General features: G+C 40.6%; 51 protein-coding genes and 1 pseudogene (2 of these 52 cut by a window edge). 27 read left to right on the forward strand and 25 right to left on the reverse strand.

What is annotated here, in order from left to right:
- The 3 genes in view from rpsD to rplQ are tightly spaced (at most 22 nt apart) and all read left to right on the forward strand, a layout consistent with a single transcriptional unit that may run on beyond the window.
- A protein-coding gene (gene rpsD / locus CH352_RS04055) for a 30S ribosomal protein S4 (protein WP_008595182.1) crosses the window boundary here: on the forward strand, positions 1–13 show its 3' end. Its footprint begins 611 nt before the window's first position; 13 of the gene's 624 nt are visible here — the last part of the coding sequence; its start codon lies beyond the left edge, outside the window; the stop codon is at positions 11–13.
- Positions 14–35: 22 nt separating this feature from the next.
- Positions 36–1,013 (forward strand): DNA-directed RNA polymerase subunit alpha, encoded by a 978-nt coding sequence (locus CH352_RS04060; protein ID WP_008593478.1) that lies wholly within the window; start codon positions 36–38, stop codon positions 1,011–1,013.
- Between the two features lies 1 nt (position 1,014).
- Positions 1,015–1,599 carry a 50S ribosomal protein L17 gene (rplQ, locus tag CH352_RS04065; RefSeq protein WP_100705548.1) on the forward strand — a complete coding sequence of 195 codons (585 nt, stop codon included), beginning with the start codon at positions 1,015–1,017 and terminating at the stop codon, positions 1,597–1,599.
- Between the two features lie 152 nt (positions 1,600–1,751).
- Here rplQ and CH352_RS04070 read toward each other — a convergent pair whose 3' ends face one another.
- Positions 1,752–3,737 (reverse strand): PP2C family protein-serine/threonine phosphatase, encoded by a 1,986-nt coding sequence (locus CH352_RS04070; protein ID WP_100705547.1) that lies wholly within the window; start codon positions 3,735–3,737, stop codon positions 1,752–1,754.
- A 369-nt stretch (positions 3,738–4,106) separates the two neighbouring features.
- Here CH352_RS04070 and CH352_RS04075 point away from each other — a divergent pair, with 369 nt between their 5' ends.
- Entirely contained in the window at positions 4,107–4,598 is a 492-nt protein-coding gene (locus CH352_RS04075) for an LIC10604 family protein (protein ID WP_100705546.1), read from the forward strand.
- A 236-nt stretch (positions 4,599–4,834) separates the two neighbouring features.
- On the opposite strand, the gene CH352_RS04080 is transcribed toward CH352_RS04075, so the two are convergent.
- The 3 genes from CH352_RS04080 to CH352_RS04090 are packed head-to-tail and all read right to left on the reverse strand — an operon-like array spanning position 4,835 to position 7,640.
- Positions 4,835–5,491: a class II aldolase/adducin family protein gene (locus CH352_RS04080; protein ID WP_100705545.1), complete on the reverse strand. Its 657-nt coding sequence runs from the start codon at positions 5,489–5,491 to the stop codon at positions 4,835–4,837.
- Complete coding sequence (locus CH352_RS04085; RefSeq protein ID WP_100705544.1) at positions 5,488–6,144, reverse strand: class II aldolase/adducin family protein; 657 nt, start codon at positions 6,142–6,144, stop codon at positions 5,488–5,490. Before CH352_RS04085 ends, CH352_RS04080 begins: the two co-directional genes overlap by 4 nt.
- Positions 6,145–6,173: 29 nt before the next feature.
- On the reverse strand, positions 6,174–7,640 hold the full coding sequence (locus tag CH352_RS04090) for an aspartate aminotransferase family protein (protein ID WP_100705543.1): 1,467 nt from the start codon (positions 7,638–7,640) through the stop codon (positions 6,174–6,176).
- A 148-nt stretch (positions 7,641–7,788) separates the two neighbouring features.
- On the opposite strand from CH352_RS04090, the gene CH352_RS04095 reads away from it, so the two are divergent.
- The gene (locus CH352_RS04095) at positions 7,789–8,451 is read left to right on the forward strand and encodes a TetR/AcrR family transcriptional regulator (protein ID WP_100705542.1); all 663 of its coding nucleotides are present in this window, start codon (positions 7,789–7,791) and stop codon (positions 8,449–8,451) included.
- 12 nt (positions 8,452–8,463) lie between these two features.
- Here the strand turns inward: CH352_RS04095 and CH352_RS04100 are convergent, their stop codons facing one another.
- The 3 genes from CH352_RS04100 to CH352_RS04110 form a co-directional block, all read right to left on the reverse strand.
- The gene (locus CH352_RS04100; RefSeq protein ID WP_243396229.1) at positions 8,464–9,723 is read right to left on the reverse strand and encodes an OprO/OprP family phosphate-selective porin; all 1,260 of its coding nucleotides are present in this window, start codon (positions 9,721–9,723) and stop codon (positions 8,464–8,466) included.
- Positions 9,724–9,867: 144 nt separating this feature from the next.
- The gene (locus tag CH352_RS04105; protein ID WP_100705540.1) at positions 9,868–11,136 is read right to left on the reverse strand and encodes an LA_0442/LA_0875 N-terminal domain-containing protein; all 1,269 of its coding nucleotides are present in this window, start codon (positions 11,134–11,136) and stop codon (positions 9,868–9,870) included.
- A 78-nt stretch (positions 11,137–11,214) separates the two neighbouring features.
- Positions 11,215–12,486, reverse strand: coding sequence for an LA_0442/LA_0875 N-terminal domain-containing protein (locus CH352_RS04110; protein WP_243396228.1), 1,272 nt, complete (start codon positions 12,484–12,486; stop codon positions 11,215–11,217).
- Between the two features lie 486 nt (positions 12,487–12,972).
- On the opposite strand from CH352_RS04110, the gene CH352_RS19115 reads away from it, so the two are divergent.
- Positions 12,973–13,431: a ComF family protein gene (locus tag CH352_RS19115; protein WP_243396227.1), complete on the forward strand. Its 459-nt coding sequence runs from the start codon at positions 12,973–12,975 to the stop codon at positions 13,429–13,431.
- Between the two features lie 42 nt (positions 13,432–13,473).
- Positions 13,474–14,577 (forward strand): DNA polymerase IV, encoded by a 1,104-nt coding sequence (gene dinB / locus CH352_RS04120; protein ID WP_100705539.1) that lies wholly within the window; start codon positions 13,474–13,476, stop codon positions 14,575–14,577.
- Between the two features lies 1 nt (position 14,578).
- On the opposite strand, the gene CH352_RS04125 is transcribed toward dinB, so the two are convergent.
- From CH352_RS04125 to CH352_RS04140, 4 genes are all read right to left on the reverse strand, one after another.
- Positions 14,579–15,328: a hypothetical protein gene (locus CH352_RS04125; RefSeq protein ID WP_100705538.1), complete on the reverse strand. Its 750-nt coding sequence runs from the start codon at positions 15,326–15,328 to the stop codon at positions 14,579–14,581.
- A gap of 104 nt (positions 15,329–15,432) precedes the next feature.
- A complete protein-coding gene (locus CH352_RS04130) occupies positions 15,433–17,298 on the reverse strand; it encodes a RecQ family ATP-dependent DNA helicase (RefSeq protein ID WP_100705537.1) in 1,866 nt (621 codons plus the stop codon).
- 15 nt (positions 17,299–17,313) lie between these two features.
- A complete protein-coding gene (gene mnmC1 / locus CH352_RS04135; protein ID WP_100705536.1) occupies positions 17,314–19,251 on the reverse strand; it encodes an FAD-dependent 5-carboxymethylaminomethyl-2-thiouridine(34) oxidoreductase MnmC1 in 1,938 nt (645 codons plus the stop codon).
- Positions 19,248–20,153, reverse strand: coding sequence for an LIC10647 family lipoprotein (locus CH352_RS04140; protein WP_243396226.1), 906 nt, complete (start codon positions 20,151–20,153; stop codon positions 19,248–19,250). The genes mnmC1 and CH352_RS04140 overlap by 4 nt, the downstream gene beginning before the upstream one ends.
- Before the next feature lie 184 nt (positions 20,154–20,337).
- On the opposite strand from CH352_RS04140, the gene dusA reads away from it, so the two are divergent.
- The 4 genes from dusA to CH352_RS04165 all read left to right on the forward strand — a co-directional run bounded on the left by dusA (position 20,338) and on the right by CH352_RS04165 (position 25,341).
- Complete coding sequence (gene dusA / locus CH352_RS04150) at positions 20,338–21,342, forward strand: tRNA dihydrouridine(20/20a) synthase DusA (RefSeq protein WP_100705534.1); 1,005 nt, start codon at positions 20,338–20,340, stop codon at positions 21,340–21,342.
- A complete protein-coding gene (locus CH352_RS04155) occupies positions 21,339–22,280 on the forward strand; it encodes an MBL fold metallo-hydrolase (protein WP_100705533.1) in 942 nt (313 codons plus the stop codon). Before dusA ends, CH352_RS04155 begins: the two co-directional genes overlap by 4 nt.
- A gap of 259 nt (positions 22,281–22,539) precedes the next feature.
- Positions 22,540–24,249 (forward strand): 7TM-DISM domain-containing protein, encoded by a 1,710-nt coding sequence (locus CH352_RS04160; protein WP_100705768.1) that lies wholly within the window; start codon positions 22,540–22,542, stop codon positions 24,247–24,249.
- 102 nt (positions 24,250–24,351) lie between these two features.
- On the forward strand, positions 24,352–25,341 hold the full coding sequence (locus CH352_RS04165; protein WP_165780149.1) for a cytochrome-c peroxidase: 990 nt from the start codon (positions 24,352–24,354) through the stop codon (positions 25,339–25,341).
- A gap of 92 nt (positions 25,342–25,433) precedes the next feature.
- On the opposite strand, the gene CH352_RS04170 is transcribed toward CH352_RS04165, so the two are convergent.
- Positions 25,434–26,717 carry a citrate/2-methylcitrate synthase gene (locus CH352_RS04170; RefSeq protein ID WP_100705532.1) on the reverse strand — a complete coding sequence of 428 codons (1,284 nt, stop codon included), beginning with the start codon at positions 26,715–26,717 and terminating at the stop codon, positions 25,434–25,436.
- 128 nt (positions 26,718–26,845) lie between these two features.
- Here CH352_RS04170 and CH352_RS04175 point away from each other — a divergent pair, with 128 nt between their 5' ends.
- From CH352_RS04175 to CH352_RS04210, 8 genes are all read left to right on the forward strand, one after another.
- Positions 26,846–27,940 carry an AraC family transcriptional regulator gene (locus CH352_RS04175; RefSeq protein ID WP_100705531.1) on the forward strand — a complete coding sequence of 365 codons (1,095 nt, stop codon included), beginning with the start codon at positions 26,846–26,848 and terminating at the stop codon, positions 27,938–27,940.
- Between the two features lie 77 nt (positions 27,941–28,017).
- Positions 28,018–28,980, forward strand: a complete 963-nt coding sequence (locus CH352_RS04180; protein ID WP_100705530.1) for a M24 family metallopeptidase — start codon at positions 28,018–28,020, stop codon at positions 28,978–28,980.
- A gap of 46 nt (positions 28,981–29,026) precedes the next feature.
- Entirely contained in the window at positions 29,027–29,905 is an 879-nt protein-coding gene (locus CH352_RS04185) for a metal-dependent hydrolase (RefSeq protein WP_100705529.1), read from the forward strand.
- Between the two features lie 47 nt (positions 29,906–29,952).
- Positions 29,953–30,753 (forward strand): SDR family NAD(P)-dependent oxidoreductase, encoded by an 801-nt coding sequence (locus CH352_RS04190; protein WP_100705528.1) that lies wholly within the window; start codon positions 29,953–29,955, stop codon positions 30,751–30,753.
- Between the two features lie 19 nt (positions 30,754–30,772).
- A complete protein-coding gene (locus CH352_RS04195) occupies positions 30,773–31,717 on the forward strand; it encodes an alpha/beta fold hydrolase (RefSeq protein ID WP_100705527.1) in 945 nt (314 codons plus the stop codon).
- A 73-nt stretch (positions 31,718–31,790) separates the two neighbouring features.
- Entirely contained in the window at positions 31,791–32,345 is a 555-nt protein-coding gene (locus tag CH352_RS04200) for a C40 family peptidase (protein ID WP_100705526.1), read from the forward strand.
- 116 nt (positions 32,346–32,461) lie between these two features.
- Positions 32,462–33,121 carry a M15 family metallopeptidase gene (locus tag CH352_RS04205; protein WP_100705525.1) on the forward strand — a complete coding sequence of 220 codons (660 nt, stop codon included), beginning with the start codon at positions 32,462–32,464 and terminating at the stop codon, positions 33,119–33,121.
- Positions 33,118–34,068 (forward strand): class I SAM-dependent methyltransferase, encoded by a 951-nt coding sequence (locus CH352_RS04210; protein WP_100705524.1) that lies wholly within the window; start codon positions 33,118–33,120, stop codon positions 34,066–34,068. Before CH352_RS04205 ends, CH352_RS04210 begins: the two co-directional genes overlap by 4 nt.
- Positions 34,069–34,278: 210 nt before the next feature.
- On the opposite strand, the gene CH352_RS04215 is transcribed toward CH352_RS04210, so the two are convergent.
- From CH352_RS04215 to CH352_RS04225, 3 genes are read right to left on the reverse strand one after another with little or no spacing between them, the layout of a single operon-like run.
- The gene (locus tag CH352_RS04215; RefSeq protein ID WP_100705523.1) at positions 34,279–35,082 is read right to left on the reverse strand and encodes an SDR family oxidoreductase; all 804 of its coding nucleotides are present in this window, start codon (positions 35,080–35,082) and stop codon (positions 34,279–34,281) included.
- Positions 35,083–35,126: 44 nt separating this feature from the next.
- The gene (locus CH352_RS04220) at positions 35,127–35,984 is read right to left on the reverse strand and encodes an LA_0991 family prenyltransferase-like protein (protein ID WP_100705522.1); all 858 of its coding nucleotides are present in this window, start codon (positions 35,982–35,984) and stop codon (positions 35,127–35,129) included.
- 49 nt (positions 35,985–36,033) lie between these two features.
- Positions 36,034–37,053 carry a mechanosensitive ion channel family protein gene (locus tag CH352_RS04225; protein ID WP_100705766.1) on the reverse strand — a complete coding sequence of 340 codons (1,020 nt, stop codon included), beginning with the start codon at positions 37,051–37,053 and terminating at the stop codon, positions 36,034–36,036.
- A gap of 650 nt (positions 37,054–37,703) precedes the next feature.
- Between CH352_RS04225 and CH352_RS04230 the strand changes: the two are divergent.
- From CH352_RS04230 to CH352_RS04245, 4 genes and pseudogenes are all read left to right on the forward strand, one after another.
- Positions 37,704–39,539 (forward strand): annotated as a pseudogene (locus CH352_RS04230) (adenylate/guanylate cyclase domain-containing protein); the annotation flags it as partial.
- A 3-nt stretch (positions 39,540–39,542) separates the two neighbouring features.
- On the forward strand, positions 39,543–41,057 hold the full coding sequence (locus CH352_RS04235; protein ID WP_100705520.1) for a FecR family protein: 1,515 nt from the start codon (positions 39,543–39,545) through the stop codon (positions 41,055–41,057).
- A 9-nt stretch (positions 41,058–41,066) separates the two neighbouring features.
- Complete coding sequence (locus CH352_RS04240) at positions 41,067–41,894, forward strand: hypothetical protein (RefSeq protein ID WP_100705519.1); 828 nt, start codon at positions 41,067–41,069, stop codon at positions 41,892–41,894.
- Positions 41,895–41,897: 3 nt separating this feature from the next.
- Entirely contained in the window at positions 41,898–42,503 is a 606-nt protein-coding gene (locus CH352_RS04245) for a DUF1554 domain-containing protein (RefSeq protein ID WP_100705518.1), read from the forward strand.
- Here CH352_RS04245 and CH352_RS04250 read toward each other — a convergent pair.
- From CH352_RS04250 to CH352_RS04265, 4 genes are all read right to left on the reverse strand, one after another.
- On the reverse strand, positions 42,500–43,174 hold the full coding sequence (locus tag CH352_RS04250; RefSeq protein WP_008594648.1) for a response regulator: 675 nt from the start codon (positions 43,172–43,174) through the stop codon (positions 42,500–42,502). The two genes, CH352_RS04245 and CH352_RS04250, sit on opposite strands and share 4 nt — an antisense overlap.
- Positions 43,171–44,220: a PAS domain-containing sensor histidine kinase gene (locus tag CH352_RS04255; protein ID WP_100705517.1), complete on the reverse strand. Its 1,050-nt coding sequence runs from the start codon at positions 44,218–44,220 to the stop codon at positions 43,171–43,173. The genes CH352_RS04250 and CH352_RS04255 overlap by 4 nt, the downstream gene beginning before the upstream one ends.
- Positions 44,221–44,328: 108 nt before the next feature.
- A complete protein-coding gene (locus CH352_RS04260; RefSeq protein WP_100705516.1) occupies positions 44,329–45,621 on the reverse strand; it encodes an LruC domain-containing protein in 1,293 nt (430 codons plus the stop codon).
- A gap of 146 nt (positions 45,622–45,767) precedes the next feature.
- Complete coding sequence (locus tag CH352_RS04265; RefSeq protein WP_100705515.1) at positions 45,768–47,291, reverse strand: HDOD domain-containing protein; 1,524 nt, start codon at positions 47,289–47,291, stop codon at positions 45,768–45,770.
- A 456-nt stretch (positions 47,292–47,747) separates the two neighbouring features.
- On the opposite strand from CH352_RS04265, the gene CH352_RS04270 reads away from it, so the two are divergent.
- Positions 47,748–49,181, forward strand: a complete 1,434-nt coding sequence (locus CH352_RS04270) for an aldehyde dehydrogenase family protein (protein WP_207766647.1) — start codon at positions 47,748–47,750, stop codon at positions 49,179–49,181.
- A 66-nt stretch (positions 49,182–49,247) separates the two neighbouring features.
- On the opposite strand, the gene CH352_RS04275 is transcribed toward CH352_RS04270, so the two are convergent.
- From CH352_RS04275 to tpx, 5 genes are all read right to left on the reverse strand, one after another.
- Positions 49,248–49,673 carry an acyl-CoA thioesterase gene (locus tag CH352_RS04275; RefSeq protein WP_100705513.1) on the reverse strand — a complete coding sequence of 142 codons (426 nt, stop codon included), beginning with the start codon at positions 49,671–49,673 and terminating at the stop codon, positions 49,248–49,250.
- A gap of 104 nt (positions 49,674–49,777) precedes the next feature.
- A complete protein-coding gene (locus tag CH352_RS04280; RefSeq protein ID WP_243396225.1) occupies positions 49,778–50,197 on the reverse strand; it encodes a DUF3995 domain-containing protein in 420 nt (139 codons plus the stop codon).
- A gap of 69 nt (positions 50,198–50,266) precedes the next feature.
- Positions 50,267–50,983 carry a hypothetical protein gene (locus CH352_RS04285; protein WP_243396224.1) on the reverse strand — a complete coding sequence of 239 codons (717 nt, stop codon included), beginning with the start codon at positions 50,981–50,983 and terminating at the stop codon, positions 50,267–50,269.
- A 94-nt stretch (positions 50,984–51,077) separates the two neighbouring features.
- Positions 51,078–51,734, reverse strand: coding sequence for an SGNH/GDSL hydrolase family protein (locus CH352_RS04290; RefSeq protein WP_100705510.1), 657 nt, complete (start codon positions 51,732–51,734; stop codon positions 51,078–51,080).
- 31 nt (positions 51,735–51,765) lie between these two features.
- Positions 51,766–52,281 (reverse strand): thiol peroxidase, encoded by a 516-nt coding sequence (gene tpx / locus CH352_RS04295; RefSeq protein ID WP_100705509.1) that lies wholly within the window; start codon positions 52,279–52,281, stop codon positions 51,766–51,768.
- Between the two features lie 311 nt (positions 52,282–52,592).
- On the opposite strand from tpx, the gene ilvB reads away from it, so the two are divergent.
- The 3 genes from ilvB to CH352_RS04310 all read left to right on the forward strand — a co-directional run bounded on the left by ilvB (position 52,593) and on the right by CH352_RS04310 (position 56,460).
- The gene (gene ilvB / locus CH352_RS04300; RefSeq protein ID WP_100705508.1) at positions 52,593–54,320 is read left to right on the forward strand and encodes a biosynthetic-type acetolactate synthase large subunit; all 1,728 of its coding nucleotides are present in this window, start codon (positions 52,593–52,595) and stop codon (positions 54,318–54,320) included.
- Between the two features lie 134 nt (positions 54,321–54,454).
- Positions 54,455–55,873: an anthranilate synthase component I family protein gene (locus CH352_RS04305; RefSeq protein WP_100705507.1), complete on the forward strand. Its 1,419-nt coding sequence runs from the start codon at positions 54,455–54,457 to the stop codon at positions 55,871–55,873.
- Positions 55,870–56,460 (forward strand): anthranilate synthase component II, encoded by a 591-nt coding sequence (locus CH352_RS04310; RefSeq protein WP_100705506.1) that lies wholly within the window; start codon positions 55,870–55,872, stop codon positions 56,458–56,460. The genes CH352_RS04305 and CH352_RS04310 overlap by 4 nt, the downstream gene beginning before the upstream one ends.
- Positions 56,461–56,462: 2 nt before the next feature.
- Here CH352_RS04310 and CH352_RS04315 read toward each other — a convergent pair whose 3' ends face one another.
- A protein-coding gene (locus tag CH352_RS04315; RefSeq protein WP_100705765.1) for a hybrid sensor histidine kinase/response regulator crosses the window boundary here: on the reverse strand, positions 56,463–57,671 show its 3' portion. The gene runs 495 nt beyond the window's last position; 1,209 of the gene's 1,704 nt are visible here — the last part of the coding sequence; the start codon falls outside the window, past its right edge; it ends in the stop codon at positions 56,463–56,465.

A 57,671-nucleotide genomic window follows, 5' to 3' on the forward strand; every position in this document is an offset into this window, starting at 1 on the left:
GTACTCCAAGTAATTTTATTGGGAAGGGTTTCCAAGTGTCTCTAAAAAGTTTACTCAAAGGATTTAAACGTCCCAAAAAGATCGAATTTACTACGGAAGCGAATACTCCGAATTACGGAAAATTCGTAGCGGAACCTTTCGAGCGCGGTTTTGCGACCACGATCGGAAACTCTCTTCGTAGAACTCTCATGTCTTCAATCGAAGGTGCGGCTATTTCCGCGCTTCGTATCGAAGGTGTGAACCATGAGTTCTCTTATATCGAAGGAGTCGCTGAAGACGTTACTCGTATCATCCTAAACCTCAAACAAGTTCGTATCAAATACGAGCCTGAGGACAAGGACCAAAGCAAAGTTATCCATTTGGAATTGAAAGGTGCAGGATATTTCAGAGCCGGAGACCTGGCTGTGGATTCTTCCATCGAGATCATGAACCCGGATCTACATATCGCGACTTTAAATGAAGACGCGAACTTAGTGTTGGATCTGGAAATCCAAAGAGGAAGAGGATACGTTCCAGCAGAAGATAAGAAGAAGGATATAGAAGTTCTTGGAACTATCCCAATCGACTCTATCTTCTCTCCGGTTCAAAAAGTAATTTTCGAAATTTCCGAGACCCGTGTGGCTCAGAGATCCGATTACGAAAAATTGACTCTGGAAGTTTGGACAGACGGATCCATTTCTCCTGAGGATGCAGTTGCTCAAGCGGCTAAAATCCTAAAAGAACACCTCACAGTATTCATCAACTTCGAAGAAGAATTAGAGGAAGAAGAAGACGAGTTAGACGAAGCAGACGAGAAGTTGAAAGCTTCCCTTTCCAAACATGTGGAAGAACTCGAACTTTCTGTACGTTCTTTGAACGTTCTTCGTAGTTTGGAAATCGACTTCGTTGGTGACCTCGTTAAGAGATCTGAAGAAGAGATGTCCAAATCTAAACATTATAGCGAGCAAGGTCTCGCGGAACTGAAGTCTAAACTTGCCGGTTTGGGACTTTCGTTCGGAATGAGAGATTTCTAATATGAACAAAAGAAATAAAGTAAAACATCTCAACCGCGAAAAAGGTCACAGAGACGCTCTGATCAATAACATGATCACTAGTCTTTTCAAATACGAGAGAATCGAATCCACTCAAGCAAAACTGAAAGTGGTTCGTTCTCATGCAGAAAAGATCATCACCAGAGCTAAAAGAAACCTTGCGACTGATATCGCTCCTGCGGTTGCACTTCACAATAAACGTGAAGTTTTAAAAAGAGTAAAGGATCGTAATATTGTTACGAAACTTTTCGAAGATATCGCAGTTCGTTACGCAAATACTAACGGCGGATATACTAGAATCTTGAAAATGATCAACAGAGCTTCTGATAATTCTGAAGTAGGAATTTTAGAACTCACTAACAGAAAGGATCGCCCTACACTTATCAAAGAAATCAAAGATAAGAGAGAGGCTATTTCCGACTCTAAAAAAGAAAAAGCGGCGGCTCCTGCTCCGGCTAAAAAGGAAAAAGCTCCTAAAAAAGTAGCTGCTCCTAAAGCTAAACCGGTTAAGAAGACTGCAGCACCAAAAAAAGCGGTTAAGAAAGCCGCTCCTAAGAAGAAAAAATAATATATATAATCCCCGAAGAGATGGGAGATATGTGGACCCCGGTGTTGGAAACGGCATCGGGGTTTTTTCTTTTTTGGGAAGAGGGCGGAATTATACTAAGTATATTTGTGAGAAGCTTTATGACGACCGAGCGTGATAAGTTAAGGCTTTTCTTAGAATCCTTTTGCTTTTAGGAACTCATCTAGTTTGCCTACTAACGCGCTTTCTCCGTCTAACTCTTTTGCTTTTTCCAATACCGATCTTGCGTCTTCGAATTTATTCAAAAGTCTATAGTTATCAGAAAGATTGATCAGATTCGCAAGACGATGAGGTTGGGTTTGCCGGACCTTCTCCGCTGCATCCGCAGCTCGTTGGAATTCCTTCATATGCTTATAACATAAGGATAATAAGAACCATATATTATGGGATTCTTGATCCAAATTCAAATAACGTTCCAGCCATTTGGAGGCTTTTGAGAATTCTTTTTTGTCGTAATAGATCTGTCCGATCAATCTTGCAGATTCTTTAAAACTTGGAGCTAAGTTCCAGGATAATTCTAGAAGCTCGAGAGCTATAGGTACTTCTTTTTTCGCTATATGTTGTTTCGCTTGGTTGTACTTTGCTACTGCATCGTTATACTTAGGATGTTCAGGATCAATTAATTCCTTATAACCGATGCGCATGAGAGAAAGGTCGTCTGCGATCGCTCCTACTCCGTGCAATTTACCTGCGATCGTGTCCAGATCTCCTTTGGAATCTTCTACAATACGAACGAACTGATTCTCGTCCTCGTTCATCTTCCAGTTGATCCCATCAGAACTAATATTGATATCGTCTCTTCCATCCGAGCCTAAGAATAGAACGTCGCCGGGTTGCAGATATGATTCGTGGATCTTAATATTTGCACCAAATGGAGAGCCTAACTTCCATGAAGAAAGTTCCGGAGCTAAGAAAGAAGATCTATCGTCTCTGAACAATACTGGCCAAGGATGCTCCGCGTTCAATATTAGTATCTTCCCGGTTTTATCATGTATAAGCCCGAAGATCGCAGAAGCCATCATGGTTCCATCGAATGTTCTGAAAATTTCGTCCAGCTCTCTATGAGTTTGGAGCATCCAAGCTTCCGGATTTATATCTATAGTCTTTCCGTGACTTGCAGAGCGAGATAGGATATTGTTTACCGCAGTTCCGAGAACGATTGCTCCTCCTGCACCTTGCAGAGATTTTCCCATCGCATCGCCGTTTAAGAAGAAGGTCCATTTCTCCTTTTCAGATCCGAATAGAAGATTGCCGCTGATACAAATATCCCCGCCTAGTTCGGATTCTCTATTCTTAAAGGTGAACTTCTTTTTCTGTTCTATATAGAAGATAGTGCTCACATCTTGGGAAGTATTCCAGTTTGTCATGAGCGGTTTACTTAAAAGAGAAGTAAGATAATAATCTCCGTCTTGTTGCACCTTGAGAGCGTGGATCTCCTCCATTCTTTTGGTGACTTCGATCGTTCTTTCGTCCACTTTCTGCTCTAAAGTGTTAGCGTATTCTTCTTCCACTGCGCCGATCCTACGGAAGATCAAGATTACACTTCTGGTGATATATGACACTACTGCGAGAAATACTAACTTTAAGGATTGTTCCGAAATGGATGCATAACCTGGGGAAATTACTTTCAGTTCATCTTCAGTGAATTCTACTCCCCTAAAGATCGTATTTAGGATCACGAGCCCTTGTCCGACTACGCTGAATATTCCTGAAAGTTTTGCGACTGTGGGAGATAAAAGTAATACTGAATACACGATGAAGATCATATTAATCGCGTATAGAATGATCTGACGAATTACTCCTGAGGCCATATTCCTGTCGGTCCAGGACGCAACGAACATGACTAAGGATAAGATGGTAATGTCGGCAAGTACGCAAACCTTACCGACCATAGAAGGTATCTTGCCGAATTTTTTGTAACAATACTGGTTATAAATGGCATATCCGAGCATAGATCCTATCCCGATCAGATACACGATATTTTGAACCATGGAGCTTTGAGTCCAAGCGGCAGCGAGGGAAATTAAGAATAATACCGCTAAACCGAATCGGATCCGATTGATCGTAATTGGACCGGAGGCTATAATCCTCTCCGTTATGAGTTCCTTTTTTTCTTCCATCCCTAATCGGCCTCTTTTGGAAATCGCCTTGGTATTTGGATTAGTGAATATATTTTAGAACGTATCATCTACAAATTTTTTACAGAATGTAGGATAGTTGTAAAAATATAATCCCGTCCCTAAATACTTAAGACGGAAAAAATAAGAGAAAAGTAAGTGGCTTCCTTAAAAACAATCTCGCAATTTGAAACTTTCTTTTATTGTTCGGCGGATATCACCGTAAGTCATTCCTACGAGTAAAGTAAATCGGACTTTTCTTTTTGCTTAATATCCGCATATTTAAGTCTGCTTGTGGAGTTTGTAATGCTTGGATATCAAACGTAGAACTTGATCCATTCACTAAGAGCACATAATGTAAGGAGAAGATAGATGAAAATTGTTAGGATGATTTTTTTTAGTCTGGCCGGCTTTATAGTCTTACTTGTGCTTTCCGGATATTTACTTCCGAAGGATCATGTTGCAAGTGTGGAGAAAGATTTTTCATCTTCTCCTGAAAGTATTTATAAGATCGTTCGTAATGTTCGTGAGTATAAGGATTGGAGAAGTGGCCTAAAATCAGTGAACGTTGAATCTGATACAATCTGGACGGAGTCCGACTCTCACGGAAATAATATTCGTTTTGGGATCATAGAAGAACGTTCTCCGAATTATTTAAGAACTAAAATATTAAGTGAAGACCTGCCTTTTGGTGGAGGATGGGAATTCGAAATTAGTCAGAATGGTCCAAACACAAAACTGAAAATTACCGAGAAAGGTTTTGTGACGAATCCTCTCTTTAGAGTTCTTTCTAAGTTTGTATTTGGTCATGACGCGACAATGAGAACTTATTTGGAGGATCTCAGTAAGAAATTGGGGTCGTGAGGAAAGTGAGCGAAGAAGGATGTAGCTGGAAGAAGAATCCGAGAGAGTTGTAAATGAGAATTTTGCTCTAACTTGTTGGAATTCCAACAAGTTAGAAGATGGCAAATTTTAGTTGTGAAAAATTAAGTTTTGTGATAGGGGATGAGGAGTGTGAATTTTTTCCACCGCTCCGCTCCGGCCCCCACCCAAAACAGGGCGGGGCCACCTTAACCAAATCCGGATCTACAGTAGAGTCCTTATCCTCGGTTCTTCTCTGCTTGTTTGGAATATTTTCTCTGATACACAAATCGGATTGCTTCTGCTTCTAACCAAGGAACCGGTTTTCCACCGCCTAAGATACGAGATTCTACGAAAGCCTTGCTTGCTTTTTCTAAGACCATGCAAACGGCATGAACATCGTCCAAACTTTTATGAGCGCATAATGCACCTGCGTTCTGAAGATATACAGCGTTCCTTCTTCCTATAGCGGATATGATCTTCTTCAGACCTTTCTCATCGGATGTGTTCGGCACAACTTTTGCGTTAGGTCCTACGATCTGGGCCATATCATCCAAGAAAGGACGGACAGTTTCTCCAGCCATAGAACAGGTCATCACATTCTCCTGCGTGGAATGGAGAATAACGTTAAATTCAGGTCTTGCTAGATAAAGAGAAAGATGTTGTACCGCTTCATCAGGAATATCTTTCGGGAAGATCTGATTTTCTTCCAAAGGAATTTCTAAAAGAGCGGTCTTAGATTTTTTACCGATCGTATTTAGGTCCGCTTTTTTAGGAGTGATCCAAATACTTTTTCCAATTTTGACACTGGCGCATCCGTTCTTAGCTAAAATTCCTTCCTTTACTAATTGAGGAAGAAATTTCTGAAGATCCATCGGGCTATCAGGAGCTTTCATGCTGTTTTTACCAGTCCATAGTTTTTGAGATACCAAGAGCGGATGGAATCCCTGTCTCCTTTCTTGTAACCGGAAACTTTTAAGAATTCTTTCTCAATGAATAATTGGCAGACTCTTTCCAACTCAAGCGCTACTTGAAAAGCATCTTCCATATCCTTTCCAACACAAAGAGTTCCATGGTTTGCCAAAAGGACCGCTTTACTTCCGGACTTATCCAAAGCATGGATTGCCATAGTGATCAGTTTTTTAGTTCCAGGAAGAGAGTAATTAGTGCAAAGAACAGGCCCACCGATGATCTTTTTCATCTGAGGATTTAATACTGGGACATCTTTTCTTGCGGCTGCAACAACTGCTGCTTGTAGCTGGTGAGTATGAATCACTGCACCAATATTTGGACGAAGTTTGTAAGCCGCAGAATGAAGTCCTTTCTCATAGGAAGGTTTGATCTTTCCGATATGAGTAAGATCGTTGATATTTACTTGTACGATCTCTTCCGGAGTTAGATCTTCATAAGTTCTTCCGGTAGGAGTAATCGCAAAATAATTCTCATCGATACGCTGGCTGATATTTCCCCAAGTTCTTGCGATAAGTCCCGACCTAACAAGGCGGATACCGGTATCTCGAACGATTTTTTTGGCCTTATCTATTTCCATGTTCTTCTCCTATTCGGCAAGTGTAGGTGCTATACACCTTCGACTTTTTGGAAAACTCTTTCGAATCTTTTTAATGCATCGTCGATCACTGCATCCGTATCCGCAGCGCTTGTATACAAACGGCTTCCAGCGAGAGTAACGATACCTTCTGCCATGTAAGCTGCTCCCATCTCTTCCATCGCTTTTTTGCGAGTATGAGCTTCTTTGATCGTAGACTTGATCTTCCAGAATTTTTTGACATCGATCTCTAAAAGCATGGTTCCAACTGTTTCTAAATGGCAGATCGATCCTTGGTTGAATGCTACGAAAGGTAGATTATACTTCTTAATTAGTTTTTGTAAACCGGCAGTGATCCTATCTCCTGCTTTTCCTGCTTTTTCGCAGGCCTTTTGTTTTTCGATTTCAAGAAGAGTATAATAACCTGCGGCTGAACTAAGAGGGTTTGCTGCCATGGTTCCACCGATCAGAGCCTTTTTGACACCTGTTTGGAGTCCTGCGGAAAGATACTTCATGTATTCCTTCTTTCCGCCCAATCCACCTGCAGAAGGATAACCACCAGCAACCACTTTCCCGAATACGGTTAGATCAGGAGTAATACCATAATAACCTTGAGCGCCGCTTAGGCCGATACGAAATGCAGTAACAACTTCATCAAAAATTAGTAATGCTCCGTATTTGTCGCAAAGTGCCCTGACTCCTTTATTGAAATCCATATCTATCGGGCGAGTTCCGCTTTCTGGTCCTATCGGTTCCAGGATCACTGCGGCAGTACCGCCTCTCCAACGGTTTCTTTTTAAGGTTCTTTCTAATGCGTTTAGATCATTTGGATAGAATTCTTGAGTATATTTGAAAACATGTTTAGGAATTCCGTGAGACTCAAAATGTCTTGTGCCTGGAAGACGAAGTCCATAAGCAAGTTGGTCACTCCAACCGTGATATGCTCCGCCCATCTTTACGATATTTTTCTTTTTAGTAGCAAGCCTTGCGACGCGGATAGAAGCCATACAAGCTTCTGTTCCGGATCCTAACATACGGAACATTTGCACAGAAGGCATATGTTCTACGATCTTCTCCGCAAGTCGTAACTCATATTCATGGAATAAACCGGTCACAGGTCCTGTAGTTTCCAGAAGTTCTACAACCTTCTTACGAATATTAGAAGGATTACTTCCCAAAACTGTAGGACCTCCAGCTTGCAAAAAGTCTATGTATTTGTTCCCGTCCAGATCGTATAAATGGGCACCGGATGCCTTGGTGAAAACAAGAGGGAAGGGATAATTGAATGCGAGATTATGCTGCACTCCGCCTGGAATATACTCGGAGGCTTCCGCGATCATAGTCTTGGATTTAGAGCATTTCTTCTCAAAATATTCCTGAAGGTATTTCTCCATTTCATTTTTCTTAATGGAGCGAATTGGCTGGCGAATCAGGTCATGAAGTTGTTTATAAACCCCTTTTACGTCTGGGTATTGGGTAATTGCGAAGCCGGTAGACATATCTTTTTCCTTTTTTTACGGAATATAGGTTGACAGTGAGTGAATACTCACTCACTGTCAACTAGAAAATATAGAAAAGAAGCTTCCGGGAAAATTTTCCGTATTCCGGAGGTTAGGAACCGTTCAGGTAGTAAATATAGGAAGTACTGTGGCCGAATTTACCTCATCAAAATACAATAGAGATACTTTTGATAAGATCCCGGAAGAAAAAAGGACCAGGATACTTTCCGTTGCGATCGCAGAATTTGCAAACCGAGGTTTCAATAATGCGAACACTAATATTATCGCGAAGAAGGCCGGCATCAGCGTCGGGTCCTTATACAAATACTTTGATACAAAAGAAGATTTTTTTCTTACCGCCGTCGGTTACGGGATCCATCAGTTAGAAAAGACTTTAGAAGAAGTTCTAAGCGAAGAAAGTGATCTTTTCGGTAAGATAGAAAGAATATTAAGAATTATCCAAAAACATTCGAGAGAGAATAGAGATATCATTCGTTTATACAATGAGATCACTGCGGAAGGAAATTCTGAACTGATCCGAGGACTTTCCTCAGATATGGAAACTGTTTCTGCAAAAGTATATACGTCCTTATTGGCAGAAGCGAAAAAGTCCGGATCTGTAGGCAAAGATGTAGACGAGAAAATTTTTGCTTTCTGTATCGATAATCTTTTTATGATACTCCAATTCTCTTACGCTACAGAGTATTATCGCGAAAGAATGAAGGTCTATTTGGGAAAAGACATTGATAATGATGAGAAGGTCGTAAAAGGGATAATGTCTTTTATTCGCAGGGCGATAGAGAAGAAATGACCCTTCGCCATTTTATTGGCGTAAAAAATCCAATCTATACATTACTCCGAAATCCAAAGAGTTTGATTTGCTGACAGATGTAGCTCCTTTCCCGATTGCGGTCTGAAGTAGATCATTTAATAATGCGTCGCCTGGCGCCCTAGGTGTGGAAGAATCGAAAGCGTATCTGATCTCGTTCGAAGTCTGATCCAAATTGTATTTCCATTCATAAGCCGAGATGCCCGCCCAGAGGGAAAACACCGGCGTAATTCTATACACGAATTTATAGGATAACTGAAATCCTTTCGCGGACCATGCGGATTTTTGTGCAACTTCTCCATAAAAAGCGGAAGAGGAATCGGGAAAGACAGTCGCGTGTATTGTATTATCCTGATTTCCCTTTAGAGATAAGTAATATAGTTCGATCCTATTTTCGATCCTTTCTCCTGTCCTGATCGTAGATTTTAGACCTAAAGAAGGCCCCTTCATTTGTTCGAAGACCTGAAAGAAATAATTTCCATATAAATACAAGCCGGAAGAAGAGTATGCCTTTAAGCTGGTATTGGTATCGTCGGTATTTCCCCAAAATTGAAAATAGCCGACGCTTGGTCTCAGATCAAAACGAGAGTTCGTAAATGCAAGGTAGGATATATCAGCTTTTATTGTGGTTTGTTTTTCTGGAAAAGTTCCGTTAGTTGTATTGAACTCGTTTGCTGAATTAATTGTTAGAGTGTTCAGTGTAGTGTCCGAACGGAAATTACTGCCAGAGAAGGATCCAGAAAGTCTTCGATACGTGTAAGTTAGGCCGTAGTGGTTGGAAAGTCCTGCTTTGTAACTCGGCTTTTCTGTTATGGTCGGATTACTTGCTGTCAGCAGGTTTAGGGTATTTTGCATTCTAAGTAGAAATGTTTCCGAATCAGGTTTGTAATATCCGTATCCTATACCTCCGAAAATTTCTAAGTCGTGTCTTTTGGTTTGATCCAACTGAAAATTCGTTACATTTTTCTTAGGTGGCTCCTGCGGAGACGGTTCCACTATGGGAGGTTGCGGTTCTTGAGTTTTTTGTTTCAACTTGTCTTCGGAATCCTTTAACTCCTTTGTTGTGGGCTCTTTATAGCTTACCCTTTGGATCTCTATTTTATTTAATTGCCTAATTTTGCCGTCTGTAATTTTGATCTGAATGGAAGTCGCAGTCTGATGTATGACCTCTCCTCTTAAGATTTGTCCATTCTTCAAATAGATTGTCTGTTCTTCGCCAAAAACTGCGATTGATGACAGAAGAAAAGATAACAAAATAGTTCGTTTAATAAAAGAAAATCCCATCTACGTTAAATTTCGACAGTTAGAGAGATGTGTGCAATAAATTATTAAAATATTTGGATTAAATCATTCGCGGTTTTTGTCATGATACTAGTCTCGAATTCCGGATCACTATCCCTAATTTAACTCAAACCTCTTCATCATCCCAAATTCCAAAATCGCAGATCTACTTTCCGAATGGATCGTTTTACCTATGGCTTCCATTAACTTTTGTTGAATTAGATATGCACTCGGATTACTTAAATCCACTCCAATCAATCCGTCTTTGGATGAATAAATATATTGGAAATCGGAGTTCAGACTATATTTCCACTCATAAAATTGCAATCCAGCGTAAACCGAAATAGTAGGAGTAATCCTATAAACTAGCCGATAGAGAAGCTGGAAGCCGTTTGCATTCCAAGAGACATTCTGGCCTTGTCTATAAAGTGCTACCTGAGACAGATTCGCTGGTACGAGAAAAGATACAATACTTCCATCTTGGTTTCCAGATAAAGTTAGATTATGATATTCTAATCTATTTTCCCATCTCTCTCCCATTCTGATGGTTGCTTTTAGTCCGACTGTATAACCTTTAAGAGTTTCGTTGAACTTCATTACACCTTGAGAATATAGATATAAACCGCTATCGATATAGTAGGATGTGGATAGATTCGTATCTTGAGATTGTCCCCAGAAGTATTGGTAACCGATTGTGGGCCTTAGATCGAATCTTTCGTTTGTAAATGCGAGAAAGGACAATTCGTTTTTCAAAGAACTTTGTCTTTCCGGAAAACTCCCAGTGCTATGGATCATTCCGCTTGCGTAAGAATGACTATCATAGGTGCTTCTGTTGCCTAAATGCGATCCGGTGATCCCTCCGGACCATCTTCTCCAAGTATAAATTGCTCCATAAGTTTGGGATAATTCAGGAGAATGTGTAGGCTTATCGATTACAGTAGGAAGAGTTCCGGAAGCTAACCCAACTTTGTTTTGGATTTGTACAGGAAGCCCTTGAGTTTCCGGAGAATATCTTCCCGCTCCTAATCCGAAGTAAACCTCTAGATCATTTCGTTTTAGCTGATCTATATGGAAATTTACTGCGGGTTTCGGGACTTCTGCGATTTGAGGAGAAGGAGCTTGTTCTGCCTGGACTGGCTTTTTTTCTTCCTGAGGAAGTTTAGTGGGCTCATTGAAGCTAACTGTATTAATCTCAGATTTGTTTAATTGTAACGTTTTTCCTTCCGTAGTTTTGATCAATATACTGGTTGCAGTCTGCTGTAATATTTCCGCACGAATGACCTGACCATTTTTTAAATAGATGGTTTTCATTTCCGCAAACAAAGAAACCACCGGGATCATCAATGTAGCAAATGGTAGAAGGAACCGAACAAGATACAACTTCATTTGCGACGTATTCTATGTATTAAAAGGTTAAAGGCAATAATTTAATGTTCTTGATCAGGATCCGTAAATAAATTTCAATTACTGAGATAACTCGAATCTTTTCATTACTCCGAATTCTAAGGAGGAAGCTTTGCTTGTAGCAGGCACAGATTTAGCTACGGAATTTAATAGAAAATTTATAACCACTTCTTGGTCGATGGGGCTAGGGTTATTTATATTTCCTAAGCCGCTGAAAGATTGTTCAAATGATTTTACAGAATATTTCCATTCGAATGCTTGGATTCCTACCCAAAAAGAAAGAGTGGTTGTCCATTTATAGAATAGTTTATAAGAAAAATTGAATCCTTTCGCATCCCATTGTATACTTTGCCTCGTTACTCCATAATCGAAAAAATTCGGAGTATTGAACATGGCCGTATCACCGTTGCCATATTGAGCGCCAGAAAGAATTAGATAATGCAATTCTATTCTATGCTCCCATCTTTCCCCTTGTCTAACTGTAGTTTTTAATCCGATAGATGGACCTTTTAACTTTTCCAAAAAGTAATAATTGTTTTTAAAGAAAGAAGTAAGATCATTTCCATTATAGCCGGTCGAAATTGTATTAGTATCCTCTGTCTTCCCCCAAAACTGAGAATAACCAAAGCTAGGTCTTAGATCAATCCTTTGATTACTATAAGCGAGATAGGAAATATCGGCCTTTAATGAACTTTGTTTTTCCGGAAATGTTCCTGCAATCTCTTGCAGGCTTCCATTGTTAGAATATACTTTTAGTCTTGCAGAAGTTTCGCCGCTGAAATTATTTCCGCTTAATCCGAACGCGAATTTTTTCCAATAATAGATAAGCCCTAGACTGTAGGCAAGACTTCGTTTATAACTTGGATCGTCTACGTCGATTGGAAAGCCTGAGAGAGCGCTGAACTTTGCTCCTAATTGATTTGAATAGGATTCCGTAGGAGGGCGATATGTTCCGAGGCCCGCTCCGAAGAATACTTCTATATCTTTTCTTTTAATTTGGTCGATCGCGTATGGACTTGCAGCTTTATCTATTTCAGGTTCCGGCTTTTTAGTCGGTTCGGGAATAGGTGGAGGAGGTTCTTCTGCAACTGCAGTTTGTTGTTTTAATTTTTCTTCCGATTCTTTCTTTTCTTGGACGGTAGGTTCTCTGTAGCTAACTCTCTGTATCTCTTTCTTATTGAGTTGTTTGATCTTTCCATCGTCCATTTTGATTTGCATTGTGGTTGCAGTTTGTTGGATGACCTCCCCACGTAAGATCTGTCCGTTCCTCATATAGATTGTCTGCTGTTCAGCGAACAGTTCGACAATGGGGGAAGATAATAAAAGGATCAATAAGTAGATTCTTACGTTGGAACTTCCCATAACGTGGCTATTAGAACGAATACTTAATCGATCGGCAATAACTTATTAAACGGATCTAAATAAAAGATGTTTCTATTCGACAGTTCTTTGGATAGGAGAAGGTTTGAATGAGTCGGATAGATCTTTAAGGTTAGTCTACTGGAAAAAAATGCGCGCGATAAGGTCCATTTGATAACCGCCTATTTTATGAGATCTATATTCATTCTCCGACTATTGAACTTCTTTCTTCCTTTACTTTGTGGCATTTGCGGGAGAGAAGACTTCTTTTCCTTAAAAACGGGCATTTGCAAAAGATGCGCCTCTGCTGCTCGGACTTCTAAACCATTATACAGATGTAATGTATGCTCTTCTCCCCTAGTTGTACCGCTTGCAGTTTGTGGGTTTTGTGATTCCAGAAATGTATTCTTTACAAAAGTGTTTTGTTTACGGGATAGAAACGACCTTTTAGGAGATTTATTGAACAAGCTGAAATCCAATAACGAATATCCGGTTTCAATTTTTCTTTCACTCGGGATCAGAAGGACTTTGAGAGAATTGCGAACTTTAGGTCTGGACGCGTGTGTCCTTCTTCCTAGTTACTCTAAAAATAAAATTTTCCATCCGGATCTTAGACCATTCTCCCCAAGTAGCAGATTATATGAAGAAACAAAAAGAATATTAAAAATTCCTTTAATAGATCCATTGATAAAGACAAGTCAGGAAAGACAGGCAGGTAAAAGTTTTTCGGAAAGATTTTTTCACGCGTATTCTGCCTGGAAAATAAAACCGAATTGGGAGGACCGTTGTCCTTCTAAGATACTATTATTGGACGACGTTTTTACGACAGGCGCGAGTGTGAATGAAGCGAGTCGGATTTTAAAGAAGAATGGTGCAAAGTCAGTTTACATTCTAACCTATCTTAGAGTCTCAGATTAAACTTGACCAATCTACATATCCGTTTAGTATAGATGAAAGAAGATGGTCCGAAAAATTCTACATGTCGATATGGATGCGTTTTACGCTTCGGTAGAACAAAGGGATAATCCAAGTTATCGGGGCAAGCCTCTCATTGTAGGAGGTCCTCCTGATTCTAGAGGAGTGGTATGCGCTGCAAGTTATGAGGCAAGAAAATTCGGAGTTCGTTCTGCTATGCCCTGTTCTCAGGCGGCAAGGCTTTGTCCTTCCGGGATCTTTGTAACTCCTCGTTTCGAAGCGTATAGAAAAGTATCTTCTAAGATCAGACAGATCTTCTTAGAATACACAGATCTTGTGGAGATGCTTTCCTTGGACGAAGCATTTTTGGATGTAACTCAGAATAAGAAAAATATTCCATATGCAAGTCAGATTGCAAAAGAGATCAGAGAGAGAATTTACGAAGAGACTCAGTTAACCGCGTCCGCAGGAGTTTCTATTAATAAGTTTTTAGCCAAGATTGCAACAGACCAAAACAAACCAAACGGAATGACAATCGTTCGTCCGGAACAAGCCGAAAAATTTATAGAGTCCCTGGATGTTTCCGTATTTCCCGGGATCGGAAAAGTTACATTAAAGAAAATGCATGCACTTGGGATAAAAAAAGGAAAAGACCTAAAAGAAAAAAGCCTGGAGATGTTGGACCAAAACTTCGGCAAATCGGGTCGTTGGTTTTATGCGGTATGCAGAGGTTTGGACGATAGACCGGTAGAACCGTTTAGAGAAAGAAAATCTTTAGGAGCGGAATCTACTTTTGCTAAAGATCTAGAAAATGGCCCTGAGATATTTAGAGAACTTTCGGATATCGCGGAGGAATTGGAGAGAAGATTACTTCAAAAACCTTTCCCCGGAAAAACGATCACTCTTAAAGTAAAATTTTCTGACTTCACCCAAAAAACCAGAAGTATCACCGAAGATTATTCCTATCTGGACAAAAACGAATTGTACCGGATCGGATCCAAACTTTTAGAGGAATTCATATTAGAATCCGGTAAAGCGATATTTCCGATCCGTCTTTTGGGCTTAAGTCTTTCTCATCCGGAAAGCACTTCTAAAAATTCTCAAATCAGAATTGAAGAGCAAGAGGATCTATTTCCTTCTCTATTCTAAACTATTTAGAGGTATCTCCGTCTATCCCGGAAGGAACTAAGTTTGCGATTCCCTGCCGTAGATTTGCCCATTCTTGCCTGCATTTTTTATCAGAATCCTTTTCTTCATTATAGTGAATCATGGATCTCCCCGCTGCAAGTCCGGCTAGTTTAGAATTATCGAATACTTTCCATGCTATACTTAATATAAATAGACCGACGAAAGGAAGTGCTATCTTTAGAATTCCATGGTGTTTAGAATCCATAATGGAACCTAAAAATGTGCAAATGGAACCGATGCTGAACAAATACCAACCTATATAAAAATAATCTTCCGCGATCTCGGAAGCATTATTGATCATATATCTACAAAAAGATCCGTCCATCTCTACCAATTCTTTTTTTCCCGATGGTAGAAGGTTCTCTATAAACGGTTTTTCTAATCTGGATTTTCCCAAGTAAGGTTGGATCTCTAAGAATAGATTAATTCCCATATACAGCATTCCAATAATGAAGATTATGAAAAAAGGTCTGTATAAAAGTTTGGTCCTTTCCGTTGATCTATAAAGTTCTAATTCTGATTCAGGAACTCCCATCTTTTTGGAAATCCTATCTTTGTATTGTTGAAAGGCTAAGTTATCCATGAAAGGAATGTAATCGGTAGCAGGAAGAGAATCCTTTGTTTCTTTACTTTGGAGCCAGAGATTGACTTCGTTTAAGGCTTTAGTTTTAGAAAACTTGAAGTAGGGGAAGATAAGGCGGATCAGAAACATATTATTTTCCTAATGTATAAAATCGTCAGATGGATTGGCTGGTCAGATTAGAAAGTCTTTAGGTTATATGCAAGGCGATTTTTGGGGTGTGGAAGTCGGAAAGGTTAAAACTTCTCTAAAATAGATAAAATTTCTTTCCCGTATTGTCTAACTTTGGCTTCTCCCATACCTTTAATCGCCATAAGGTCTTCCAGGCTTTCCGGTCTTTGAGAGACGATCCTGACAAGTACAGGATTTTGGAGCACCATAAACTTCTTCCATTTATTACGTCTCGCGATCCTGTCTCTGAAGTTTTTGAGTTCGTTCAGAATAAGTTTGTCCCCGCTAAGCGGTATTTTTTTGCGAGGTTTTTCAGTATCATCGAAAGATGTTTTAGGTTTTCCGAATGAAGTCAGATAAATTTTGGGATATTTATCCCCTTTAACGGAAAGCTTCTTTGTCTTCTGCCAATCTTCCAAAAGTTTAAGAATGGATTCTTCGGGAATATGTTTTAAAGAAGAATAATATTCGGACTTATCTAACCTTCTCCGAAGTATATCCTTGGATTTTGCACCTCTCAATGTACCTGCGATGATCTTTTTGCCGAATTTTGCGGGATATTCAGATATCAATCCTTCTACCGATTTGATCTCATCAGGATTGAAAATGTGAGATTCCTTTTCCTTCTTCTTTTCCGCCTTTAATCTTTCTCTCTCAGTATAAGCAAGTCTTGCGGAATGAGAGGATGCCGAGTCTGCACAAGTATCACAAGATCCGCAATTGGAAATTTGTTCTCCGAAATAATCACATAAGATCTTTTGTCTGCAGTCAGAAGAACTTACGTAAGATTTTACATGAGAGAGTAGGGTTTCTCCTCCCTTATAATTTGCTTCCTTTGATAAAAGAAAACTTTGGACGCTTAAGTCGCCGGGTAAGAAGAATAACACACAATCCGAATTTTTACCGTCTCTCCCTGCTCTTCCCGCCTCCTGATAATAACTTTCCAAAGAAGAAGGCACTTGATAGTGGAGAACTAATCGTACATTCGGACTGTCCAATCCCATTCCGAATGCATTTGTGGCAACGAGTATATTCGTTTTTCCGGATGTATATCCTTCTTGCGTTTTTTCTCTGCTGGAATCCGTTCTTCCTGCGTGGTACTTGCCCACTTTATATCCTGATTTGCGGAGAAGTTCGTAAATTTCGTCCACTTTTGCGCGAGTGGAGCAGTATATGATCACCTTGCCTGAAACTGATTTCTGAAAGTTACCTTTTTCTAATATTTCTAAAAGTAGATTTTCCTTTTCTCTTTCCGAGTCAGGGTATACTACGGAGAATTTCAAATTCTCTCTGGCATAGGTGCCTTGCACATGCAAAGGGAGCTTTAATCCCAAACTATCCGAAATATCCTTTTTGACTCTGTCGGTTGCCGTAGCAGTCAGAGCTACCCAAGGAGTCCCTTCTTGTAAATAAGAACGTAACGTATGAAGTTTTCTGTATTCAGGGCGAAAATCGTGCCCCCATTGTGAAACACAATGGGCCTCATCCACAGCCATCAAACTCACTGGAAGTTTTGGAAGTAAATTTAAGAAAGAGCGAGAGACTGCTCGTTCAGGAGAAATATATAATATTCTAATCTTTCCTGTTGCTGCGGAAGATAAAACCCTTACTTGTTCGAGATCGTCCTGAGTAGAATTGCAATAAGCAGCTTGGATCCCTCTTGCTTTTAATCCATCGACTTGGTCTTTCATAAGCGCGATCAATGGAGAGATTACGATCGTAAGAGAACTTGCCTCTGCAAAGGAAGGTAGTTGGTAGATAAGTGATTTTCCGCCGCCGGTAGGAAGAATTGCTAGTACATCCCTTCTTTCCAATAATGCTTGGATTGCTTCCCATTGGCCTTGCCTGAATTGAGAAAATCCGAAATGGGTATGTAGGATCTTTTTCCAATCCTCTATCGAAGACGAGGCTGTTCCAGTGTTTGCAGACAAGTTGAAACTACTTCCTTATTCTTGATTTCGGATCTTGCGGTAAAGAAATCTTGAGGGATGTAGAGAAGAGTACAAGCTATTTTCGATAGATAAAGGTTCGTTTAAAAGAATCTCCGCCAAAATTTCCCCTCCCAATAGGGAAGTTAAAACTCCCCTGGATCCCAAACCGCCGAACACAAACAGGTTTTTTTGCGGTTCTAAAAAAGGGAATTCTTTCTTTCGATTTTTATGTAAACCCATACCGGAGTATATTTTTCGAAAAGGTCCTGGAGAATGGACCGGACCAACGATCGGGAATCGATCCGGTGTTTGGGATCGGATCCCGACGAAGTCGGAGCGAACTTTAATCTGTTTCCAGTTTAAGCCCAGGTATGTCCTTTGAGAATATTCTAAAATTTCTTCCCTATCCTTGGGACTTGCATTCGGGTTTAAATCGAATTCATCAAATGTGGAACCATTTACTCGGATCCCATTTTTAGAAGGAGTGAGATATTTATCTCCGACTCGGATCGGATCTTTTTCTGACTCTATATTCGGATCTTCTAATATTTCTAATTGTCCCCTCACCGATCTAGGTGAGAACGGCGACTCTTTCCATAAACCTTGTAGTAAATTTTCGATCCCGAAAGAATTTGCTAAGATCAAAACTTCCGTTTTATTTAAAATTTCGTTGTTCTCTGAAAATAATGTCCATTCTTCTTTTTCAAATGCGATGGAGCTTGCTTTTCCTTGTTTGAGAAGAATGTTCGGATGATCTAAAAGTTTTTCGACGAGAAGCGGAGTGTCCGTCCAAAATCCGGAAGGATAAAAGATGCCTTTCGCATTATCAGGATAACTTTCTCCGAGTTCCGGTTTTAGTTCTGCCAAATCACTGGATAAGGAATGTGCCTTAATACCTTCTTCTAGTCTTGCCCAGGGAAGATCTTCTCCTGAAAGTTGTAACGTCCCGGAGATTTGGTAAGAATCTTTTGAAAGTAGATCGGAATAACGGCGGATAGAATTTCCGAGACAACGTAAGGTCCATAAACTGGTTGGAGTTCCTACTTTTGTAATATGAGGATGGGAAACCGCCATCGGAACGGAAGATGCGCGTAACGCGTTATGGTCGTCCCAAACCTCTACATGAATTCCTCTCCATGCAAGCGCTCTTGCAATACCTGCGCCCGCGAGTCCTGCTCCCAATACGGATACTTTCTCGGGAACTTTATCGGAGTGTGTTCTTCTTAAGAATGGGATCGGATTTAAGTCCTGTTCAGGCTCGGATTCATAAACTCCGATGAGCATTTCCCTTTTTCTTCCAAAGCCCGGGATTTTGGACAGGGTGAAGCCTGCCTCGCTCAAACGATCTTTGACGGATCTTGCCACAGTGAAAGTGGCAAAGCTTGCGTTCTGATCCGAAAGTCTTTTGAGCTGGAGTGAAATATTTTCTCCCCAGAGTTCCGGATTTTTAGAAGGAGCAAATCCATCTAAAAAGAAAGCGTCGAACTTTCCGGAAACCTCCGGAAGAAGCTGGATTGCATCTCCTATCCATAGATCCAAGATCAAATTTTCTTTTTCGAATAAGAAAGTATTACACCCTGGGACAAGTAGTTTATATTTCTCTAAAAATAATTCTAGTAGTTCGGAAAGTTCAGGAAAAGCGGAAATTGCTTTTCGAATATCATCTCTTTCTAATGGATATTTTTCAAAAGAAGTAAATCGCAGGACGCGAAAGCCTGATTTACTTTTGCAATCTCTCCAGAGCTGCCAGGAGGCGAAAAAATTTAGACCGGTCCCAAATCCTAATTCTAAAATGGAAAATACATGGCGCGCTCCAGAAGAAGATAATCTTTCTTCTAATCTGTTTCCTTTTAAGAAAACATGTTTGGTTTCTTCCAGCCCGTTTTCCGGAGAAAAATAAATATCGTCGAATTCTCTGGAAACTGGCGTGCCGTTTTCTTTCCAATCTATCATCCGGGATTTTCCGAGTTTGATTTGGTATCTTCTTTAGGAGGAAGACCGGCGGATGGTAGGTTCTGTAGAGGCGGGTATGCCGGTCCTTCTTCCTTTTTATGAGGCTCTTTAGAAAGTTGGATCTCTTTTCTGACTCCCATTCTGTAAGTGGTCATGTTCATATAAAGAGAAGGAGCGGGTAATCCGTTTGCAGTCGCAACTTGATTCCTGATATTCAAACCTTTTCCATCTAGATCACCGAAACTTGTGATCTCTAAGAACACATACGCATTATACAGAATTGTATCCGGAAAGTATTGGCCTATATTATATTCGAATAATAAACGAAGTCCCTTCAATTCTTGTAGTTGATTCTTGACGCTGGATATCCTATGTTCTCCTTCTATAATGTCCATTCTATAGACGGCGAGGCCGTATATCGGTCCAACACCGAAGTTCACATTCTTCCCTTCATAATAACCTAAATAAAGCGTGAAATACATCTGATAATCTTCGTAAGTATATTCCATGTTTCTTCCTAATTGAGGAGGAAGAGGAAAAAGTTGATTAGAAACATAGTCGTCAAATGCAAAATAACGTCTTCCGTCATCCGGATAATTGATCAGATTTCCTCTATATGTTCTGGGAGAAGTTAGGTTGAAGGACCAAGCAAGTCCGCTTAAGAAAGAAAAAAATCCTTTGATATCTCTTGTGCCTGGGATCCTGCTTGGAACAGATCCGATAGAGTAGAATGCACGAGTAGTCGTGGAGTCCCTGCTAACCACGCTTGTGTCTGCGTTCGAACCTGGAGCACTGAACTTGCTGACCGGTATACCTTGGACATTGGAAGGATGAGTAAAAAAATCCAACGCAGTATATTCCGCACCCGCATTGATAATGATCGAGTCTAAGATCCCACTCATACTTTTACAAGAGGAGAGAATTAGAAATAGACAGCAGGCTATGACTTTGGGGAAAAAATCCGGATTTAGTCTCTTTGAATCCATCGTTCAGAACCAAATTGGAACAGTCGGAAATCAAACCAAGTCCATTTCATGGCGCTTGACTGCTCACACCGAAAACCGAGGATCGTATTAGTCGAAGTATATGTCTTTCGAAAAAAAACAGCCGATCCAATACCCCGTATCCGTGGCCCCAATGATGGACTGGACGGACAGACATTTTCGTTTTTTCTTAAGACTGATCACTAAACATTCCTTATTCTATACGGAAATGGTGACAACGGGTGCTATACTCAGAGGGGACAAACATAGATTCTTACGTTTCTCTCAGGAAGAATCTCCACTTTCCTTACAGCTAGGCGGGGACAATCCCTCTCGACTTGCAGAATGCGCAAAGATTGGAGAAGAATACGGATACTCGGAGATCAATCTGAATGTGGGCTGCCCGAGCGATAAGGTCCAAGAAGGAAATTTCGGAGCTTGCTTGATGAAGGACCCGAATAAAGTCGCTGATTGTATCTCTGAGATGGATTCTAAAACTTCTATCCCTGTCACAGTGAAATGTCGTATCGGTGTTCGAGGAAAAGAAACATTAGAAGATCTGCATACGTTCGTTAGATCTGTGAGCACGGCAGGTGCAAGACGGATCACAATACATGCAAGAATTGCAATATTAGAAGGCTTAAGTCCGGCTCAGAACAGGACTGTTCCTCCGTTACGTTATGAGGATGTATATTCTATTAAAAAAAGTTTTCCGGATCTGGTGATAGAATTGAATGGAGGAGTTAAGTCCATTTCAGATATACATTCTCACTTGGGCAAAGTGGACGGAGTAATGATCGGAAGAGCAGCTTACGAAAATCCTTTCTTATTCTCAGATGTGGATTCCGAGTTTTTTGGCGCACAACCTTTAAACCTGAGTCGAAGAGAGATCTTCGAGTCCATGCAGGAATATGTTTCTTCTCAAACTGCAGAAGGTGAAAAGCCGAGTCGAATTTTAAGGCACCTACTTGGTGCATTTCATGAGATCAGAGGCGCTCGCTCTTATCGTAGGATCCTTACGGAAAAAATGCATTCTGATCCAGGGCCTAGATTACTTTTAGAAGCATTAGGATCCATCCCTGACGAATATTTGCGGAGAAATTTTTGAACAAAATTCGAACCATAGATTGCGGATACGTAGAAGCAGGGCTTGCCTGCGCCTATCTGATCGTGGACGGGGACAAGGCAGTATTCGTAGAAAATAATACGAATAATGCCGTTCCGCTTCTATTAGAAGCATTGAAGGAAGAAGGGCTTACTCCCGAGTCCGTGGATTATATTATAATCACTCATGTTCACTTGGACCACGCTGGAGGAACAGGCAAACTAATTTCTTTTTGTCCAAATGCGACCGTTCTTGCTCATCCAAAAGCTGCGCCTCATATAATAGATCCAACTCGTCTCATCAAAAGTTCTATCCAGGTATATGGAGAAGAGAACTACTTTAAGTTGTATGGCGAAATTCTTCCTGTTCCGAGTGATCGGGTTCGCATAATGAATGACGGAGAAGAATTAAATTGGCAAAAAAGAACATTCAAATTTCTGCATACAAGAGGACATGCAAACCATCATTTTTGCATTTATGATCCGTTGACGAACGGGATCTTTACGGGAGATACTTTCGGGATCGGTTATACTTTATTTAGAAAAGGAAAAGATTCTCTATTGTTTCCTTCTACTACACCGACCGATTTTGATCCGGAAGAAGCGATACTTTCCGTGGATAAGATACTAGCGACAGGTGCGGACAAGGCTTACCTCACACATTTCGGAGTTTGGGACGATATCCGTTCGGGAGCATCGCAGATGAAAGAAGGCCTTAATGTTATGAAAAACGTTATGATCTCTGCGGAAAAGACAGGATTAGAAGGAGAATCTTTGGTCGCTTTTTGTGAAGGCAGAGTTCGTTCTTATTTGGAAGACCAGATCCATATTCGACATCTTCCTTTCGGAGAAAAAGAGGAAAGATTTATAGGTTTTGATTCACAGATCAACGCGCAAGGGATCGCGTTTAAGATAGAAAGATCTAGAAAGAGTAGGAAATAATTTTCCATCCCTTAAGTGTGTATTTTTAATTCTTCTAAATTATAGAAATGAGAACCCGAAATAGTCTAGTATTACTTAGGCGAAGTTTTTCATTTGATTTCCTAGTTTCGAATCCTTGAATATACATGTGGGCATAACTTCGGATGGATCCAATAAGAAAAGAAACCTAGTATTCCTTCTTTGTGTCTTCTTCCTTTTAATCTCTTGTTCTACAAAATCTTCCGAAAAAGTCCCGCTCCTTTATAAAGGAAGTATAGATATGAGTACGGCCAGTACTTGGGGGGAAATTTATCCTCTAAAAGGAGACTGGGAATTCAGTTGGGGAAATTTATACTCACCTAATACAGGTTATGTGGAAAGTGGACAATACTTCCCGGTTCCAGGGATATGGAGGGATTATTCTCCCGAATTTACCTGGCAAGGACATGGTTCTTATAGATTAAAGATCCATAAAACTCCAGAGCAAAAAAATCTAGCCATCTTTGTACCCAGAATTCCTGGAGTCTATTCAGTATATTTAGGAAAAAGAATGATCTTTGCCAATGGGATCAATGGGACCAGTAGGATCGACACGGAGTTCCTGGCGCATCCGAATGCTCAGATCTATCTATTGGATTCTTTGGATACGGAACTGATCGTGAACGTTTCGAATTATAGAGGAAATTTCCTAAAGGGTGGGATACGTAATCCGTTTCTGATCGGAGATATAGACGCTTTAAAATTTAAAGTGGTCCGCGAAACGATTTGGGAAACACTTTTAGTCGCGATTATTTTTTCAGTAGGTTTGTATCATCTCATCTTCTTTGCATCTTATCGAAAAGATTTAGTGCCATTATTCTTCTCATTATTCTGCTTTTTAGTAGCCTTCTATTCTTTTGTAACTTCCGGTCTTCAGTATATTCTTACACCGGAGCTAACTTTAGATCTTCGGATCAGGATGGAATATTTCTGTGAAGCATGTTTGGTTCCTTCCGTATATATGATCCTAAGGACAATGTATCCGAAACAATTCGGCGCCAAGTGGATGGCGATCTTAATGAGCACTATGTTCATTTTTATCTTCTCCGTTTTCGTATTGGGAGAAGAAGAGCTGATCTATCTGTATTCCTTCTTCATGCATGTTCCTCCATTTTACACCCTATTTCTATTGGCAGCATTAGGATACGCTTGGTGGCAAAAAGAAGACAGGGCAAGGACCGTATTCCTTTCCGGGATGATACTTGCAGTTTCGATGGCAAATGACGTTATCTGGGGATTATACGAGGTTTACTTTCTCATCCCGTATAGTTTTCCGGCAGCGTTAGTCGGGTTTATAGCATTCAATTCTTATATTATATCGTTAAGATTTACTAAAGATCTGGAGAAGGCGGAAACCTTCGCAGAATTACAATCCAAGTATAACGAACAACTTAGATTGAACGCCGAAGAAAAAGCGAAATTCGCAACGTTAGTGGACCAATCTATGGACAAGGGGTTTCATTCTCTCATCGATCAATTGGAATCAAAAGAAAGTTCCGACAAATCGCTTTCTAAACTCAAAAACGAACTTAACCAGACTCTCTCAGGTGTCCGAGATATTTTGGATCTGATGCACCATCAGGGCGGAAAAGAAGAATTGGTAGAAGATGTAATGAGAAAGTTCGTCCTGAAAAATCCGTTATTCGCTCATTCAGAGATCCAAAAGGTTTCTCAATTTTTGAGAATAGATGAATGTCTCCAGGTCCAGAGAATCTTCTCCGATGCGGTAAAAATAGGGGCAAGAAGGTCGGGTGAATCTAAAATTTTCTGGGGAAAAGAAGGAGATTCCATATTACTTAGGATACAGACAACCGGAGTTGTAGAAACCAAAGAAGAGCCTTCTTCTCTAATAGAAGCCGACCTAAAAGTAAGGACTGAAAAGTTAGGCGCGAGATTTTTCCTATTGAGCGAGCCCGGAAAATTCGAATTCGAACTCAGATTGCATTCTTAGGCGAATTTTTCGGAAGAGAAATCGGATTCTTTGGAAAAAGAGTTGTCTCTAATCCTCGTCCGAGGATTCTACACAAGATTAGAATGATTCTAATCTGTGGTGATGAAAATGAAGAATACAAAAATATTTTGCTTGGGCTTAATTTTGGCCCTGGTCTCGGCATGTGGTCCATCCGAGAAAACAAAACAGCTCATGCAAGACGCGAAGACTTCTTTTGGGATCCTTCCGGAAAAAATGCCGGGTTCCGAAAAGGATACTCCTGCTAAGATTGCTTTAGGCGAAAAACTCTATTTCGAAAAACGTCTTTCTATCAACGATTCACAGTCCTGCAGTTCCTGCCACGGAACTTTGGGAAAGACCGCTGGAGTGGACAATCTTCCTACTTCTCCTGGTGCTCTTGGAAAAAATGGAGATCGGAATTCTCCTACATCTCTGAACGCAGGATTCCATTTCGTTCAATTCTGGGACGGAAGAGCGGCTGACCTAAAGGCACAGGCAAAAGGTCCGATCTTAAACCCAGTGGAAATGGCAATGCCTTCTGAAGCTGCAGTGGAGAAGAAACTCTCTGAAATCGCGGAATACGTAGACTTGTTTGCAAAAGCATTCCCGGATCAGGATAAAAAGATTACTTATGACAATTTGGCAGAAGCGATTGCTGCGTTCGAAAGAACCCTGATTACCAGAGACCGTTTTGATGAGTTCCAAGCTGGAAATCATAGAGCTTTAACTTCTGAAGAGCAGAAGGGACTGGAAACTTTCCTAAGTGCAGGATGTATCCAATGCCATAATGGACCTCTTTTAGGCGGAAATAGCTTCCGAAAACTAGGACAGGTACACCCTTACGAAAATACAACCGACGTTGGAAGATCTGCAGTGAGCAAGAACGATGCTGAAAAGTATTTCTTCAAAGTTCCGTCTCTTAGAAATATAGCCTTAACCGCTCCTTATTTCCACGACGGAAAGGTGGCAACCCTACCGGAAGCGGTGAAAAAAATGGCATATTTGCAGCTTGGAAAAGAGCTTTCCTCAGAAGAGGTTGATTCTATAGTATCTTTCCTGAAGGCATTATCGGATAAAAATAGGTCTAATTAATTAGATCTCAGATCAAACGAACTTACAGAATTGAAACCTATTCAGACCGGCTCCGCAAGGAGACGGTTTTTTTTTGCCTTCTAAGTAAAAACTTATCTTTCTAAGATTTGTCTGTACTTTCTGTGAGTCTCGCCTGTGAAGATCTGACGTGGACGAACCTTATGAGATGCGTTCACACCAATTCTCTGTTCTCTCCAGTGAGCCAACCAACCAGGAAGTTTACCGATCGCTTGCATTGCTGTGAAAAGTTCTTTAGGAATTCCTAAACTATGGAATAGGATCGCACTATAGAACTCTAGGTTTGGATACAAATTCTTTTCTAGATAGAATGGATCTTTACTTACATAATCATCTACTTGTAGAGCGATTTCTGCGATTGGATCCAACTTCTTCTGTTTATAAAATTCTAAGAATAGTTTTTGAGCGATGGTAGAACGTTTGCTCTTCACCTTATATGCGTCGTGACCGAAACATGTGGAGTGACGTTGGTAGTCCCCTTTCTTGAGCCTTTCCAGAAATTCCGGAACGGAAAGTTTGGATTTAATAATATCTTCGATCAATTCGACTGCTGCAACCTGTCTTCCGCCTTCTCTGGAGCCCCAAAGTGCGTTGATCGCAGAAGAAACGGATGCGAATATATTTGCCTGAGTGGAACCGATCAGCTGAACAGTAGTGTTCGAAACATTTTGCTCATGATCTGCGTATAAGATCCAAAGTTGGTTTAAGATCCTATCATGCTCCTCGGAAGGTTGGTATTTAACCGACGGAATGGAGAAAAGCATATATAAGAAATTTGTACAATACGGATGGCGATCCAAAGGATAAACGAAAGGCTGTCCTATCATCTTTTTATAAGAAAATGCTGAGATCGTTCTGATCTTTGCTAATAGTCTAGCTGCTTGGTCGATCCCACGATCTAAATATTCTTCGTACTCGTCTTGGTAATAGCTAGATAGGGATGAAACCATTACGGAAAGGACCGCGAGAGGGTGGGCTCTTCCTGGAAATCCGTCAAATAGATTGATCATGTCTTCGTGGATCAAACTATGTTTGGAGAGTTTCATGGAGAATTCTTTCAATTGCTTTTCGGTGGGAAGATCTCCATAAATTAGCAGGTAGCTTGTCTCTACGAAAGTGGAATAATGTACTAATTCTGCGACGTCATAGCCTCTGTATTGCAAATCTCCAGTAAGAGCGTCTCTTCTGGAAATTTTACTCTGGGCATATGCAGTATTAAAAAACCCGGGATCATAAGAAGTTAGCCCCGTCTTAGTATGCAAATCTCTAATATCGATTCCTTTATTCCCGTCAGTTCCTGTGATTACTGGAAGACGGTGGACCTGGTCTCCGAATTTCAACTCTACGAAATCGCTCATACCGATAGGAAACAAGGGAAGGGTAGAAGAGTCAAACCTTCCTTCGGCGCCAGTCGCAATTTTCCCTTTCGGCTGGACAAAACTTCTCCTTCAGATTTACTCTCCCGAAGTTTCGAAGGAATTTTGTTTTGGAGCATCTGCCCGGTTTTTTTCTTCATTTTTGGATCCAATTTGGAACCGCACTTTGCCTTCTTCTCGCGGCGATGGAGCTCGCTAAAAAAAGGGAAAACGCGATGCCCGGTGGGATCTTCTATTTAGCCATCATTCTTGCCTTAGTGGAGAGTCGATTGGGCCTAGGTCTGCTACCATGGGCCGCAGATCATATTTGGTTCTGGCCAGCATTCTTCCCTGCAGTCTGGGCAGTAGGCCCAATGTTACTTTTGGTCTCTAAAAATATGGTCCAATTTGCTTTGGATAGAGAGATCCAGATCGGAAAACATTTTATCCCGGCCATTCTACTTTTTCTAGGGGAATTAATAGCCTATATTATTTTACCTGCAGAAGAGATCAGAGAATATATTCGAAACGCAATGTTTGGTTCCAAGGTGGATATTCTGACCGGGGTCACAATATTCGGTTCCATCCACCAAACTGTTTACTCGATCTTTCTTTGGGTATTATTCAGAAAGGCTTCCAAAGAAACTGAGATCCCACTTTCTTCTTTAGTTTATACAATTCTCTTTGTGGTCTTCACAACCATCCAACTTTGTTGGTTCGGATACTTTTTAAAGAATCAATTTTTATTAGCTGCGGGTTCTAGTTTCCAAACTTTGGGAATCGTTCTTATATTTTTATTCTCTTCCAGGTATCCGAATTTTTTCATTTCTTTGAAGTCGGAGATCCAACAGAAAAGGTATGAAAGAACCCAACTGAATGGATTGGATCTGGACCAACTTCATACTCGTATCAAGGAGTTGGTAGAGGCGGACAAAATCTATAAAGAAGAAAGTCTGAAAATTCAGGACTTCGCAGAAAAACTTTTGGTCTCTCCCCACCAACTTTCCCGCATTCTAAACGAAACCTACGGCAAAAACTTCAATGAATTCCTAAATTCATTTAGGGTAGAAGAGGCCAAAACTTTGTTATTAGAGGATCTGGATCGAACTGTTCTCTCCATCGCGTACGATGTTGGATTTAATACTAAGTCCACATTTAATGCACAGTTTTTGAAAATCACTGGAATGACTCCATTAGAATGGAGAAAAAAGGGTAGCAAACTATAAGTTCGGACGATTGTTTTTCACATATCGGTTAGGATAAAACCTTCCTATCGGATTCCGCAAGGAAGGAGAAGAGACCGATGTCCCGAGAAACATATCCTAAAGAAGAACTAGAATCTTATCGCAAAGTGCAAGCCTTGGCTTACGAAGCGGTGGAATCTGTACGCAAGGAATTATACCCAGGCATCACAGAAAAAGAAGCAGCTCGCAAAATTGACGACTATATCCGAAACGCGGGTGGCACATCCTTCTTCCATTACGGCTTCGCATGGTTTGGCGATAGAACTGCGTTCCGAGGATTCAAACGTCCACTCTCCCTCAATTATTTAAGAAAAGGAGAAGGTCTACTTCCCCATTTCGGCGGAAAATTCCAACCTTCTAACCGCAAATTAGAAGAAGGTATGGCAGTGATCCTAGATGTAGCTCCTACGTTTGCGGGAAGAGCAGCCGATGTGGGTTATGCTTTCTCGTTCGGTAAAAATCCGGAATATGACAAGGCACTCTCAAATTTAGAAGAATACAGAGAGTTAATTTTAAGAAGGGTCTTAGAAGAAAGAACCTTGGCGGAAATCTATTTGGAAGTAGATGCAAGGATCCGTGCTTCCGGATACGTTAACTGTCATTCCGTCTATCCTCAGGGAGTGTTAGGTCATAAAGTGGGAAGACTTCCCGCTTATAATCTTCCAGGTGGACGAGTGAATGGATTTCCATTCCAAACATTCGCCTATTTATTCCCTCAAATGATAAAAGACCTAATCCCAGGAGTCTCAGGACATTCTCCATTATGGGGAGAAGGTTCTAACTTTAGAGCGGAACCGGGACTATGGGCTGTAGAACCTCATATTGGTAAAATATATAGCGGCTCCAAGGAATCACAATCCTTCGGAGTAAAATGGGAAGAGATCTTAGTAGTTACAGACTCTACCGCTTATTGGTTGGATGAGGATCTTCCACATGTACGTCTTTGGAAGGAGAAGAAAAAATCCAAATCTCCCAGGCAGACGGTCAACTCTAAGAAACAAAAAGAAAAAGTCCCTGCTTAAAATACATACATTCAATAATTATAATACTTAATTTAAAAGGCTTATTATGAGTAGTGAAATATTAAAGGATAAGGATTTTTATTTTTATCCCGTCAGAAAACCTAAATTTGAATTTAGCGAGAATGGCACCAGTAAACATTGGATGAACGGTTCTGCTTATAAAACCCATATTCTGAATACGTGGACCTTATTTTTTCCTGACGGAGAAAGATTCTTTATCAGAAGTATCCAAAAATTCCTACCAAGTATCAAGGATCCAAGAGTTCTTCGAAATGCAAAGGCATTCATGGGCCAAGAAGCACAACACGCGGGTGAGCATAAAAAGACCTGGAAAATCCTGGAAGATCAGGGCTTTAAGATCAAGGCTTTCACCGATTTTGTGAATTCATTCTTCGTAAATTTTGTAGAAAGAGTAATGCCAGCTAAGTCTTGTTTGGCGGCGACTGCTGGAGCGGAGCATTATACTTCTCTTGTCGCTACTATCGGCTTGCAAATCAAGGCATTGGACCAAGCGGAATCAGAGATGAAACGACTTTGGGAATGGCATGCAGCAGAGGAGATAGAACACAAGTCTGCAGCTTACGATGTGTTTCTGGATGTCAGCGGAAACTATTTTAGAAGAATGGTCACTTTCCTCGGAGTGACAATCGTATTCTGGGCGGCGACATTTATAGGCGCTGAGATCCTTCTTTGGCAAGAGGGACTTACTTTTAAATGGAAAACCAGAAAAGATGCTTTCCGTTTTATCTTTATAGACGAAAAGGTCTTCTTTCATGCGCTGGGTGCATTCTTCAGATATCTCCGTCCTAATTTTCATCCGGACCAAGAAGATAATCTGGAATTAAGTAAGGCAATCTTCGAATCGCCAGAGCATATTTATAATAGCCTGGACCATTCGGCCCAGGCTATTGAAGCCCGAAACTAAATACTGACCGAAAACAAAGACTTTGAGACGGACTATAAGGAAATTGCATGAGCAGACTAAGCGGGAAAAACATTTTAATCACCGGAGCAAGCGGTGGTTTTGGTAAAGAATTAACCAAACAATTGTTAAAGAAAGGTGCCAATCTAGTGCTTACGGATATGAAAGCACCGGAAACTAAGCTTGAATTCTATTTGGAAAATTCAAAGCCCGTTCCAGGTAAAATACTCGGAAGTTTTGCAGCTGATCTAAGTAGTGAATCAGGTTGCGAAAAGGCTTATAAAGAAGCGATCAAGATTCAACCTAAGATAGATGTCTTAGTCAATAACGCAGGTTTGGCATTTGGTGGAAGACTACTGGATGTTCCGATGGATAAATGGAAATTGATCCTGGATGTAAATTTATACGCTCCTATTTATCTTTCTCGTTTATTCTTACCTGCAATGTTGGAAAGAAAATACGGACAGATCGTAAATCTATCTTCTTGCGCCGGGATCACTGCTCCGGGTGAGTTAGTATATTATTCTGTTTCCAAATTCGGGATCAGAGCCTTGGGCGAAGCGTTAGATTCAGGTTATAGACACCAAGGAATATATACGACTAACGTGTATCCTTTCTTCGCAAATACGAACATACTACATTCTCAACAATTCGGAACGGACAAACCTAAAGTGGTTCCCTCTATGATCGTAGACAGCCCTCAGATGGTGGTTCGAGCCATTGTAAGGGGAATTGAAAAGAGAAAGATGCATGTCTTCCCAGGGTTCACTGCGAAGTTATTGAGATTCTTGACCAGATTATCTCCTGGATTCTTAAGAGGAATGGAAAGACTCGGACAAAAACTTTCTTAAATGAAAAGAGGCGAAAAATATGGCGGCTACCCAATTGGAAAACGGAGTAAAAAAAGAAAGGACTGAGGTTTGGACGGAAACCTTTGTCCATAACGGCGATGTTTCCTTGTATGTGAAATACAATCATACGGCAAAAGAAAGACCGAACAGGCCAACAGTTTTATTCGTTCATGGATATCCTGACGATCATAGAGTTTGGTCCTACCAGATGGAATCTTTAAAAGAGGATTATAATGTAGCCGCGCTAGATCTAAGGGGATCCGGAAAATCCGATAAGCCTAAAAAGCAAAAAGCATATAATGTTCGTAGAATATTCGAAGATCTTGAATCAGTAATCCGATTTATCGGAAATGATAAACCAGTGCATCTTGTTGCTCATGATTGGGGATCTTTGATTAGTTGGGCGTTCGTTGCGGACGAACAGAAATCGATTTGGGCAAAATCTTATACTGCAATGGGAGGACCTCACCCAGTGCTTGGGCGTAGGAACGCTTTTCAAATGGCACTTTCCGGAAATCCGGTCTCTTTGTACAAGGCACTTTCTCAGCTCAAAAGATCTTGGTACATTCTATATTTCCAAATTCCTTTTCTGCCAGAATGGATCTGGAAAACGTTCAGTAAATTTTTCTGGAAGTATACGATGAATACCGGCGGAGTTCCTGAGAATGATACACTTAGGAATAAATCCAAAGAAGAGATTGTTGCGACGACTGTTTCCAATGTGAATTTGTATAGAGAACTGCTTAGAGGGGAGAAGTATCCGGAACCGAAACGTATCAAGGTCCCAGTCCAGGTCCTAATTCCGCTCAAAGATTTTGCGATCAGACCGGAGTTATACAGACTTCACGAGAGGATCTGTGATTCCTATAAAGAATATACGTATGATAGCAATCACTGGATCCAAAGAACTATGCCCGATTTGGTTAGTGAAAAGATCAGAGAGTTTGTTTGGGAGATCGGTTGAAAAAACATAAAATCATAATCGCTTTCAGTTAGAAAAAAAGAAACCAGATCCGTTCCGAAAGGGTCAGATATGCATGATCTCGAATGGAATCCAAAAAATTCTAGTTTTATGGAAAGAGAAAGTTCTCCCAAATTCGGGAGCACTTTCTTTTTTGATCATACCTTTTTTCGCCCTGGTACTTGTAGCAGACCAGGCAAAATCCTTATCCGATAAAGAAGTTCACAAGTATTTTTACGAAACTTGGAAATTAGAGATCAGTTCCAAAGATAATTTGGAATTGTTCAAGGAAACTCAACATTGGATTGGAACTCCTCATAGAGATAATGGCAAAGACGAATCCGGGATAGATTGTTCTAGTCTAGCTGCACGTTTGGTGCAAAAAGCATACTCAAAAACAATTGCGGGTTCTTCCGAAAGTATTTCTAAACAGGTCAAAAAGGTCCCCGAATCCGATCTACAAGAGGGAGATTTAGTGTTTTTTAATATATACGGAGAGAAGATCAGTCATGTAGGTGTTTATCTTAAAGATAGAAAATTTGTACATGCCTCTGTAGTCAAAGGTGTAACAGTAAATTCCTTGGATGAAAATTATTATAAGACAAGATTCGTGTTTGCGGGAAGACTATAGCCCGTTCCAAAATAGAGATTATCGTTAATACCAAGTTGCGGGCTTCAGGAGCGAAGCGACTATAAAGACCTATTCATATTGACAATTTGGTCGCTTGAGTTCGAATCATCTCTTGCATGAGAGTCCGCAGTTTTGGTCTGATCTTAATTCTGCTTATCTTCTTTTATTGCCAAAAATCTCCAGTCCCGAAATTAGAAGAAAGCCCGCCATCTTTAAAGATCGAAAAAGGGTTAGTAAGTATAAAAGATATAGATCCAAGTATAGTGATAGATCTTCGTTATTCTACTCCGGAAAATTTTACAGGCTCCGTTATCTATCCTTTTCAAACCTGTTTGCTTAGAAAAGAAACTGCAGAAAAGTTAAAAGCCGCCAACTCTGAATTTCAGACTTATGGATACAGGATCAAAATTTGGGACGGGTATCGTCCTCCCTACGCACAAAAGATCCTATGGGATAAGGTTCCGAATCCAAGATATGTAGGAAATCCTACAAAAAATGGTTCGGTTCATAATCGAGGAGGGGCAGTGGATCTGACTCTAATTGATTCCAAAGGGAAAGAGCTGGAAATGCCAAGTTCTTACGACGAATTTACATACAAAGCTTCTCCCTTCCGAAAGGACTTAGAGCCGAATGTTTCTAAAAATCTGGGAGTACTCGTTGGAATTCTAACAAAGCATGGGTTCAAACAAATCAGTTCCGAATGGTGGCATTATAATGATGGGGATGCAAAAGTTTATCCCTTAGTAGAGGTGGATCCGAAACTTTGGGAGAAATGAAACATTTAGAAATGTTCTCCAATCGCCTGACTAGAATGTCCAAACATTGGAAAAAATGGGCGAGAAGAAGGGGAATCACTTGTTTTCGGATCTACGACCGAGATATTCCGCAAGTTCCGATCGTTATCGATCTATACGAAAATTATTGCTTGGTCTCCGAATACTTGAATTCTTATCCGATCTCTGAGGAAGAGAGAGAATCAGAAAGAAATACCATTCGTAACTTTATCATCGAAATTCTGCAATTGCCTCCTGAAAATTTATTTTGGAAAACTAGAGAACGTAAAAAGGGAAATCTCCAGTATGAAAAGTTGGATACTCAAGAGAAATCCATCCAAGCGAATGAAGGTGGACTGAAATTTAAGGTAAACTTAAGCGATTATCTAGACACTGGACTTTTTCTAGATCATCGGACCACACGCGATCTTTTTAGAAAAGAAGCCTCGGGCAAGAATGTTCTAAATTTATATTCATATACAGGTGCGTTCTCCGTTTATGCTGCCGACGGAGGAGCTAAAAAAATCACCAGCGTGGATCTTTCCCAAAAATACTTGGACTGGTCTAAGGAAAATTTCGAGCTAAACGGATTTTCTCACGAAGACCACGAATTTATCAGAGAAGATATTACGGAATGGCTGAAGAGGGAAAGGAATAATCCTAAAAGAATACAATACGATCTTATTATTGTCGATCCCCCTACATTTTCTAACAGTAAGAAGATGAAGGATATTTTCGATGTGCAAAGAGATTATTCTTTTTTACTAAATTCGATCTTTAAGGATTTTTCTGCACCAGGCGCGATCCTCTTTTTCTCTACGAATTTTCGAAAGTTCAAGTTGGATACTGATGAGCTTCTTTGGGAAGATATTCAAGATATCACGAAACAAACTCATCCGGAAGATTTTAGGAATGAGAAGATACGATATGTTTGGAAGATGAAGAAGTAAAAGGGAGCGACGGGGCGATAACTACTTTCGCTAAGTCAAACACATTCTTCTCATATCAAAATGTAGGAGCTCCTACAAAATTGCCCCAACTTTATAATTGTCGATTTTACCATTTTATGATATAGGGAAAAGGCTTCTCCCACAAGCCCACCTCCACCACCCGAACCAGGGTGGGGGCGAGCCTTGGCCATTGTAGGAATTCCTACGATCTCAGGTAACTGCAGTTTTAGATAAAAACTTTGCGAAAAACTTAGGGAAATAATGTCTTAGGAATAGACCGAATTTCTCTTTTCCACCTGCGATGATCACTTGTAGATCTTCATTTTCGATCGCATCTAAAATTTTGCGAGCACATTCGTCCGCATCGATTCCGTTCTCGATTACGTTGTCCATTTTCTTTTGAGGAGTTCCATCTCCCTTTAATGCGTTATGCGAAATATTGGTTTTCACGAAACCAGGATATACCAAAGTAACTTTTAGATTTTCTTTTGCATTTTCAGCCCTTAATGCTTCATAAAAACCGGTTAACGCGAATTTGGTGGAAGAATATCCGGTTCTCAATGGAACTCCGATAAGCCCTGCAACACTCGCTATCGTGGAAACCCAACCCTGTTTTCTTTCCCTCATATGAGGAAGCACTGCAAGAGTTAGAGCGATATTACCGAAGTAGTTGACCTTCATCAAAGTTTCATAAGTATCTAGGGAAGTCTCATGAGCTAAAGAGCGTTGGCTTATCCCGCCATTATTTATGAGAACATCTATCTTTCCAAAAGTTTTGATAACTTGAGCGGGAACCTTTCCCAACTTTTTATAATCTTCTAGATCCAAAGGAAGGATCATGCTATTTGAATCTGTTAGTCCATTCTCTTTGCGGACTCTTTTGAGTTCTTTTTCTCGTCTGGAAGAAAGAACTAAAGTTGCACCTCTTCTTGCGGCTTCTTTAACTAAAGATTCACCGATCCCGGAAGAAGCCCCCGTAATCCATACAACTTTGTCTTTGAAAAATTCTCCCATATTTTTATCTCCGATATTAAATTTCTTAGGCGGTCATCTAGGATCTAAAAGGAATTTAAAAACCAAGGGATCAGTCCCAAGATAAAAACTCCTTCTCCGAGGATCCTATACTTTTGAGAATCTTGGAATTTATCCGCGTAACGCAGGATTCCTCCCGGAACGGCACAGATAAGAGCGATCACCAAAGAGGCCGAGACCGAGGTGCCCGGAGCCCATTTCCGTATTCCGCCGGCCAATACTAAGGCAGCCAGAAATCCGAGCAAGGACAATCGTAACACCCATTCCTTTGCAAGTTTGGGAGAAAGAACTCCTAATAGATAAACCTGACCTTCTTTCGCGTCTAACTCCGCTTCCATGAGAGAGTTCATGACCAAATTTAAAACGGTACCTAAAAAGAATAAGAAAAGAAGAATCGGGATTGTCCAAGACCGAAACCCTACAACCAATAAAGGGCCGAACCAAACACCCAATGTGTAGATCAATGCTACCGAAAATTCTTTTCCAAAACGTATCTTACCCCAACGAGCGATCCCTAAATGAAGAACTGCTAACGCAGCTAATAATACGCCGCCAAGTAAAACGATCTCTCTCAATAATAAGAAGGCGAGGACAGCCGATATAATTGCAGCAATTGTGCAGAGTATTGTTAAAATTTTAGAATGATCGTAGTGGAATTTGTGACGTGGGTTGATTGAATTTTCTCCCACCTTCTTTCCATCCAATAAATGATCTAATGTATAGATGACCCAAACGCTTAAGGGGAGAAGGAACCACCATACTGTCTTCATCTTGGCGCCTGTCACTACTGTTGCCAAGGCTCCGGAACCTAAAACTCCTAGGCATACATCTAAGCTTAGGACATGAATATAAAACCAAAGTTTGTTTTCTGAAACGTTTCGCATACGATTTCTATTACGACTGATTTCCGCGAATAGATTAGGTCGTTATGGATTATTTTACCGATTTCGCGGATATGTTATCGATTCCTTCCGATCTAAATTGAGAATGCAAGGATTTTATGAAAACGGATTTAATTTGTCCGGAGTCATCTATTTTTTTTAACGCGAGATGAACCACCAAATCGATATTAGATTGTCCGAAAGAAATATAACGAAATGAAATTTTGGATTCGTTATAAGCGTTTTTTCCATAGATATTAGTTAAGGAAAAATTCGCAGCTTGACTAAGGATGACTTCTAACTTCTCCAAATTTCCTTCTTTAGGAATACTGATCTCAATCTCAGTCCAAAGCCCAGTATTTGTGAGACTATAATTCGTATAAGTAGTCTTGGACATCTTCGCATTCGGGATAATGATCGTACTTCCATTTCTTTTTTTGAGAGAAGTAGTTCTCCAGTTGATATCTTCCACCAAACCTTCTTCTCCGGTTTCCAAAGAAATATAATCTCCTACGGATACTTTTTTACCTAATAAAACTCCAAGTCCCGCGAATAGATTGGAAAGAGTTTCTTGCAAACCTAATGCAAATGCAAGACCTCCTACTCCTAATGCAGTCAAAGCGGGAGTAACTGAGACCCCTAGAGTTTGTAATGCGACCAAACCACCGGTGAGTAAGATCAGGATCCGAACTATATTGTTGAGTATGGATGCGGAAGGAAGAAGTCCTTCTGCCTTTGAAGAATATAAAGTAAAAGCGCCTGAACCAACTCTTGCAAAGGAAAATGTGAATACGATGATCCCGAATACTTTTAGATAGAGAGAGATTTTTTCTTCCGAGGGAGCTTCTAATTTTAAGAACCTAAGAGCGGTATATAACCCAAAAATAAAAAAGGAAAATCTAACTAAGGAGAGCAGTGCTGTGTAAAGAGGATGGTTTGTGTCTAACTGGTCTTTTGTGAGAGTTTTTGCGAGTCTCGGAACTATGAACCCGCCGAAAAGATAACCCAAAAGAATTCCGGAAATAACCGAAATTGCTCCTAGCAACCAATTTGAACCTAAAACCGAGTCCATCCAAATCATTCTCCCAAATTAAGAGGAAGTATTTTCTAGAAAAGAAAAAATGGAAGTGCCGAATTATGTGGCAAACCGAGGGCAAATCTAAAGGGAGATAAAATTGGATTTTGTAATGACAAACTAGAGAGATTTCAGAGACTCCTATCCCCATGCAAGAGGGAGTCGGAAAAAATCAAATTTTAGAAGTTCCTCTGACGGACACTATGTCCGCATACTCTAGACGATTTCCGGAAGAAGGAGGAAATCTTTCCGAATGGATGGATGAGATCCATACTAGAGGTATTCAAGAGGTAGTTTTTTGGGGAACGAAATCGGAAGCAAGCGGTTGGAAAAATAGCCAACTATTCAGGGATCTGGTAAAAAAACTCCAAGAAGATAAGATCCGTCTTTCTACGATGGACGGAGCAAAATTCCGTTCTTCTCCGGACTCTGTGAGAAAATTAGATCGTTTTCTTAGATCTCATTTAGGTTCCGTACTCGTTTGTTATTCCGAAAATGAATCCAATGAATTCGTAAAATTGATGCGGGAGATCCTTTCCGGCAAAAAGGAAGAATCTACCAAAGTATATATACCATATTCTCCTAATATAACTTCTGAAAAATCCAGAAAAGAAAAACAAGAACCTCCTAAAAATCATGGAGAGGATTTTAAAGCTTCCAGGATCACTATTCGAGTCAAACTTCTCGCGATCGTTTCCGCGATTGTTGTGGTGAGTATGGGGCTTGTGATCGGACTTGCCACAAGTCTTTTTAGAAATTATACTGTATCATTGATCCAAGAATATAACTTGAGTTTGGCTAGATTGACCGGATTACAAGTAGGTCTTAGGATTAAAGAACTTTCCACCAAATCATCGGAGTTCGCGGACAAAAGGGATATCCGTCCTTCCAGAGGTTCCGATTCTAGAAAAACCTCTCCGCCTGCGTACATATCGGGATTTTTTTCTAATCATCCTAAAATTCTTGCCTGGGGAAAATACGAACAAGGTGAATCATCACTTGTTTTTAACCCAAGATTTTTGAGAGATCTTAGGAAAGAAGAAGATGAGATCCGCGGTCTATGGGTTTCGATCCCTAAAGAAGAAAAAGAAAAATTTTTCGCCTCCGAATTCGAATCCACTCGATTGGAAAATATAAGTTCAAAGTTCGGATTCCCGACTGTACTTTTTATAGAGAAGGATGTTTCCGGAAAAGGGCATGGCTTCTTCTTAATTTCTCCTCAGGATCTTTGGGAATCTGCCAGGTCTGCTTTACAAACTGAATTATTTGCTATTTGGGTAGTGGATTCCAGAGGAAGGTTGATCGCTCATACGGAAGAATCAGAAACAGTTTCTGCAAAAGATTATTCTAAAAATCCTTTGGTCCAATTTTTATTGCGAAGTCCCGCAGACAACGGATCCCAAACTTCTATTTTTGAAGGAAAAGAAACATTAGGATCTTTTCAACAATTAGAAGACGGCAACCTCGCAGTAGTGTCTTCTATTGAAGCGGATAAAGCATTCGAAGCGGTGTATAAAATCAGAAGACAGAATTTTTATATTCTGATCTCGGTATTGAGCCTTGCATTCTTGGTGGTGTTCCTATTCTCCAGAACTCTGACTGTTCCACTCATCAATCTATTGAGTGCGACAAGACAGATTGAAAGAGGGAATTATAAGGTAGGGATCAAACCGGTCACCAGAGATGAGGTTGGAGTCCTAACAAATTCTTTCCTCAAGATGGCTCATGGCTTAGAAGAAAGAGAGAAGATCAAAGATACTTTCGGAAAATTTGTGAACAAGGAAATCGCAGAACGTGCACTTGCTGGAGACATGCCTTTAGGCGGGGTCACTAAAGATGTTACCGTATTCTTCTCCGATTTAAGAAACTTCACCGGAATGTCCGAAAAATTAAAACCAAGCGAGGTGGTTGATTTCCTAAACGCTTACTTCACTGAGATGGTAGAATGTATCTATCTCACTGAAGGGATCGTGGATAAGTTTATCGGAGATGCGATCATGGCTCACTGGGGCGCTTTATATACGGACGAGAATGATGCAAGAAATGCAATCAACTCCGCACTATTAATGAGAAACGCATTGATGGAATTCAATCGGATCGGAAACGAGATCGGAAGACCTCAAGCAAGATTTGGATGCGGGATCAATACCGGCCCGGTGGTAGTCGGTCAGATCGGTTCCGAAAAAAAACTGGAGTTCACAGTCATCGGGGACGCGGTCAATCTTGCTTCTCGTATTGAATATTTAACAAAAGATTTTGGAACAGACATATTGGTTTCAGAAACATCTTACGAAAAAGTAAAGGATCATTATAAATTCGAAACACTTCCTCCAGTTTGGATCCGAGGAAAAGAAAAGCCTCAACAACTCTATGCGGTATTAGGTTGGTTAGAAGATCCGGATTGTCCTAAAAACCTGCAAGAACTCCGCAGAATTTGCGGAATACCTGAACCTGATTCTCCTTCCAAGGCGGTCGCTGGTTAAGATATGGATTGGAGAATATACAAAAGAGAATGGCAGGTCGGCATGGGCTGCTTCATTGTACTTTTCTTTTCTTTGTACCTTCTGTATTTCGAATCCAAATCAAACGGAGGAGTAGGAAAGGAGATCATGGGAACCGTCTCCTTCAGATATAAAACTGCGCAAAGAAAATTTCCGGACAGAATGTTATGGGAAGATTTGGAACAAGGAATGTCCGTATACGATAGGGATTCCATCCGAACAGATGAGGCGTCGGAAGCGGTAGTATTTTTAAAATCAGGCACTCGGATAGAATTAGATCCTCAGTCAATGGTGGTTCTCCAATTAAAAGAGAATAAAGAAAATCTGGATCTGAGCGAAGGAAATATACTAGTAGAAAGTGGAAAGAAAGTCTTATCCGTAATCGCAGGAACTGTAGGGTTGGAAGCGGAACTAGGTTCCAAATTCCAAGTCACCAAAAATGAGAACGGCACCAGAGTAGATGTAGAAAGAGGACAGGTAGAATGGTCCGAAAATGGAACAGTTAAACAAACATTAGGTGAAAAAGAAAGTTCTCTAAACGGAAATAAACTTAACCAAAATTGGAGTCTTGTGCACCCTGAGGACTCGCATAGATATTTCCCTGCGGAACTAGAACAGACGGTTGAATTCCGTTGGGAAGGTGGAGAAGAAGGTATATTAGAAATTTCTCCTAGACGAGATTTCTCCGTTTATATTTCTAAAAGACCGTCTAAAGAGCCTTATTATAAGCAAAAATTTCCGGAAGGGATCTATTATTGGAGGATCAACTCGAAGGATGGCAAAAAAATATCCGAGGTCCGAAAGTTTAGAGTTCTTCCCAACTTCCCTGTTGAATTACATTATCCTAAAAAAGATCTTTCTCAAGAAGATAGGACCGTTGCCTTTTCTTGGGCGAAACAAAAGATAGCAAGCGGTTACAAATTACAGATCTCTACCGATCCAAATTTTGGAGCCTTGTCTGAGACCCAAGTATTCCGCACAAATTTTTCACTCACATTAGATCCTGGGACGTATTACTGGAGAATACAGTCTTATACGAATCTTCCCGGAACGGAAACGTTTTCGGAAGCACGTAAATTTTCCATTTCTCTTCCAGTGATACAAATTGCGGAAACAAAACAGGAGACTGCTGTAGTCGTTCCCGAAACACAACAAAGTTCGGATCTATCCGTAGATTTCCCGAAAAACGGCACTTTGGTGGACATGACAGGTAAGGAAAGTATCTCTTTCCGTTGGAAATTCTCCGCCAAACAGAAGCAAAGCGAATGGAAATTTCGTCTTTTCTATAAGAGAGGCTCAGGCGACGAGCTAATCTATGAAAAAAAGACAAAAGGTGACAGGTTAGTGTTCAAAGATTTGGAAAAACTGGATGTAGGAACGTTCCGTTGGACCATCGAATCTGATGCGGACCCCAGCCTCAGATCTGAAGCGGATTTTAAAATATTACTTAGGGAAGAATTGGAAGCCCCGGAAACAAAATCCAGTGGCGCTCGCCCTTAAGGAGAAGGCATGTTCTTGTTCCGCGAAAAATCTTTCGCTATAGTATTTCAGTTTATTCTAATATTCTTTTCCATATCCTCGGGAGTTTTTGCGGAGAAAAAGAGCTTCGTATATTATATAGAATGGAAAGAAGTAAAAGGAAGCCGAGGTTACGTGGTAGAAATCCGAAAAACGGAACCTCCTCAAGAATTATTTTTAGAAAAGAAAGTCTCCGAGAACGAGATCGAATTCTCCTTAGAAGCCGGGACTTACGAATATAGGATCGCCGCATTAAATAGATTCGGAAAACCTTCTTCTTATACTCCTTGGACTAATTTTAAGGTGGAGCAAGACCGTCCAAAGGCGGTTGCCTTGGCTGAAAAAGAAGAAGCAAGTAAAGGAATTAAAACCTCCAAGTTTGTTTGGATCCCTGGAACAGGATATTATTCCAAAGGTGAGCGTTGGAAGTCCTACAGTATCTGGACCTGGTTCGGGGTCCTTGCTTATCTAGGAAATTCAGAAAGAGAGTCAGGGAATATTCTCGCCTCAAAACCGTTAAACGACCCGATGAATATTGCGATTTTAAGTTTAAATCTACCTTCTTCCTTTACTCTTTATTTTTGGCAGGCAAGAGAGAATGATAAGAAAGAATATGAAATGCACCAAAGCAATCAGGCTCTTATTGGAGGAGTTGCAGTTTTAAGTGTCGCACTTTCTCTTTGGTTGGAAAATAAACTCCCGCAAGGAGATACTGTTCAGTTCAAGGTTAGTCCTGACAGAGGCGGAAATCTAAATACTTTTGCAAATACAGGATTTTCTCAGAACAGATGGGAAGTCCAATATACAAGGAGCTTTTGATCTATGGCTCTTCGAATTTATACTTTGATCCTTATTCTTTCCGGGCTTTTTAGTTCAGCATGTTCTAAACCATTTCCAGGAGGAGATGAGATCATACTCTTAGGACTTCTTGGAAAAACACGTTATCTGTTCGTTACTACTTCCACCAATACTGGGAATTTAGGAGGTGTTGGAGGTGCGGATCTGATTTGCCAAAGCGCGAAGACTTCAGAAGTTCCTAGCTTACCTGGATCTGCTTTGGAATATGTTGCTTTGATCGCTTCTTCTTCCAGAGTTCCGGGTGGAGCGGGTTGGCCCTTATTCCCAAATACGAATTATTATGCGATGAATCCTAGCGAGACTTTGATCTTTCATACGGACGGTTCCGGGCTTCCGGTTCTGCCGATGAACAATGCAACTGGAATTCCCGGAGCCGGGGATTATTGGACGGGGATTTCGAATTCTGGCTCCGGCTACGGTACTGGGACTACCTGTTCCGATTGGATGTCTGCGAACGCTGCGGTCGATGCCAATAACGGGAGCCCAAACCAGAACACCGAGACCGCATTTGATAGCGGGTTTGCTACGACCTGCGACACCCCTTTGCATTTACTCTGCGTTCGGAATTAACTCTCTACGATACCTGCGCGGATCGCATAGACTACTAAATCCGCCACTTTATGTAAGTCCAACTTCTTCATGATATTTGCTCTATGAACCTTTACGGTTGCAGGAGATATATGAAGAAGTTTCCCTATCTTCTCGTTGGAGTTCCCCTCTGAGATCAGTTTTAAGATCTGTCTTTCTCTGTCGGAAAGTACTGAGAATACGGATGGACCTTCTTCTTGAAGCTCTCCTGTTTTTTTGCGTCCTATTCCTGAAAGAACGCGAGTTGCAATTCTAGGACTCAAGTAAGTTTCCTTTCTGCGGACAGCATCGATTGCTCTGAGTAGATCTTCGCCCGCGTCGTCTTTTAGAACGTAACCATTGATACCAAGATCCACCAGTTTTTGGATATATTCTTCGTTATCATGTCTGGATAGAATGATAACCTGTACTTTCGGATAATATCTTTTGACTCCCTTTACGAGGTCAATACCGCTTACTCCCGGCATGGAGATATCGGTGATCAGAATATCGGGCTCTAATTTGCCGATCTCGTCTAGCGCCTGTTCGGCGTTTCCATTTTCGCCGATGATTTCCAGATCGTTTTGTCCGGAGATGATCAGTCTAAGACCTTCTCTTAAGATAGCGTGGTCGTCTACAAGATAGAGTTTGCAAACGGAGGGTTGGGCGTTCATACTTTCTCCTTGGAACGTTTTTTTAACGGGATCCTAAGCACGTATTGAGTGCCTTTATTTGGTTCCGATTCTAAAAAAAGAGTACCATTTAGGTCCTCGGTTCTTCTCCGAATATTTTCCAATCCGTATCCGGTAGATTTTATTCTGGCTTCTTTTTCTTTAAATCCTTTTCCGTTATCTTTTGCAGAAACTACCAAAGTATCTTTTTCGGAAAAGATCTTTAACTCCACTTTATTCGCTTGGGAATGTTTCAGAATGTTTGCGCAAATTTCCTGTAATATTCTGAAAACTTGGTTCTGTATTTCCTGAGGAATTTTTTCGGGAACTTTGAACTCGGATTTTACTTTGATTTTTTGTATCGGAAAAATTTGGTTCGCTAGAGAGCTCAAAGCGGCTTCCAGTCCGAGTTCTTTTAAGGAAGAAGGTTGCAAATTTGTGTAAATTTCGCGGAGTTCTTGGCTGGCCTTATCTATGAGCCCGAGTCCGGAGCCGAAAGATTCAGGATGTTCCTTCTCCGATTTTTGATATGCTTGGAAATGTAATTTTGCAGCAAGTATAAGTTGTCCTACTCCGTCATGAAGTTCTCTTGCGAGTCTGGATCTTTCTTCTTCTTGGGAGGCGAGTACTTGTGTGTGAAGAGTTGCGATCTTCTTCTCTAACTTTTTGTTCTCGGTGATATCTTTTAAGATCATTCCCAGGCTGTCTTTAAATCTAAAGATAGAATATCCGTAAGACTTAGTTCCCTTTTTGAATTCCTGGTTTTGTAATTTTGTTTTGAGAGCCTTATGAAGATTTTCTCTTAGGTTAGCTTCTTCTTTTGAATCTAGTTTTAATAGATTGAATAGATTTTTACCGGCTGGATTTGCAAATCTGAGCCTAAATTCCTTCTTAAAGGATGCATTTGCAAATCGGACTATATTGTTTTCATCCAAGGCTACGATAGGGGAGATCTCCTCTACCAAGGATAGGAATTTAGAGGCTTGCTCCTTGCCGGAGAATGAGCCTGATTGTTTGGTTTCTTTTCGTTTGAGGAGTCCTGAAGCCACTTAAAGATCAGGATATAGTCCGGCTTATGGCTCGAAAAGAAAAAAACCCCTCCCCTCGGCCGAATGAGGGAAGGGGGAGGTTGCTTTTACTCTTTCAGGAGTCCCAAATTAGGGCGTAGCCGGAAACACTTCCGAAGTATTCGGAGTTCGGAACCAATCCGTATTGGTGGTTCCAAGAGATTCATACCAAGTTTTGAAAGTAGGATAGGAGTTACGTATGTCTGTAGCTTCGTAAGGCCATTGGAAATTACCAGGCACAAGAAGCACCCAAGGGAATCCGGTAGCATCTCTATAAATGTCCTTACCTTCTGCATCGAAATACTTTCCAGCAGCATGTATATCTTTGCCTGTATTGATCACTCTTATGAACGTATCATAAGGAGCGGGTCCGAGTACCAGTTTGGAAATAGGTGCCGAAAGGATTACTTCTAGTTTTGCGGATTTACCTTTTACGAAGGTTGTGTCTGTTCTTGAAACGTTCGATTTGGAAATCGTAGTAGAACTATTTCCTAAAATTTCTAGGTCTGCAATCGACGTTGGAGTTCCACTTAGGTTTTCTTCTAAGGTGGTTCCGTCGGCTGCATAGCGTAGAAGAGAATAGCTTGTTACACTTGCCCCTGGCAATCCGAAACGAAGAGTATGATTGTATCCGGCACCTTTTGCAACATGAGTGAAATAACCTCTTACTCTTACTACTTCGCCGAATTTGTTCAGATCTTCTTCAAAATAAGAACGGGTCACATAGTCGTTGAAATCCGCATCTCCCTGCTTAGGAAATAGATCCTCAAACGAAGTTGTGTAATAATCTTCCGCAGGAACGCGGATCGAACTGACTCTTGTAGGATCATTCGGGAATACGTCTTCAAAATCCTGAACACCATCTCCATCGCTATCGATGATCTGAGTCGTAGTTGCAGTAAATCCCACTGAAATTCTACGATCTACCTTACTTACATTTACGATGGAAATATCCGCTTGGTAAAATTTACCGTAAGCTTCTACAGTTAAGTGAACAGTATTCGTATCCCCGTCTATTGTAAAACTACCGGTAACTTCTCCGCTCGGATTTGTATAAGCTTTAAAGACCGATTTACTACTGGTGGCACCTGGAGTAGCAGAAGGTACAGTAACTTGCACCATGGACCCATCCACCGGAGCTATAGGATCTATTACTTGAACGTTTACGGTGATTGTGCGGGTAGTATCAAATACGAAATCAACAGGAGTAGTCTCGTCATTGATATCGATCCCGAAATCGGTAGGACCGGAAGGAGCCTCCACCGCAGTGGATCCTGCTACTAGACTCATCAACCAGGCGTAGTTCGGATCGCTGGAAGACGTGCAGGAGGCGAAAGAGATACTGAGAGAGGCTAAAAAGCAGGTTAGGATTTTTTTTGTCATAGATGCACCCGTACGGATGTCATGATTATGCTGATATCCACCCAATAAGCAATACACCCGAAGGATTAGATTACAAGAACCTTCGGCTAATACTATTATTGGTACTTTGTTCGAAAGAAGTCTCTAATTGCCGGAATTCAGGCGAATTAAAGGGTAGCTTGGAAACTTTCTAAAGCTTTGGTCCGGAAAGAATGGAAATCTCCGGAAGAGAAAAATTTACAATGCTTCAATACTTCGTCAGGGATCTCAGAGAACTTAGCTTCTTCATTATTGATCTTGATCATCATATCCGCTAGATAAATAGGAAAGATGATCTCCTTATATTGCTCCTCCGCTAAATGAGGTCTATGATGGTATTCCATGGTTTTAGAATATAACTCAGGGAAATTCCATTTTTCTGCGATCAATGCACCGATCTTAGTATGAGTAATACCGAATGCAGCTTCTTCCATAGAAAGAGAAGAGGCGATTTCCTTGGATGCGGAATAATTTTGGATCTTACCCATGCGTTCTTGTTCTAAGGAAAGAAGAATGATCTCTCCTATATCATGAAGAAGCGCTGCCGACATCAGATTACTCATAGATTCTTTAGGAAGATTTAATCTTTGAGCGATCAATTTGCAATAGTACGCACACTGATTGGATTTTTCCCAAATTGTCAGGAATGCCGGGAACTTGTTTTCTAAGATCTGCTTTGTCCCGAGAGAATATAACAAAACCTGCAACTCTTTCAAGCCGATTAGCTGAATTGCTCTGTCCAAGGACTCTACTTTATTTCCTCTGCGGAAAGCCGCCGAGTTGGATAATTTCAGGATGTTTGCAGAAAGAGCTACGTCTTTCTTTACCATCTCTGCGATCTGACCGATACTTGAATTCGGCTTGTCGATAGCAGATTGGATATCTTGGATCGCTTTAGGGAAAGTAGGAAGCTGATCTACTTCTTTGATAATCTCTTCCGCTTTTTGGATCTGAATATTTTCCTTTTGGATACGAATAGGAATATCTATAATGACTGACGTGTTATTACCTTGGCTTTCTACCTTATAAGAACTTGCGCCTAAACCGTCGTTTTTCAACATCATTAGAGTCATGATGAGCCCAAGGCCGGCACCTTCTGTTTCGTCCCCTTTTTCTAAGAATGCTTCTGCAAGATCGTTATACGTCTTTGCTTTTTCGATCCTTTCGTTGATACGATCCACTTCTTCCGGACTGAGTTTTACGTTATTCATCACTCGGATGCGGATCGCGTCCTTATTGTGAATGAAAGAAACTAAGACAACGTAATTGTTTTTAAAAAGGAGATCTTCGTACTTCTCCTTATTATCTAGGTAAGTCTTTTTGAAACCTGTGATCTTGCTCCGATATACACTCGGATTTTGGATATCTGCCTGGAGTTCTCTAAAATAGATCCTTTTGATATTTGCTTTGATTGTGTTTGTGATGGTCTCTTTCAAAGCAGCGAGAACAGAATCTCTCACGAATATGATATCTAAATGTAAAAGATAACGATCCAAGGTCTTGGAGAGAATGCTGTCTACGCTTTCGGTAAGATTGAAAAATTTAAAATGAAACGGAGTGTTTTCCGAAATAGGATGATTCAGGTCCTTCAAATTACTGAAAATACCTTGGTCTTTGTGATGGAAAAGTTCTAGGGTTTTCCCTTGGCTCATATCATGTAACTCTGAAAAACGTTAGTGGTCTCTGTCAAGAATTAGCGAAACTTATAGATGAAAAATAAGAATCTGCTAAGCGAATTATACGGATCAAACTTCGAAAAAAAAACTAAGAGAAATATTTATCTTACAATTCTTGTCAGAAATAAATTTCCAAAAACGTCAATGGAAAATAGTCCTTTGGGACTAATTTATCCCTTGTTCAGGTAGGAAAATTTTTATCATAACGGGTAGAATAAAAAGCGACTTGGGTCCAAGGAAGGGACTTTTTCCCTAAAAGTTACGGAATGATCATTCAATAAAAAGGTTGCGTCAAAATCCTAAATTTGATGAAATTATACCTTGGTTCTCTACCAGTCCGGATTTCCGGAAGAATGTTAGAACTTTAGGAGACCCCTCATGTCCAGCACAGCTACACAACCGGCGAGCTCAGTCTCTTCCGCTTCCAGCGGAATGGCTTCTTTTCCCGCTGCGAACCCAAAGGAAATGCAAAGAGTATTCGATGTTCAAAAACGTCATTTTCATAAGGTCCTGAAAGTATCCAAGGCAAAGGATCGAGTTGTATTATTGAAAAAATTACTCGCAGCAGTAGAAAGACTTACCCCAGAAATCAAGCAGGCTTTACAAAACGATTTTAGAAAAGCTCCTCACGAAACGGATCTAACGGAAGTTATGCCTTCTATCGCGGAATTGAAAGACGCGATCCGCCACGTAAAAACTTGGATGAAACCGGAAAGAGTCAAGACTCCAGTTTCTCTCTTTGGAGCAAGAAGTTCCATTTCTTATGAACCAAAAGGAGTGACTCTGATCATTTCTCCTTGGAACTATCCATTCTACCTCGCGATTGCGCCTTTAACTGCAGCTCTTGCGGCAGGTAACACTGCGATCATTAAACCTTCCGAGTTCACACCTGAAACTTCTAAACTACTTACCAAACTAGTAAAGGAAACCTTTGAAGAAGGAGAAGTCGCAGTATTCGAAGGAGACCATACTGTTTCCACAGCTTTAATGGAGTTACCATTCGATCATATCTTCTTCACGGGAAGTACTCATGTAGGAAAGATCGTAATGGCAGCCGCTGCAAAAAATCTTTCTACGGTTACTTTAGAGTTGGGAGGAAAATCTCCTGCGATCATCGTGCCTGGAGCCAACTTGAAAAAGGCAGCTCAGAAATTGGTATGGGGAAAGATCATGAATGCGGGACAAACCTGCGTAGCACCTGATTATCTTCTCCTTCCTGAAGGACAAACGGAAGAATTCGTAAAACAAGCGAAGGCTGCGGTTAAATCTTTCTATGGAGATAGTCCAGCAGATATCAAGAATAACAAAGACTTCTGTCGTTTAGTGAACCAAAGAAACTTCCAAAGGGTTTCCGGATACATCCACGAAGCAGTTGAAAAAGGTGGAAAAGTAGTAATGGGAGGCGAAACAGATTCTTCTCAGAACTACATTGAACCAACGTTAATTGCTAATGTTCCGGCAAATGCAAGGATTATGGAAGATGAGATCTTCGGACCGGTACTTCCTATCCTAACATACAAAAATCTGGACGAAGCAGTGGAGAAGGTTCTCTCTAAACCAAAACCGCTCGCGCTCTATGTGTTCGGAAGTAATAACAAACATATCAACAAAGTTCTCAAGGAAACATCTTCCGGAGGAGCTGCGGTGAATGACGTTATCGTACACTTGGCGAACCCGAATCTACCATTCGGAGGGATCAATCATTCCGGACATGGAAGCTACCATGGCTGGTATGGATTCAGAACATTCTCTCACGAGAAGTCCGTATTTAAACAAGCTCCATTCTCTTCGATTGAAATGTTATATCCGCCTTACACAGGTTTTGTGGATAAAATGCTTCAGTTCACTAAGAAGTTCTTCGTTTAAAAATTTCCTCTACTTTCTTCGATTTGAAAGCCCTCCTCGGAGGGCTTTTTTGTTGGAGCTCCTACATCATTTCGACTTTTCCAAAACTCCTAATCCTTCCAGGAATTTGTCAGTATACTTCCAAGGTCTTTTCTTACCGAAATCAAACATGATACAATGAGAGATGGATTCGCAGGCAACTTTGCCGTCGGATTTTCGGATTAATTTTTGAAATACCTTACATCTAGATCCTGAGATCTCGCCAAACTGAGTTTCTATTAACGCGGTATCAGGATAACGAATTTCTGCCTTATAATCGGTTTCACCCCGTAGGATCATCGGGCCTATGTTTTCAGATTTCATTTGAGCGAAGGAGAGGCCTGCCTCTTCCAAAGCAACCATTCTCCCTTCATGAAGAAACACCTGAAAGTTTCCGACATTCAAATGGCCATTCGGATCGCATTGACTCCAAAGGACCGGGATTTCATAAAAGAATGATTTAGAGATTTGCATATACTTCTCCTATTCTTCCAAACTTGAAGGACGAAGGATTTAGAAAAGGGGAAATTATTGTTTTATATCAAATTATTTATTGGTTGGAAAAACAAAGTATAGGATTAGAAGCTTTTCCATCCGAGATATGAATAAGATATTCCTAAAATTATACAAACAGGCGAATAGATTAGATAATCGTATTTTGCGAATTTAGTATTTTTGATTTTTTTAAAGTAGCCGACTAATTGAAAATCTCCGACGGCTCTTCCTAAAAAAATGAATGAGATTAAGAAAGAGAAGATCGCGCTCATTCTGTTTGGATAAAAAATATTGCCGGAGGACCAAAGGGCTACTGTGCCGAATCCGAAGAGTGCGAGCGCAACGAGTAAGGTTAATCCTCTGCTTGGAACAAATGTCGGTTTGCCGTTAGTTTCCGGAATAACGGTGATTGATTTTAATTTTCCACCAAATGCCCAGTAGATATGCAATGCGGATAAGAAGAATAGAATGGAAGCTGTGATTGAACCTAGGATCTTTTCCATTCGTGTAGTCTTAAGCAAAACTTTAGGTTTGTCCAGCAATCTTATGCTTTGGTTTTGTATGAGAAGGTGTTAATCTCCGAAAAAATATAAATATCCAACTTTAAATCCACGATCTATATTCGAATCGGTCCTTGTCTGTAACATCAAGGAAAAAGTGAGATATCCGTTTTGGTTTATTGGATACTGAACTCCGGGTGCGATCACAAAGTAATCCGAGTATGGTGTGATCGTATTCGATACGGTAGTTCTGTGACTGAATTCCAAAAGTAAATTCGTTTTAGAAGGTAGACTATAAGAAAGAGTAAGTCCCGAATATAAGAATCTTTTAAAATTTTCTTCCGCAGTTTCTTTTCCGGAAGAATTTGTTTCGGATTCAAAGTTTGCGGTTCCTTGGATGGAGAATGCGCCGAATCTTTTTAAGCCTCCGAAATAGGCTCGGATCAAAAATAGATCCGGATTAATATCTGCTTCTCTCGGTTGAGAAACGGAAGGTCCGAAAAACTGAACTCCACCACCGAATGATGCAAAATCCGTTTTTATATAATATTTTGCACCTACTGCCCATCTGTCCCAACCGCTCCAAATTTTTCTGGTCGTGGAATAATGATCTATGTATCCATAGTTCGCAGTGACCGAAAATGAATCGGTAAGCTTCATCTCTCCGGCTGCGGAGATCTTTCGGTCTCTTTCGTAGCCATCTTCTTGCCTGGGAGTTCTATCGGTGGCTGCTCCGGCAACGTAGACTTTATTATAGATAGCCAGTTCTTGATTGAGATTTGGATGCACCGGCCTTTCTTCATTTCCTGGAGCGGATAAGAGAGGAATTATAAAAATCGAATATATGAAAATCCAGACTATAAGACTTTTCATTTTTACGATATTATTCATTCAAATACAGAATGGGAAAAAAAGGTTGTAGCTGTTCTCGAACGGCTTTTGAAAGAATATAATATCCGTTTTTGTTCGGATGGTTTCCATCGGTTAACATATCGTCTTGGATCAATAATTCAGTGTCTATCCTCGGAACAAAAGTGATCTGTTCTTTCATTTCCGAAGTGATCATTGCAACTGCGAGTGTGGGCCAAGGAAATTGAATATTCCAAAGATTTAATGCGACTACATGTTCACATCTTGTTAAAAGGATCTGGATACTTTGGATTTGTCTGTTTATGGTTGCATCTACCTGACTTTGAGTAGGGGAATAATTTCCTAAAAAATCGTTAATTCCTCCCTCATATAGACAGGCGTTATAATGATTCGTATCGTTTTGCACGGAAGTTAGAATTTTATTAGTATCAATCCCGGGAAATGCGAACTTGACTGAGTTGAAATCGGAAAGTTGTTCTTCTAAAGGCCAGGAAGCTACAATACTGTCTCCGTACATTGCTAGAGAAGGTTTTGCTAAATAGGAGATTAATTTTTCAGGATCTGAAGTGGGATCTTTATCACAACTGGAAAAAGGAAATATTAAGAGCAGAAGCAAGGCCGGGTTTAAGTTTACGAATAAGCTTTTACTTTGGCCTTTCAGCTTCTGCATGAATACATTCTTTTTATAGAGAATGTTTCGTTTAAACTAATTTTTTAGCGGCTCCGATCGCGGCTTCGTAATTCGGCTCACTTGCGATCTCCGGAACTAACTCTGCATACTGGACAGTATCATTCTTATCCAAAACGAATACCGCTCTTGCAGAAAGTCCTTTTAAACCCCCGTCTGCGATATGAGTCCCATAGGCTTTAGAAAAAGAGAAGTCTCTGAATTGGGAAAGTGTGACTAAATTCGGAGAATCCAATCCTTCCATAGTGCAAAAACGATTCATTGCAAATGGAAGATCTCCGGAGACAACCAAGGTTACGATTCCATCTAACTTTGTAGCTCTTTCATGGAATTTTTTAGTTTCCATAGCACATACGGATGTATCTAAGCTTGGGACTGCGACTAGGATTTTTACTTTTCCGTTATAGTCTTTGAGAGACTTGGTGCTTAAGTCTTTTGCAGTTCCGTTAAAGTCGGGAGCCTTTGCTCCTACTTCTAATAATTTTCCTTCGAGTTGAACTGGGTTACCTTTAAGAGTGACGCTTGCCATTTTTGTTTCCTTGGAATGGGATGATACGTCGAAAGCGAATTTGAGCAACGATAAAAAGTTCTTGCAAATTTTTATAATTAAATCGTGAATATCTTAAGCGGTTTATCCGTCATTTTCTACGTAATGAATAAATTAGGTCTACAGTCTAATCAAACCCTTTGGGTCGTCCTCTGGATGGTGGTAGTGGTCACGCTACCTAGATCAGGCTTTACGCCCTAAGGTTCTTTCGTAGGCAGCAATCTTCGAAAAGCCCCTCTCGGCGGAAAGCCGAGGGGGGCTTTTTTTATTTCTACACTTTATTTGAGGCAAAAATGGAAACGACTACTGAAAAAAACAAAGCCTGGCTTCGAGAAGATAAGGTTCCGCAGAACGGAGCCGAATTGATCGTTGCTTATCTAAAAAGAAGAAGGATCCATAACGTATATGGGATCCCTGGCGGCGCCAATCTGCCGTTATACGATGCACTTCATAATAGTGGAATACGTCATATTCTAGCAAGACATGAACAAGGCGGGGGATTTATGGCTCAAGGAGAAGCCAGAGTTACTAAAAAACCTGCAGTTTGTCTGGCTTCCTCCGGCCCAGGAGTAACAAATTTAATCACCGCAGTCGCGGATGCAAAATCGGATTCTATTCCGTTAGTCGCTATTACCGGCCAAGTGCCTTTATCTCTCATTGGAACGGATGCTTTCCAAGAGATAGATACCTATGGGTTATCTTTACCTATTACTAAAAAGACTTATTTGGTTCGTTCCGTATCTGAACTCATTCGAGTCTTGCCGGAAGCATTTCAAATTGCAGAAGGCCCAAGACCTGGGCCTGTTTGGATAGATGTGCCTAAGGATATACAGGCAGCTCCTATTTCGCTTTCTATGTCTCAGATAGAGTCAATTTGGAGTTCTGAGGAAGAGGCGAATCCTACTAAAGTTTTTATTTCTGAATCCGATAAACTTAGATTTTATTCTCTATTAGAAAATTCTAAAAAACCTATTTTGTATATAGGAGGAGGAGTTAAGGGTTCGGGAGCAGAAGATCTGATCTTACGATTGGCGGAGGCACAGGACATTCCGGTAGTTTGCACTTTGATGGGTTTGGATTCTTTTTCCCAAACTAATGATTTGTTTTTAGGAATGTTAGGAATGCATGGCGCTCCTTATACAAATCGATTATTGTTCGAATCGGATCTCCTATTGGCGTTTGGGGTACGTTTCGATGATCGGGCTACTGGAAAATTGGAAACATTCTGTCCGAATGCAAAGGTAATCCATGTAGATATCGATTATAAGGAAATCGGAAAGTTAAGAAGGCCTGATTTCGGATTCTGTTCCGATCTAAAATACTTTTTGGAAAATATGAGAGAATTTCCAATCCATAAAAGAGAAGAATGGAGAGAACTGATCCGTTCTTATAAAGATCTGTATCCTTTGCATTTACCTTTTGCTACTAAAGGTTTCTCTCCTCAGGAAATTATTCTGTCCGTCGCAGAATTTTTGGGGCCAAATACAAGGATCAGTACGGATGTAGGCCAACACCAGATGTGGGTGGCTCAATATTATCCATTTCAAAAAAGTGGGACCTTTTTGACTTCAGGCGGTTTGGGTACGATGGGCTTTGGTTTGCCTGCGGCAATCGGGGCTTCTCTTGCAGATCCGGATTCTAAGATCGTTTGTTTTTCCGGTGACGGCTCGATACTGATGAATATCCAGGAATTGGATACTTTGAGTGAGTTGCAATCGGATCTTAAAATTATAATATTCGATAATCGGAATCTAGGACTTGTTCGTCAGCAGCAGAATTTGTTTTATGGAAGTAGGTATAATGGTAGCGCTTATCCTTCTCATTCTAAGTTTTCTAAGATCGCTAATGCTTTTGGGATTTCCAGTTTGGATCTCGGAGAAGCGGGGAAAAATTTAGGAGATCTAAAAACTTTTCTAAATGAGAAAGGACCAGGGCTGATCGTTGTTCCGATCGATGAGGATCTTCAGGTTCTTCCTATGGTTCCTCCCGGGAAAAGTAATTTGGAGATGCTCTTAGGTTGAAAAACTCCGTTTACAGACGGTTTTATTTTCTAAACGGGTTCTCATGGTGGCCCGCCCGGGCCTAGCTGTACATAAATATTCCTTTTTTATAATGTGTTACTGAACCGATTTGGTTCGAAATTAAGGAGGCAATTATGTCCATAGAAATCCAAAATATCAGAAAAGAAGTAAATTCACTTTTTCCAAGACCAATCTTTCGATCTTTTCCATTAAAAGAAGAAGATGTCTTGGAATATTTCCAAAAACTAATGGAGGAAACCGAAGTTTCGGTCCTATTCGAAAGTTTAGGACCCGAATCAGATAATTCGAGATACAGTTTTGTTTCCGGTTTTCCTAAGAGGATATTCAAGGCAAAGGGAGATCGATTAGAATGTGACGGAAAGGAGATCGCAAGAGGAAACCCATACAAGTTGCTCTCCGAAATTTTTCCCCCCAGGAAATCCTTCTTAGAATATACTGAAGCTGGGGGAGGCGGTCTATACGGCTATCTTTCTTATGAGGCTGCAAATGACATGGAGCCTAGTCTTCTTTTAAAAGAACATCCAAAATTTCCTAAGTTCTGTTTTGCTTGGATGGAAGACGGTATTCTCTTGGATAGAAGAACTGGAGAATCAAAATACTTTCATTACGGAACGGATCGATATAATTTGTTCGAAGAAATTTATAAAAAGAAAACTCCCGATAAAGGAAAATTTCAATCAATCGATTTAGGTTTTTCTAAAACAAAAGAACAACATAGATTCATGGTGGACGAAGTTTTGGAGGAGATCCGAAACGGAAATACATTCCAATGCCAGGTAGGATTTAGAAAAACATTTTTGGTGGGGGAGGATAAAACTGCGACGGATAGAAAAAAGGGAGATTTAGAATTATATAAATCCGTCCGGAAGATAAATCCTTCTCCATTTATGTTCTTCATGAATTTTCCGGAAGAAGTTCATCTGGGAGCAAGTCCTGAACTTTTATTTAGATTAAAGGACGGACTCGCGGAGAGTTTCCCATTAGCCGGGACAATTCGAAGAGGACTAAACGAAGAAGAAGACCAAAAGTTTGCACTTCAACTTCTCTCCGATCCTAAAGAAATCGCAGAACATAATATGCTAGTGGATTTGCATAGAAACGATCTGGGAAAAGTATCCAAATTTGGAACTGTGAAAGTCCGAGATTCTTTCGCTCTCAAAAGATTTAGCCATGTGCAACATCTGTCTACAGAAGTTTCCGGGATCTTAAGGACCGGTCAGGATATGTTTTCCGGATTAGCTTCTTCTTTTCCTACGGGAACGTTAAGCGGTGCTCCAAAGATAGAATCCATGAAGATCATCCATAGGATAGAAAATGATCCGAGAGGCCCTTATGGAGGAGCAGTGGGGAGATTTGGCTTCGATGGGAATTGTTCCTTCTGTATTCCGATCCGAAGTTATTTTAGAAAAGAAGAAGAGGCAGCGGTCCGAGCTTCCGGAGGGATCGTGATGGATTCTGATCCTGATGCGGAATACCAAGAGATCGGTCATAAGTTAGGAGCGGTTTTGAAAGCAATGGAGGCAGCTCTATGAAAGTGTTATTAGTAGATCATCATGATTCCTTTTCTTATAATCTATTCCAACTTGTGGGAGAAATTTTAGAGGAAGAGTTCCCTTATAGATTCAGATTGGATGTGATCCGTCAGAATGAAACAAATGTTTCCCAGGTTCTAAAGGAAAAATACGATAGAATTTTACTTTCTCCCGGCCCTGGAACTCCGGAAGATCCTGAATATTTCGGCTGTTCTATGGAAATTTTAAAACTGTTGCAAGGAGAGATCCCAATCTTAGGAGTTTGCCTCGGGATGCAAGGCATGGCCCATTTTGCCGGAGCGAATATTATAAAAGCAGAATATCCTATGCACGGAAAAATTTCCGAGATCAAAACGGACGGAAAGGGAGTGTTTCAAGATCTTCCTCCTGGTCTAAAAGTGATGAGATATCACTCTTTGGTAGTGGACGAGAATTCTCTTGGAAAGGAATGGGAAAGAACCGCTTACGCGGGCTCGGAGCTTATGGGGATCCGCAATGAGAAAAAAAGAATGGAAGGCGTACAATTTCATCCTGAGTCTTTTGCGACAGAAGGAGGAAGGAAAATGCTTTCAAATTTCTTAATGTAATATCAGGAGGCAAGGGAGGAAGGGAAATTTCTTAAAAATTCTTGGATCCTTTCTCCCAAATCTTCTATCCGGAAAGGTTTTCCTAAATAATCGTCTATGCCTGCTTCCGCACAAGCCTTTCTGTCTTCGGGGCTGTCATGGGCGGTGACTGCTATGATCCAAGGAACCTTTTTCGTGCTAGGCTTCTTCTTTAGGATACTTGCTGTTTCGAGTCCGCTTAACTCAGGCATTTGTATATCTAAAAGAAGAAGGTCCACATCTTTCTCCTCCCAATATGCCAAAGCGTCTATTCCATTAGAAACGACCGCACAACTTAATCCCAATTTTTCCAACATCTTTTGGATTAACCTTTGGTTAACAGGATTGTCTTCCGCCACAAGGATTTTCAATTCTCTATATTCAGAAAAATCGTAATTGATACGATTTTTAGATTCTGCAATTTTTACTTTTTCGGAAAGGTCAGCTTTCGGCAGAGTCATTTCTAAAATGAATTTGGAACCTTTTCCTGATTCACTTTCCGCAGATATATTCCAGTCCAATGCCTCGCAGATACGTTTGCAGATAGAAAGTCCTAAACCCGTTCCACCATATTTCCTTGTAGTAGAAATATCAGTTTGAGAGAATGCTTCGAATAATATCGGGATCCTCTTTACGTCTATTCCTATGCCTGTATCTTTTACACTCAAAGAAAGAGTGATATCGGTTTCGGTCTCTCGTGCTAATTCCAACTCTACAGTGATCCCACCTTTTTCAGTGAACTTCAACGCGTTAGAAACTAAATTGGAAAGGACTTGTCTGACTCGGATAGAATCCGATTTTACATCGATACGTTCTTTTGCAGGCGGGAGAATTGTTTTAAATGCTAATCCTTTTTTGAATGCTTTGTCGGAGGCTTCTTCAGCATATCTCTCCAGAAGAGAGATCATGTCGAATTCTTTAAAACTGAAATGTAGGGAGCCTGATTCCGCCTTGCTGAAATCGATTACGTCATTGATCAGACGGATCAGGTGTTCAGAACTTTCAGTTAATGAATCCAGATATTCTCTTTGAAGTTCCGGATTATTTGTTTGGTGCAATAGATCTACCATTCCCAATATCCCATGCACCGGGGTCCTGAGTTCATGGTTCATATTAATAAAAAATTGTTCTTTAGCTTTTTGTAATTCTAGTGCTACGGCCTGTAGCTGGATCAGTGCTTGAGATTTAGTATC

The organism is Leptospira hartskeerlii, from assembly GCF_002811475.1.
GTDB lineage: Bacteria > Spirochaetota > Leptospiria > Leptospirales > Leptospiraceae > Leptospira_B > Leptospira_B hartskeerlii.

What these genes read in the sequence shown, in the direction of transcription:
- CH352_RS04190 (WP_100705528.1), top strand. Translation starts at nt 29,953, where the DNA reads ATGAGCAGACTAAGCGGGAAAAACATTTTAATCACCGGAGCAAGCGGT.
- mnmC1 (WP_100705536.1), bottom strand. Translation starts at nt 19,251, where the DNA reads ATGATAGATTGGAAAGAAAACGGCACGCCAGTTTCCAGAGAATTCGAC.
- CH352_RS04240 (WP_100705519.1), top strand. Translation starts at nt 41,067, where the DNA reads ATGTTCTTGTTCCGCGAAAAATCTTTCGCTATAGTATTTCAGTTTATT.
- CH352_RS04210 (WP_100705524.1), top strand. Translation starts at nt 33,118, where the DNA reads ATGAAACATTTAGAAATGTTCTCCAATCGCCTGACTAGAATGTCCAAA.
- CH352_RS04220 (WP_100705522.1), bottom strand. Translation starts at nt 35,984, where the DNA reads ATGCGAAACGTTTCAGAAAACAAACTTTGGTTTTATATTCATGTCCTA.
- tpx (WP_100705509.1), bottom strand. Translation starts at nt 52,281, where the DNA reads ATGGCAAGCGTCACTCTTAAAGGTAACCCAGTTCAACTCGAAGGAAAA.
- CH352_RS04160 (WP_100705768.1), top strand. Translation starts at nt 22,540, where the DNA reads ATGAGTACGGCCAGTACTTGGGGGGAAATTTATCCTCTAAAAGGAGAC.
- dusA (WP_100705534.1), top strand. Translation starts at nt 20,338, where the DNA reads ATGTCTTTCGAAAAAAAACAGCCGATCCAATACCCCGTATCCGTGGCC.
- CH352_RS04205 (WP_100705525.1), top strand. Translation starts at nt 32,462, where the DNA reads ATGAGAGTCCGCAGTTTTGGTCTGATCTTAATTCTGCTTATCTTCTTT.
- CH352_RS04250 (WP_008594648.1), bottom strand. Translation starts at nt 43,174, where the DNA reads ATGAACGCCCAACCCTCCGTTTGCAAACTCTATCTTGTAGACGACCAC.
- CH352_RS04280 (WP_243396225.1), bottom strand. Translation starts at nt 50,197, where the DNA reads ATGGAAAAGATCCTAGGTTCAATCACAGCTTCCATTCTATTCTTCTTA.
- CH352_RS04200 (WP_100705526.1), top strand. Translation starts at nt 31,791, where the DNA reads ATGATCTCGAATGGAATCCAAAAAATTCTAGTTTTATGGAAAGAGAAA.
- CH352_RS04125 (WP_100705538.1), bottom strand. Translation starts at nt 15,328, where the DNA reads ATGTTTCTGATCCGCCTTATCTTCCCCTACTTCAAGTTTTCTAAAACT.
- CH352_RS04080 (WP_100705545.1), bottom strand. Translation starts at nt 5,491, where the DNA reads ATGAAAGCTCCTGATAGCCCGATGGATCTTCAGAAATTTCTTCCTCAA.
- CH352_RS04265 (WP_100705515.1), bottom strand. Translation starts at nt 47,291, where the DNA reads ATGAGCCAAGGGAAAACCCTAGAACTTTTCCATCACAAAGACCAAGGT.
- CH352_RS04290 (WP_100705510.1), bottom strand. Translation starts at nt 51,734, where the DNA reads ATGCAGAAGCTGAAAGGCCAAAGTAAAAGCTTATTCGTAAACTTAAAC.
- dinB (WP_100705539.1), top strand. Translation starts at nt 13,474, where the DNA reads ATGGTCCGAAAAATTCTACATGTCGATATGGATGCGTTTTACGCTTCG.
- CH352_RS04225 (WP_100705766.1), bottom strand. Translation starts at nt 37,053, where the DNA reads ATGGACTCGGTTTTAGGTTCAAATTGGTTGCTAGGAGCAATTTCGGTT.
- CH352_RS04090 (WP_100705543.1), bottom strand. Translation starts at nt 7,640, where the DNA reads ATGTCTACCGGCTTCGCAATTACCCAATACCCAGACGTAAAAGGGGTT.
- CH352_RS04260 (WP_100705516.1), bottom strand. Translation starts at nt 45,621, where the DNA reads ATGACAAAAAAAATCCTAACCTGCTTTTTAGCCTCTCTCAGTATCTCT.
- CH352_RS04195 (WP_100705527.1), top strand. Translation starts at nt 30,773, where the DNA reads ATGGCGGCTACCCAATTGGAAAACGGAGTAAAAAAAGAAAGGACTGAG.
- CH352_RS04245 (WP_100705518.1), top strand. Translation starts at nt 41,898, where the DNA reads ATGGCTCTTCGAATTTATACTTTGATCCTTATTCTTTCCGGGCTTTTT.
- ilvB (WP_100705508.1), top strand. Translation starts at nt 52,593, where the DNA reads ATGGAAACGACTACTGAAAAAAACAAAGCCTGGCTTCGAGAAGATAAG.
- CH352_RS04310 (WP_100705506.1), top strand. Translation starts at nt 55,870, where the DNA reads ATGAAAGTGTTATTAGTAGATCATCATGATTCCTTTTCTTATAATCTA.
- CH352_RS04105 (WP_100705540.1), bottom strand. Translation starts at nt 11,136, where the DNA reads ATGAAGTTGTATCTTGTTCGGTTCCTTCTACCATTTGCTACATTGATG.
- CH352_RS04235 (WP_100705520.1), top strand. Translation starts at nt 39,543, where the DNA reads ATGGATTGGAGAATATACAAAAGAGAATGGCAGGTCGGCATGGGCTGC.
- rplQ (WP_100705548.1), top strand. Translation starts at nt 1,015, where the DNA reads ATGAACAAAAGAAATAAAGTAAAACATCTCAACCGCGAAAAAGGTCAC.
- CH352_RS04070 (WP_100705547.1), bottom strand. Translation starts at nt 3,737, where the DNA reads ATGGAAGAAAAAAAGGAACTCATAACGGAGAGGATTATAGCCTCCGGT.
- CH352_RS04270 (WP_207766647.1), top strand. Translation starts at nt 47,748, where the DNA reads ATGGCTTCTTTTCCCGCTGCGAACCCAAAGGAAATGCAAAGAGTATTC.
- CH352_RS04305 (WP_100705507.1), top strand. Translation starts at nt 54,455, where the DNA reads ATGTCCATAGAAATCCAAAATATCAGAAAAGAAGTAAATTCACTTTTT.
- CH352_RS04275 (WP_100705513.1), bottom strand. Translation starts at nt 49,673, where the DNA reads ATGCAAATCTCTAAATCATTCTTTTATGAAATCCCGGTCCTTTGGAGT.
- CH352_RS04165 (WP_165780149.1), top strand. Translation starts at nt 24,352, where the DNA reads ATGAAAATGAAGAATACAAAAATATTTTGCTTGGGCTTAATTTTGGCC.
- CH352_RS04140 (WP_243396226.1), bottom strand. Translation starts at nt 20,153, where the DNA reads ATGAGTGGGATCTTAGACTCGATCATTATCAATGCGGGTGCGGAATAT.
- CH352_RS04170 (WP_100705532.1), bottom strand. Translation starts at nt 26,717, where the DNA reads ATGAGCGATTTCGTAGAGTTGAAATTCGGAGACCAGGTCCACCGTCTT.
- CH352_RS04085 (WP_100705544.1), bottom strand. Translation starts at nt 6,144, where the DNA reads ATGGAAATAGATAAGGCCAAAAAAATCGTTCGAGATACCGGTATCCGC.
- CH352_RS04180 (WP_100705530.1), top strand. Translation starts at nt 28,018, where the DNA reads ATGTCCCGAGAAACATATCCTAAAGAAGAACTAGAATCTTATCGCAAA.
- CH352_RS04215 (WP_100705523.1), bottom strand. Translation starts at nt 35,082, where the DNA reads ATGGGAGAATTTTTCAAAGACAAAGTTGTATGGATTACGGGGGCTTCT.
- CH352_RS04185 (WP_100705529.1), top strand. Translation starts at nt 29,027, where the DNA reads ATGAGTAGTGAAATATTAAAGGATAAGGATTTTTATTTTTATCCCGTC.
- CH352_RS04075 (WP_100705546.1), top strand. Translation starts at nt 4,107, where the DNA reads ATGAAAATTGTTAGGATGATTTTTTTTAGTCTGGCCGGCTTTATAGTC.